General features: G+C 61.9%; 54 protein-coding genes and 1 pseudogene (1 of these 55 running past the window's edge). 31 read left to right on the top strand and 24 right to left on the bottom strand.

Annotated features, from left to right (window positions below):
- Positions 1 to 1894 carry the 5' portion of a peptidyl-dipeptidase Dcp gene (gene dcp, locus FUU19_RS24480; protein ID WP_169318399.1) on the bottom strand. It extends 308 nt beyond the left edge of the window, so only the first 1894 of its 2202 coding nucleotides appear in the window; its start codon is at positions 1892 to 1894; the stop codon falls past the left edge of the window.
- Between the two features lie 106 nt (positions 1895 to 2000).
- The gene (locus FUU19_RS24475; protein ID WP_230490545.1) at positions 2001 to 2915 is read right to left on the bottom strand and encodes a LysR family transcriptional regulator; all 915 of its coding nucleotides are present in this window, start codon (positions 2913 to 2915) and stop codon (positions 2001 to 2003) included.
- 103 nt (positions 2916 to 3018) lie between these two features.
- On the opposite strand from FUU19_RS24475, the gene FUU19_RS24470 reads away from it, so the two are divergent.
- Entirely contained in the window at positions 3019 to 4185 is a 1167-nt protein-coding gene (locus FUU19_RS24470; RefSeq protein ID WP_230490544.1) for an MFS transporter, read from the top strand.
- On the opposite strand, the gene guaD is transcribed toward FUU19_RS24470, so the two are convergent.
- Positions 4167 to 5483, bottom strand: a complete 1317-nt coding sequence (gene guaD, locus FUU19_RS24465; RefSeq protein WP_202669449.1) for a guanine deaminase — start codon at positions 5481 to 5483, stop codon at positions 4167 to 4169. The two genes, FUU19_RS24470 and guaD, sit on opposite strands and share 19 nt — an antisense overlap.
- A gap of 187 nt (positions 5484 to 5670) precedes the next feature.
- Between guaD and FUU19_RS24460 the strand changes: the two genes are divergently transcribed.
- From FUU19_RS24460 to ydfG, 6 genes are all read left to right on the top strand, one after another.
- Positions 5671 to 5853, top strand: coding sequence for a hypothetical protein (locus FUU19_RS24460; protein ID WP_230490543.1), 183 nt, complete (start codon positions 5671 to 5673; stop codon positions 5851 to 5853).
- Between the two features lie 58 nt (positions 5854 to 5911).
- The gene (fecI, locus tag FUU19_RS24455; protein ID WP_230490542.1) at positions 5912 to 6436 is read left to right on the top strand and encodes a ferric citrate uptake sigma factor FecI; all 525 of its coding nucleotides are present in this window, start codon (positions 5912 to 5914) and stop codon (positions 6434 to 6436) included.
- Positions 6433 to 7389 carry a ferric citrate uptake sigma factor regulator FecR gene (gene fecR, locus FUU19_RS24450; protein ID WP_230490541.1) on the top strand — a complete coding sequence of 319 codons (957 nt, stop codon included), beginning with the start codon at positions 6433 to 6435 and terminating at the stop codon, positions 7387 to 7389. Before fecI ends, fecR begins: the two co-directional genes overlap by 4 nt.
- A gap of 115 nt (positions 7390 to 7504) precedes the next feature.
- The gene (gene fecA / locus FUU19_RS24445; RefSeq protein WP_197833828.1) at positions 7505 to 9856 is read left to right on the top strand and encodes a TonB-dependent Fe(3+) dicitrate receptor FecA; all 2352 of its coding nucleotides are present in this window, start codon (positions 7505 to 7507) and stop codon (positions 9854 to 9856) included.
- 198 nt (positions 9857 to 10054) lie between these two features.
- The gene (locus tag FUU19_RS24440) at positions 10055 to 10576 is read left to right on the top strand and encodes a GNAT family N-acetyltransferase (RefSeq protein ID WP_230490540.1); all 522 of its coding nucleotides are present in this window, start codon (positions 10055 to 10057) and stop codon (positions 10574 to 10576) included.
- A gap of 125 nt (positions 10577 to 10701) precedes the next feature.
- Positions 10702 to 11451 carry a bifunctional NADP-dependent 3-hydroxy acid dehydrogenase/3-hydroxypropionate dehydrogenase YdfG gene (ydfG, locus tag FUU19_RS24435; RefSeq protein ID WP_197833830.1) on the top strand — a complete coding sequence of 250 codons (750 nt, stop codon included), beginning with the start codon at positions 10702 to 10704 and terminating at the stop codon, positions 11449 to 11451.
- 36 nt (positions 11452 to 11487) lie between these two features.
- On the opposite strand, the gene FUU19_RS24430 is transcribed toward ydfG, so the two are convergent.
- On the bottom strand, positions 11488 to 11814 hold the full coding sequence (locus tag FUU19_RS24430; protein WP_025302721.1) for a YnfA family protein: 327 nt from the start codon (positions 11812 to 11814) through the stop codon (positions 11488 to 11490).
- A 148-nt stretch (positions 11815 to 11962) separates the two neighbouring features.
- Here FUU19_RS24430 and FUU19_RS24425 point away from each other — a divergent pair, with 148 nt between their 5' ends.
- Both FUU19_RS24425 and FUU19_RS24420 read left to right on the top strand, forming a co-directional pair.
- A complete protein-coding gene (locus FUU19_RS24425; RefSeq protein ID WP_230507415.1) occupies positions 11963 to 12331 on the top strand; it encodes a DUF1283 family protein in 369 nt (122 codons plus the stop codon).
- 89 nt (positions 12332 to 12420) lie between these two features.
- A complete protein-coding gene (locus FUU19_RS24420; protein WP_060432992.1) occupies positions 12421 to 12720 on the top strand; it encodes a DUF1161 domain-containing protein in 300 nt (99 codons plus the stop codon).
- 50 nt (positions 12721 to 12770) lie between these two features.
- Here FUU19_RS24420 and FUU19_RS24415 read toward each other — a convergent pair whose 3' ends face one another.
- The gene (locus tag FUU19_RS24415; protein WP_043143259.1) at positions 12771 to 14258 is read right to left on the bottom strand and encodes an MDR family MFS transporter; all 1488 of its coding nucleotides are present in this window, start codon (positions 14256 to 14258) and stop codon (positions 12771 to 12773) included.
- A gap of 509 nt (positions 14259 to 14767) precedes the next feature.
- On the opposite strand from FUU19_RS24415, the gene FUU19_RS24410 reads away from it, so the two are divergent.
- From FUU19_RS24410 to clcB, 5 genes are all read left to right on the top strand, one after another.
- Positions 14768 to 15484: an ABC transporter permease gene (locus FUU19_RS24410; RefSeq protein ID WP_230490539.1), complete on the top strand. Its 717-nt coding sequence runs from the start codon at positions 14768 to 14770 to the stop codon at positions 15482 to 15484.
- 64 nt (positions 15485 to 15548) lie between these two features.
- Positions 15549 to 16406: a glycine betaine ABC transporter substrate-binding protein gene (locus FUU19_RS24405; protein WP_187181970.1), complete on the top strand. Its 858-nt coding sequence runs from the start codon at positions 15549 to 15551 to the stop codon at positions 16404 to 16406.
- 11 nt (positions 16407 to 16417) lie between these two features.
- On the top strand, positions 16418 to 17068 hold the full coding sequence (osmW, locus tag FUU19_RS24400; protein ID WP_049199194.1) for an osmoprotectant ABC transporter permease OsmW: 651 nt from the start codon (positions 16418 to 16420) through the stop codon (positions 17066 to 17068).
- The gene (gene osmV / locus FUU19_RS24395) at positions 17065 to 18204 is read left to right on the top strand and encodes an osmoprotectant ABC transporter ATP-binding protein OsmV (RefSeq protein ID WP_230490538.1); all 1140 of its coding nucleotides are present in this window, start codon (positions 17065 to 17067) and stop codon (positions 18202 to 18204) included. Before osmW ends, osmV begins: the two co-directional genes overlap by 4 nt.
- A gap of 125 nt (positions 18205 to 18329) precedes the next feature.
- Positions 18330 to 19631, top strand: a complete 1302-nt coding sequence (gene clcB / locus FUU19_RS24390; protein WP_141969031.1) for a voltage-gated ClC-type chloride channel ClcB — start codon at positions 18330 to 18332, stop codon at positions 19629 to 19631.
- On the opposite strand, the gene FUU19_RS24385 is transcribed toward clcB, so the two are convergent.
- Positions 19628 to 20020 (bottom strand): helix-turn-helix domain-containing protein, encoded by a 393-nt coding sequence (locus tag FUU19_RS24385; RefSeq protein ID WP_141969032.1) that lies wholly within the window; start codon positions 20018 to 20020, stop codon positions 19628 to 19630. The two genes, clcB and FUU19_RS24385, sit on opposite strands and share 4 nt — an antisense overlap.
- A 69-nt stretch (positions 20021 to 20089) precedes the next feature.
- Here FUU19_RS24385 and FUU19_RS24380 point away from each other — a divergent pair, with 69 nt between their 5' ends.
- Positions 20090 to 20584, top strand: a complete 495-nt coding sequence (locus tag FUU19_RS24380; RefSeq protein WP_141969033.1) for a DUF2938 family protein — start codon at positions 20090 to 20092, stop codon at positions 20582 to 20584.
- Positions 20585 to 20590: 6 nt separating this feature from the next.
- Here the strand turns inward: FUU19_RS24380 and bioD are convergent, their stop codons facing one another.
- The 3 genes from bioD to FUU19_RS24365 form a co-directional block, all read right to left on the bottom strand.
- Positions 20591 to 21256, bottom strand: a complete 666-nt coding sequence (gene bioD, locus FUU19_RS24375) for a dethiobiotin synthase (RefSeq protein WP_141969034.1) — start codon at positions 21254 to 21256, stop codon at positions 20591 to 20593.
- Between the two features lie 144 nt (positions 21257 to 21400).
- Complete coding sequence (mlc, locus tag FUU19_RS24370; RefSeq protein ID WP_025302713.1) at positions 21401 to 22618, bottom strand: sugar metabolism global transcriptional regulator Mlc; 1218 nt, start codon at positions 22616 to 22618, stop codon at positions 21401 to 21403.
- A gap of 159 nt (positions 22619 to 22777) precedes the next feature.
- Positions 22778 to 23668 (bottom strand): LysR family transcriptional regulator, encoded by an 891-nt coding sequence (locus tag FUU19_RS24365; RefSeq protein WP_141969036.1) that lies wholly within the window; start codon positions 23666 to 23668, stop codon positions 22778 to 22780.
- A 147-nt stretch (positions 23669 to 23815) separates the two neighbouring features.
- On the opposite strand from FUU19_RS24365, the gene FUU19_RS24360 reads away from it, so the two are divergent.
- Positions 23816 to 25084 carry an MFS transporter gene (locus tag FUU19_RS24360; protein WP_230490561.1) on the top strand — a complete coding sequence of 423 codons (1269 nt, stop codon included), beginning with the start codon at positions 23816 to 23818 and terminating at the stop codon, positions 25082 to 25084.
- Between the two features lie 51 nt (positions 25085 to 25135).
- On the opposite strand, the gene FUU19_RS24355 is transcribed toward FUU19_RS24360, so the two are convergent.
- On the bottom strand, positions 25136 to 26422 hold the full coding sequence (locus FUU19_RS24355; RefSeq protein ID WP_430726495.1) for a glycoside hydrolase family 10-like protein: 1287 nt from the start codon (positions 26420 to 26422) through the stop codon (positions 25136 to 25138).
- Between the two features lie 129 nt (positions 26423 to 26551).
- Positions 26552 to 28348 (bottom strand): glycoside hydrolase family 3 protein, encoded by a 1797-nt coding sequence (locus FUU19_RS24350; RefSeq protein ID WP_141969038.1) that lies wholly within the window; start codon positions 28346 to 28348, stop codon positions 26552 to 26554.
- Between the two features lie 331 nt (positions 28349 to 28679).
- Here FUU19_RS24350 and tus point away from each other — a divergent pair, with 331 nt between their 5' ends.
- Entirely contained in the window at positions 28680 to 29618 is a 939-nt protein-coding gene (gene tus, locus FUU19_RS24345) for a DNA replication terminus site-binding protein (RefSeq protein ID WP_197833838.1), read from the top strand.
- Here tus and FUU19_RS24340 read toward each other — a convergent pair.
- The 3 genes from FUU19_RS24340 to FUU19_RS24330 form a co-directional block, all read right to left on the bottom strand.
- Positions 29608 to 29976: a VOC family protein gene (locus tag FUU19_RS24340; protein ID WP_141969040.1), complete on the bottom strand. Its 369-nt coding sequence runs from the start codon at positions 29974 to 29976 to the stop codon at positions 29608 to 29610. The two genes, tus and FUU19_RS24340, sit on opposite strands and share 11 nt — an antisense overlap.
- 90 nt (positions 29977 to 30066) lie before the next feature.
- Positions 30067 to 30756 carry a helix-turn-helix transcriptional regulator gene (locus tag FUU19_RS24335; RefSeq protein WP_197833839.1) on the bottom strand — a complete coding sequence of 230 codons (690 nt, stop codon included), beginning with the start codon at positions 30754 to 30756 and terminating at the stop codon, positions 30067 to 30069.
- Position 30757: 1 nt separating this feature from the next.
- Positions 30758 to 31648: a LysR family transcriptional regulator gene (locus FUU19_RS24330; RefSeq protein ID WP_141969042.1), complete on the bottom strand. Its 891-nt coding sequence runs from the start codon at positions 31646 to 31648 to the stop codon at positions 30758 to 30760.
- A 104-nt stretch (positions 31649 to 31752) separates the two neighbouring features.
- Here FUU19_RS24330 and FUU19_RS24325 point away from each other — a divergent pair, with 104 nt between their 5' ends.
- On the top strand, positions 31753 to 32418 hold the full coding sequence (locus FUU19_RS24325) for a peroxiredoxin-like family protein (protein ID WP_197833840.1): 666 nt from the start codon (positions 31753 to 31755) through the stop codon (positions 32416 to 32418).
- A gap of 41 nt (positions 32419 to 32459) precedes the next feature.
- On the opposite strand, the gene fumC is transcribed toward FUU19_RS24325, so the two are convergent.
- The 3 genes from fumC to FUU19_RS24310 form a co-directional block, all read right to left on the bottom strand.
- Complete coding sequence (gene fumC / locus FUU19_RS24320; protein WP_230490537.1) at positions 32460 to 33857, bottom strand: class II fumarate hydratase; 1398 nt, start codon at positions 33855 to 33857, stop codon at positions 32460 to 32462.
- Between the two features lie 228 nt (positions 33858 to 34085).
- Positions 34086 to 34418 carry a hypothetical protein gene (locus FUU19_RS24315; RefSeq protein ID WP_230490536.1) on the bottom strand — a complete coding sequence of 111 codons (333 nt, stop codon included), beginning with the start codon at positions 34416 to 34418 and terminating at the stop codon, positions 34086 to 34088.
- Positions 34419 to 34486: 68 nt separating this feature from the next.
- The gene (locus FUU19_RS24310) at positions 34487 to 34777 is read right to left on the bottom strand and encodes a hypothetical protein (RefSeq protein WP_230490535.1); all 291 of its coding nucleotides are present in this window, start codon (positions 34775 to 34777) and stop codon (positions 34487 to 34489) included.
- 117 nt (positions 34778 to 34894) lie between these two features.
- Between FUU19_RS24310 and manA the strand changes: the two genes are divergently transcribed.
- Together manA and FUU19_RS24300 are read left to right on the top strand one after the other, a co-directional pair.
- The gene (gene manA / locus FUU19_RS24305; protein WP_197833844.1) at positions 34895 to 36073 is read left to right on the top strand and encodes a mannose-6-phosphate isomerase; all 1179 of its coding nucleotides are present in this window, start codon (positions 34895 to 34897) and stop codon (positions 36071 to 36073) included.
- A 139-nt stretch (positions 36074 to 36212) separates the two neighbouring features.
- The gene (locus tag FUU19_RS24300; protein ID WP_197833845.1) at positions 36213 to 37745 is read left to right on the top strand and encodes a YdgA family protein; all 1533 of its coding nucleotides are present in this window, start codon (positions 36213 to 36215) and stop codon (positions 37743 to 37745) included.
- A 43-nt stretch (positions 37746 to 37788) separates the two neighbouring features.
- Here the strand turns inward: FUU19_RS24300 and FUU19_RS24295 are convergent, their stop codons facing one another.
- Positions 37789 to 38943 carry a serine hydrolase domain-containing protein gene (locus FUU19_RS24295; RefSeq protein ID WP_230490534.1) on the bottom strand — a complete coding sequence of 385 codons (1155 nt, stop codon included), beginning with the start codon at positions 38941 to 38943 and terminating at the stop codon, positions 37789 to 37791.
- A gap of 102 nt (positions 38944 to 39045) precedes the next feature.
- On the opposite strand from FUU19_RS24295, the gene FUU19_RS24290 reads away from it, so the two are divergent.
- Positions 39046 to 39954, top strand: coding sequence for a LysR family transcriptional regulator (locus tag FUU19_RS24290; protein WP_230490533.1), 909 nt, complete (start codon positions 39046 to 39048; stop codon positions 39952 to 39954).
- 27 nt (positions 39955 to 39981) lie between these two features.
- On the opposite strand, the gene blaSRT is transcribed toward FUU19_RS24290, so the two are convergent.
- Positions 39982 to 41118: an SRT/SST family class C beta-lactamase gene (gene blaSRT / locus FUU19_RS24285; RefSeq protein WP_230490532.1), complete on the bottom strand. Its 1137-nt coding sequence runs from the start codon at positions 41116 to 41118 to the stop codon at positions 39982 to 39984.
- Positions 41119 to 41324: 206 nt separating this feature from the next.
- Between blaSRT and FUU19_RS24280 the strand changes: the two genes are divergently transcribed.
- Positions 41325 to 42206: a LysR family transcriptional regulator gene (locus FUU19_RS24280; RefSeq protein WP_230490531.1), complete on the top strand. Its 882-nt coding sequence runs from the start codon at positions 41325 to 41327 to the stop codon at positions 42204 to 42206.
- Here the strand turns inward: FUU19_RS24280 and FUU19_RS24275 are convergent.
- The gene (locus FUU19_RS24275) at positions 42203 to 43234 is read right to left on the bottom strand and encodes a Mal regulon transcriptional regulator MalI (RefSeq protein ID WP_033648213.1); all 1032 of its coding nucleotides are present in this window, start codon (positions 43232 to 43234) and stop codon (positions 42203 to 42205) included. The genes FUU19_RS24280 and FUU19_RS24275 overlap by 4 nt on opposite strands.
- A gap of 223 nt (positions 43235 to 43457) precedes the next feature.
- On the opposite strand from FUU19_RS24275, the gene malX reads away from it, so the two are divergent.
- Complete coding sequence (malX, locus tag FUU19_RS24270) at positions 43458 to 45077, top strand: maltose/glucose-specific PTS transporter subunit IIBC (RefSeq protein WP_230490530.1); 1620 nt, start codon at positions 43458 to 43460, stop codon at positions 45075 to 45077.
- Positions 45070 to 46251: a MalY/PatB family protein gene (locus FUU19_RS24265; protein ID WP_060432979.1), complete on the top strand. Its 1182-nt coding sequence runs from the start codon at positions 45070 to 45072 to the stop codon at positions 46249 to 46251. The genes malX and FUU19_RS24265 overlap by 8 nt, the downstream gene beginning before the upstream one ends.
- A gap of 32 nt (positions 46252 to 46283) precedes the next feature.
- On the opposite strand, the gene FUU19_RS24260 is transcribed toward FUU19_RS24265, so the two are convergent.
- Entirely contained in the window at positions 46284 to 46652 is a 369-nt protein-coding gene (locus tag FUU19_RS24260; protein WP_230490529.1) for an NUDIX hydrolase, read from the bottom strand.
- A pseudogene (locus tag FUU19_RS24255) lies at positions 46649 to 47246 on the bottom strand (GDP-mannose pyrophosphatase). Before FUU19_RS24255 ends, FUU19_RS24260 begins: the two are co-directional and overlap by 4 nt.
- Positions 47247 to 47343: 97 nt before the next feature.
- Between FUU19_RS24255 and FUU19_RS24250 the strand changes: the two are divergent.
- The 3 genes from FUU19_RS24250 (at position 47344) to FUU19_RS24240 (ending at position 49891) form a co-directional block, all read left to right on the top strand.
- On the top strand, positions 47344 to 48099 hold the full coding sequence (locus FUU19_RS24250; protein ID WP_049201919.1) for a DeoR/GlpR family DNA-binding transcription regulator: 756 nt from the start codon (positions 47344 to 47346) through the stop codon (positions 48097 to 48099).
- A 136-nt stretch (positions 48100 to 48235) separates the two neighbouring features.
- Positions 48236 to 49234: an adenosine deaminase gene (add, locus tag FUU19_RS24245; protein ID WP_048323276.1), complete on the top strand. Its 999-nt coding sequence runs from the start codon at positions 48236 to 48238 to the stop codon at positions 49232 to 49234.
- Positions 49235 to 49345: 111 nt separating this feature from the next.
- Positions 49346 to 49891, top strand: a complete 546-nt coding sequence (locus tag FUU19_RS24240; protein WP_230490528.1) for an AAA family ATPase — start codon at positions 49346 to 49348, stop codon at positions 49889 to 49891.
- Between the two features lie 11 nt (positions 49892 to 49902).
- On the opposite strand, the gene FUU19_RS24235 is transcribed toward FUU19_RS24240, so the two are convergent.
- Together FUU19_RS24235 and FUU19_RS24230 are read right to left on the bottom strand one after the other, a co-directional pair.
- Complete coding sequence (locus FUU19_RS24235) at positions 49903 to 50907, bottom strand: bile acid:sodium symporter family protein (RefSeq protein WP_130018004.1); 1005 nt, start codon at positions 50905 to 50907, stop codon at positions 49903 to 49905.
- Positions 50908 to 50979: 72 nt separating this feature from the next.
- Positions 50980 to 52020: an oxidoreductase gene (locus FUU19_RS24230; protein ID WP_230490527.1), complete on the bottom strand. Its 1041-nt coding sequence runs from the start codon at positions 52018 to 52020 to the stop codon at positions 50980 to 50982.
- A gap of 222 nt (positions 52021 to 52242) precedes the next feature.
- Here FUU19_RS24230 and FUU19_RS24225 point away from each other — a divergent pair, with 222 nt between their 5' ends.
- The 4 genes from FUU19_RS24225 to rsxC all read left to right on the top strand — a co-directional run.
- The gene (locus FUU19_RS24225) at positions 52243 to 52683 is read left to right on the top strand and encodes a DUF2569 domain-containing protein (protein WP_089180846.1); all 441 of its coding nucleotides are present in this window, start codon (positions 52243 to 52245) and stop codon (positions 52681 to 52683) included.
- Between the two features lie 135 nt (positions 52684 to 52818).
- Positions 52819 to 53400, top strand: a complete 582-nt coding sequence (rsxA, locus tag FUU19_RS24220) for an electron transport complex subunit RsxA (RefSeq protein WP_004938443.1) — start codon at positions 52819 to 52821, stop codon at positions 53398 to 53400.
- On the top strand, positions 53400 to 53972 hold the full coding sequence (gene rsxB / locus FUU19_RS24215) for an electron transport complex subunit RsxB (RefSeq protein ID WP_141969068.1): 573 nt from the start codon (positions 53400 to 53402) through the stop codon (positions 53970 to 53972). Before rsxA ends, rsxB begins: the two co-directional genes overlap by 1 nt.
- Positions 53965 to 55660, top strand: a 1696-nt coding sequence (gene rsxC, locus FUU19_RS24210) for an electron transport complex subunit RsxC (RefSeq protein ID WP_230507413.1), incomplete at its 3' end; no start/stop codon positions are given. The genes rsxB and rsxC, both read left to right, overlap by 8 nt.

The following is a 55660-nucleotide window of genomic DNA, read 5'->3' as shown; positions in this document are numbered from 1 at the left end:
GCGACTCGGCCTCGAACTTGTCCACGTCCTGCTGCGGTTGGTCGGCGGTCAGCATGTGCCAGTGCATATCCAGCAGCGCGGCGGACAGCAGCTCGGTCATGCTGTAGCCCTTGTTGAACTTGTCGGCCTTCTTAATCTTGTCGACCAGTTCCTGCGGCATCGCCTCGCCGGTCTGGTAGTGCTTGGCGAAGTGGCTGAACACTTTCGGATCGCTGACCCAGTGCTCGTTGAACTGCGACGGGAACTCGACGAAGTCGCGCGCGGTGTTGGTGCCCGACAGGCTCGGGTATTCCTGATCGGCGAACATGCCGTGCAGCGCATGGCCGAACTCGTGGAACATGGTGATTACGTCGTCATACGACAGCAGCGCCGGCTGGCCCGGCGCCGGTTTGGTGAAGTTGGCGACGTTGTAGATCACCGGCTTGGTGCCGTTGAGCTTCGACTGATCGACGAAGTTGCTCATCCAGGCGCCGCCACCCTTGTTGTCGCGCTTGAAGTAGTCGGTGTAGAACAGCGCCAGCGATTTGCCGTCCTTGTCGAACACTTCATACACCTTGACGTCCGGCTGGTAGACCGGGATGTCCTTGCGCTCTTTGAAGGAGATGCCGTACAGCAGGTTGGCGGCGTAGAACACGCCGTTGTTCAGCACGTTGTTCAGCTCGAAGTAAGGTTTGATCTGCGACTCGTCCAGATCGTACTTGGCCTTGCGCACCTGTTCGGCGTAGAACTGCCAGTCCCAGGCCTGCACCTTGAAGTCGCCTTTCTGCTGATCGATCACCGCCTGAATGTCTTTGGCTTCACGCTCGGCGCGCGCGGTGGCCGCCGGCACGATGTTGCGCATAAAGCTCAAGGCGGCATCCGGCGTCTTGGCCATCTGGTTTTGCAGCTTCCAGGCGGCGTAGTTCGGGTAGCCCAGCAGTTTGGCCTGCTCGGCGCGCACCTTGGCCAGACGCGAAATGGTCTGGCGGGTATCGTTGCCGTCGCCCTTCTCCGCACGCGTCCAGGAGGCGTCGAACAGCGCTTGGCGGGTGTCGCGATCTTTCAGGCTCTGCAGCAGCGGCTGCTGCGTGGTGTTCTGCAGCACCAACAGCCACTGTTTCTCCAGCTTGCGCTCGGCGGCCGCCTGCGCTGCCGCGGCCAGCTCGCCTTCCGACAGGCCGTCCAGCTTCGCCGGGTCGGTTATCGCCAGCGCGCCGTTTTTACTCGCCGCCAGCAGTTTGTTGGTGAACTGGGTGCTCAGCGTCGCCGCTTCCTGGTTCAGCGCCTTCAGCTTGGCCTTGTCGGCGTCTGACAGGTTGGCGCCCGCCAGCTCGAAGTTCTTGTAGGTCACTTCCACCAGCCGGCGCGATTCCGGATCCAGCTTCAGCGCGTCGCGATCCTGATAGATGGCCTTGATACGTGCGAACAGCTTGCCGTTGAGCATGATGTCGTCGTTCAGCGCCGCCAGCTTCGGCGAGGTCTCTTCATCCAGCTTCTGCAGCGCATCGCTGGTGTTGGCCGAGGTCATGGCGCCGAACACGCTCATCACCCGCGTCAGCAGCGAGCCGGCCTGCTCCAGCGCCACGAAGGTATTCTTGAAGTTGGGCTTGGCCGGGTTGTTGGCGATCTTCTCCACCTCTTCCCGCTTTTGCTTGATGCCCGCTTCGATCGCCGGCGCGTAGTCGCTTTCCTTGATCAGGTTGAACGGCGGCGCCTGGAACGGCAGGCGGCTTTGATAGAAGAACGGATTCTGGGTCTTTTGCTTGTCGTGCTGATTGGCTTCACCGGTCACGGTAGCCTCCTTCGCCTGGCCGCTGGGCAGCGCGCTATGGTCGGCGTGAGGTTGGGTTTCTGCTGCCTGTGCCTGCGAGCCCAGCGCCATGCCGATCGCCAGCACCAATGTGGATAAACGCATCAAATCGAAACTCCTCCATGTTCACGGAATAAGGTCTCGGGGAATGGCTCCCTCTGAGTCATCACCTAGCTTAGGCGCAGTTGGCAGTTTGAGCAAAAACAAGTGATTAGAAGTTAGCCGCCGCGCCAACCTGCTGTATCAGGAACGTCAGCAACGCGCGCGTTTTGGCCGGCAGATAGCGGCGACCGGGGTAAACGGCATACAGCTGCAGCGGCGCCGGCGGCAGTGCCAGCGGCACCTCAACCAAACGGCCATCGGCCAGAAACGGCCGGCAGCCGAGCTCGGAAAGCATGGTGAACCCCACGCCGGCCAAGGCCGCCTTCAGCGCCATCTCCCCGCTGTTGACGCGATAGCGCGCATTGACCGGGACGGTAACGAAGGTTCCGTCCGGGCGGACGAACTGCCACGGCATCCCCTTCAGCGCATCCACCGTGCTGATGCAGGGCAATTGCGTGAATTGTTCAATCTCCGACGACGGCAACCACTGCGCCAGCAACGCCGGAGCGGCCACCACGATGCAGGGGAAAGACGCCAGCGGCTGCGCGACATAGTCGCTGTCGTCCAGCATGCCCCGGCTGATCATCACCGCCAGATCGACATCGTCGAGCAGCGACGTCATACCCGCCAGGTTGGTCACGCAGCTGATTTCGATCTGCGGATGCTGCAGGGCGAACGCCGCCAGCGGCTCGCCCAACAGGTATGGCCCCACTTCATTGGGCACGCACAGGCGCAGCGGCCCGCGCAGCTGTTGCTGCCGTTCGCTGAGGGTTTGCGCGGTGTGTTCCAGCGACGCCAGCAGCGGCTGGGTGCGTTCATGCAACAGCTGGCCGTTCGGCGTCAGCCGCATCGAGCGAGTGCTGCGTTCGAGCAATCGCTGCTCGAGCTGGCGCTCCAGCTGAGAGATATAGCGGCTGACGTTGGAGGTTGGCATCGCCAGCGCCCGCGCCGCCCCGACGAAGCTGCCTTGCTCTACCACCGCCACGAAGATGCGTAACAGGTTTAAATCCAATTTATCGCGCATGATTATCCCTGATTTGATAACAAACCATGCCATTTCTACCATCTAATCCCGATCAACGCCAAGCGCTACACTGCCGGCCTGACTCTGCAACCGATAGATGCTTATGACACCCACGAGAAAGCTGACGGCGATAGCGCTGGTCATCGCCTTTATTCAGTTCACCAACGCCCTGGAATACATGGTATTCAACCCGATATTCCTCTACATGGCCGCCGATTTTTCCGTGCCCGTCAGCTTCGCCGGCTATGTCAGCGCGGCCTATACGCTGGCGGCGGTGATTTCCGGCATCGGCGCATTTTTCTGGATCGGCGGCGTTGGGAAGCAGCGCTTTCTGCTGCTCAATGTCACGCTGCTGGGCGTGACCACCTTATTGATCGCCACAACCCAGCAGTTTTACTGGCTGTTGGCGCTGCGGCTGCTGGCCGGGCTGTTGGGCGGCACCACGATGGGCGTCGGGATCGGCTTGCTGCTCAACGCCGCGCCTGCCGCGCTGCACGGCAGAATGCTGGCGACGGTGATCGCGTCCTTTTCGTTGGTGAGCATTGTCGGCATGCCGGGCATGTTGTACCTGTGCGAAGTGGCAAGCTGGCGCGCCGCGCTGGTGACTATCGGCGGGCTGTGTCTGCTAGCGGCGGTGTTGGTGGCGCTGTTCGTTCCCAGGGATGCGCCGCAGCCACGGGCTGCCGCGCCCGTCGCGCTCGATCGCCGATTGTTGCTGTTCGCCGCCGCCGCCGGCCTGACGCAGTTCAGCCCGATGCTGCTGATCCCGGTGCTGGCGCCGCTGCTCACCCAGCGGCTACAGGTGGCAGACGCGCATTTACCCTGGCTGTTTCTCATCGGCGGCGTGGCCGGCTATCTGGCGACCGTGCTGGCAGGCCGCTGGTTGCAACGCTTTGGCGCCGTGACGCTAACGGTGGGCGCCACGCTGTTGCTGCTGGGTAGCCTGTGGCTGGCGGCACGCGGTGGCGATCGCGGTGAGCTGTTCATGGTCGCGTTTCTCGCGGCGGCCTATGCGCGGCTGGTGGCGATCTCTTCCCTGAGCATGCGTTGGCCGGACAATCGGCAACGCGCCGCCTTCGGCGTACTGCAAACCGCTCTGATACACCTGAGCGCCACGGTGGCCTTCTTGCTCTCCTCCGCGCTGCTGAGCGGCGGCCTCACCCCGTACAGTTTGCAACGCCTGTTATGGCTGTGCGCGCTGAGCGCCGTCGCCGTCGCGCCGCTCAGCGTTTGGCTGCAGGCGCGGCTGCGTCAGCGCGACGCCTCATAAACCACCTTGCCGTCCACATAGGTGCGATAAATATTGCGATCGTCCCCCAGGGTCATCAGCACGAACCCTTGTTCCGCCGTCGTGGCGCTGTTGGCGTAGCGCAACTGCTGCAGCGGCGTGACCGCCGGATCGAGCACCACGAAATCCGCCTCTTTACCGACGTTGAAGTTGCCGATTTTGTCGTCCAGCGACAGCGCGCGGGCGCCGCCCAGGGTGGCGTGATAGAACGCTTCTACGGCAGAGAGCCGGTAATGCTGCAGCTGGCCGACCTTGTATGCCTCGCCCAGCGTGCGCAGCATATTGAAAGTGGTGCCGGCCCCCACGTCGGTGCCGATGCCGAGCTTCACCCGCTTGCGCCAGGCCTGCTGCAGATCGAACAGCCCGCTGCCGAGGAACAGGTTGGAGGTGGGGCAAAACGCGATTGCCGAGCGGGTCTCGCACAGGCAGTCCCATTCCTGCTCCTCCAGGTGCAGGCAGTGGGCGAACACGCTTTTACCGCCGGTCATGCCGTAGCGATGGTAAACGTCCAGATAGCTTTGGTTCTGCGGGAACAGCGATTTTACCCAGGCCACTTCCTGCGGATTCTCGCTCAGGTGCGTCTGCAGCCAAACGTCGGGGAATTCTTCGCGCAGCCGCTGCACCTGCGCCAGCAGCGCCGGCGTACTGGTAGGCGCAAAGCGCGGCGTAATGGCGTAACCGAGGCGGCCTTTGCCGTGCCAGCGTTCGATCAGCTCACGCGTCTGGCGATAACTTTGCTCCGGCGTTTCCAGCAGCGCCTCCGGCGCATGGCGATCCATCATCACCTTACCGGCGATCAGGCGCATATTCAGCGTTTGCGCCTGGGTGAACAGCGCATCGACCGACTGCGGATGCACGCTGCCGAACACCAGCGCGGTGGTGGTACCGTTGCTCAGCAACTCCCGCAGAAAGAAGGCCGACATCTCGTCGGCGTGCTGCTCGCAGCCATAACGGCTTTCGGTCGGGAAGGTGTAATTGTTTAACCAGCCCAGCAACTGGTCGCCATAGGCACCAATCATTTCGGTTTGCGGGTAGTGGATATGGGTGTCGATAAACCCCGGTACGATCGGTTTGTCGCGATACTCCGTGACCGCGAAGCCCGGTGGCAGCAGCGCCTCGCCCTGCTGCCAGCTGCCGAACCAGACGATGGTGCCCTCGTTGAGCAGCAGCAAACCGTCGGGAATGTGCCGCAGGCGTTCCTCAAGCTGTTGCGGCGCCTCCACACAGGCGGCGATATCAAAAAAATTGCCACGAATAGCCGTGGTGAATTGCAGTGCCATTATTTTCTTCCTTGTGACGACCGGCCAAGCCCACCCGCATAATAAATTGCGATGATGAAACAAGGCCCTTTTTACCCAAACGCAAAGACCGGATTAAGCATAGCAAGCCGTGTGCCAATAGGCGGTCATAAAATATATTTTTATTTAAAAACAGATTGATACTAATTTAATCAAAGAAAACCAACCGATGAAAAAGAATAAAACGCGTGGCGGTCTTCAACAGCAGACGAATAGCAACCGTTTGCTTGCCGAAATAACACCGCGCCGCTGCACCTTTATTGGGCAAGCGGATAATTTCGCGGCCGTGACGTTTATTCCAACACGATGCAAAGCGATCTGGCCCATTCCGCAGGCCACCCGACAAACTTGAAACGATAACCATTCTCAATTATCATCCGCGCATCTTTTTGACCAGCAATGCGAAAACCATGTCCGCCACCGCTTCCGCCCCGCACACCGCGCTGTCGCGCCTTTACGCCACCCATCATGCCTGGTTGCAGGGATGGTTGCGCAGGCGGCTGGGCTGCGCGTTCGACGCGGACGATGTGGCGCAGGACACCTTCATGCGCCTGCTGAAAAACGACGCCGCGGCGACCCTGCGCGAGCCGAAAGATTTTCTGGTCACCGTCGCCAAGCGGGTGATGGTCGATCTGTTTCGCCGCAGAACGCTGGAGCGCGCCTATCTTGAGATGCTGGCGCTGATCCCGGATGGCTATGCCCCGTCGTCGGAGCAGCGCCAGATCCTGCTGGAAAGCCTGCAGCAGATAGACGCCATGCTCGACGGCCTGGGGCCGAAGGTGAAACAGGCCTTCCTGCTGTCGCAGCTCGAAGGCCTGGGCTATGCAGACATCGCCGTGCGCCTCGGTGTGTCGGTCAGCTCGGTTAAAAAATACATGGCCAAGGCCACCGAGCATTGCCTGCTGTTCAGCCTGGAAAACGACGTTTTCTCATGAGCAACGCCATCACCCCCGAGCAGCGCCAGGCGCTGAAAATGGCCGCACACTGGTATGCGCTACTGTGCGATGAGCACGTCACCGACCGCCAGCGCCAACAGTGGCAAGCCTGGCATCAGCAGCATGACGATCACCGCTGGGCTTGGCAGCGCGTCGAAGCGTTGCAGAGCCAGCTGCAGGGCGTGCCGGGCAAGTTCAGCTACCGCGCGCTCGATCGCGCCGGCCGCCAGTCGGCGATCGATCGCCGCACCCTGCTGAAGAGCCTGCTGTTGCTGCTCGGCGTGAGCGGCAGCGGCTTCCTTTACCAGTCGCCGCTCGGCCGGGAGCTGCGCGCCGACTACCGCACCGCCACCGGCGAAATCAAACCCATAGTGTTAAGCGACGGCACCCAGCTGGTGTTGAACACCGCCAGCGCGGTAGACGTGCATTACGACGATCGCCAACGGTTGATCCGCTTGCACGCCGGAGAAATCAGCCTGGTGACCGGACGCGATCCCCGGCCGCTGTGGGTGCAAAGCCCGCAGGGGGCGATGCGTGCGCTCGGCACCCGCTTTTTGGTGCGTGAGAGCGGCGGCGAGACGCGCCTGACGGTGCTGGAGCATGTGGTCGAAGCGCAGCTGGCGCAGGACGCGCGGCAAACGCGCCGGGTGGAGGCCGGAGAACAGATCGGCTTCAGCGCCACGGCCTTCAGCGAAAAACAACCCGCTGCGGCGGAGGACGGCTGGCTGCGCGGCGTGCTGAGCGTCAGCCAGTGGCGGCTGGACCGGGTGATCGCCGAACTGGCGCGCTACCGGCGCGGCCACCTGAGCTGCGATCCGGCCGTCGCCGGCCTGCGCGTCAGCGGCAGTTTCCCGCTCAACGATACCGATCGCGCCCTCGCCTTGCTCAGCCAGACCCTGCCGGTGCGCCTGCAGGGCTTTACCCGCTATTGGCTGCAAATCGTCCCCGCCTGAATCGTTTTAAATAAAAATGATAAAAAATCGCATTCTTGATTGTCCCTTTTGCTTCGCTCATCCGACTCCCAGGAAAACACTGCAGCAATAAATAAAAAATGATTCAGGAGAAGGTATGAACAACGCTTGGGGAAAGGGAGCGCCGGCTTCGCTTTGGGGAAAACGGGCCACGCCGCTGGCCGTGGCCATTGGCCTGGCCTTCGCCGCACCGCTGACGGCGAGCGCCGCCAGCGCCGCAGCCACCTATCACATTCCGGCCGGTGAACTGGACGGCGCGCTGAATGCGTTCGCCGCGCGCGCCGGCATCGCGCTCTCGGTGGACGGCACGCTGACCGCCGGTAAACGTTCGCCGGGCCTGAGCGGCAGCTACGGCGTCGATGACGGCCTCAACGCCCTGCTGGCCGGCAGCGGCCTGCAGGCTAAAGCGCTCGGCAACAACGGTTACACGCTGGCCAAACTGCCGCAGCCGCAGAAGGAAGAGGACATCACCGTGGTCGGTGACTGGCTGGCGGAAGGCCGTCAGGTAGACGTGTTCGAACATCCCGGCGCGCGCGACGTGGTACGCCGCGAAGAATTCGCCAAAACCGGCACCACCACCGTGCGCGAAGCGTTGAACCGCGTGCCGGGCGTAGTGGCGCCGGAGAACAACGGCACCGGCAGCCATGACATGGCGCTGAACTTCGGCATTCGCGGCCTCAACCCGCGCCTCGCCAGCCGCTCCACCGTGTTGATGGACGGCATCCCGGTGCCCTTCGCCCCTTACGGCCAGCCGCAGCTGTCGCTGGCGCCAATCTCGCTCGGCAATATGGATGCGATCGACGTGGTGCGCGGCGGCGGCGCGGTGCGTTACGGGCCACAGAGCGTCGGCGGCGTGGTTAACTTCGTCACCCGTGCCATCCCGAAAACCTTCGGCATGGAGGCCGGCATGCAGGGGCAGCTCAGCCCGACCTCGCGCCAGGATCACCCGAAAGGCACCGGTAACCTGATGATCGGCGGCACCGCCGACAACGGCCTCGGCGCGGCGCTGCTCTACTCCGGCACCCGCGGCAGCGACTGGCGCGAGCACAGCGCGACCAAAATTGACGATGTGATGCTGAAAAGCCGTTACGCCCCGAACGAGGTGCACACCTTCAACAGCCTGCTGCAATACTACGAAGGCGAAGCGGACATGCCGGGCGGCCTGAGCCGCGCGGACTACAACGCCAATCCGTTCCAGTCGACGCGCCCGTACGACAAGTTCTGGGGCCGCCGCCAGCTGGCGAACTTCGGCTATCAGTATCAGCCGGATCAGCAGCACAAGTTCGACGTGCAGAGCTTCTACACCTACACCCTGCGCAGCGGCTATCTGGATCAGGGCAAAAACCTGACGCTGTCGCCGCGCGAATACTGGGTGCGCGGCGTGGAACCGCGCTACAGCCAGAGCTTCCGCTGGGGCGATTCAGCGCATGAGGTCGGCGTCGGCTACCGCTACGTCAGCGAATCCACCCACGAGCTGCGCTACACCAGCAAGGCCAGCACCGGCCGGCTGCCGTCCACCGCCAGCCCGTACGATCGCGATACCCAGTCCGGCACCGAGGCGCACGCCTTCTATATCGACGATCGCATCGACATCGGCGACTGGACTATCACGCCGGGCATGCGCTACGAGTACATCAAGTCGTATCAGAACAACTACATCAAGAACAACCGCCTCGACGTTAGCTATAACGCGCCGCTGCCGGCGTTGAACGTGATGTATCACCTGAACGAATACTGGAACCTGTACGCCAACACCGAAGGCTCCTTCGGCACCGTACAGTACAGCCAGATGGGCAAAGCGGTCGACAGCGGCAAGATTGAACCAGAGAAGGCGCGCACCTGGGAGCTGGGCACCCGCTACGCCGGCGATGCGCTGACCGGCGAGATCGGGCTGTTCCTGATCAACTTCAACAACCAATACGACTCCAACCAGGTGACCGACAGCGTGACCGCGCGCGGCAAAACCCGCCACGCCGGGCTGGAAGGCAGCCTGCGTTACGATCTGTCGCAGCTGACGCCGAAACTGGACGACCTGACCGCCTACGCCAGCTACGCCTACGTCAACGCCACCATCCGCGAAGACGGCGGCTACAAGGGCAATCAGGTGCCGTTCTCACCGAAGCATAAAGGCACGCTGGGGCTGGACTACACGCCGGGCAACTGGGCGTTTAACCTTAACGGCGAGTTCCAGTCCAGCCAGTTCGCCGACAACGCCAACACCGTGGCGGAAAGCGCCGACGGCAGCACCGGCCGCATTCCCGGCTATATGCTGTGGGGCGTGCGCGCCGCCTATGATTTCGGCCCGGAAATGGCCGGCCTGAATTTGGGCGTCGGCGTGAAAAACCTGTTCAACCACGAGTATTTCACCCGCGCTTATGACGACAACAACAAAGGTCTGTACATCGGCCAGCCGCGCACGATCTATCTGCAAGGCTCGGTGAAGTTCTGACACTCAGCGGCGGGCGCACCTCATCGCGCTCGCCGCCTCACCCATAACGTGACATCGTCACTAAACGCCTTCTTCTCACCTCGCCCAAGCGGCGAAAAATAAGTCGCTTCTGCCGCCAATGCGCGTAATATCGACAATCCGCCCCGATTTATGGGCGCGGATTTTTTGCCGTTCTGGCCTGAAAAGCGAGGGAATAAGATGAATCATAATGACCTTTCTCAGTGCCGCGTGGACACCGACCGTTTGTTGATTGCCCCCTTTACCGCAGCAGACGCCGACGATGTTTACCAGGCGATCACCCCCACTCTGACGCGCTTTATGGCCTTTGAGCCGGAGGCGTCACCGGAAGATTTCGCCAATGTCTGGCAAAGCTGGCTGCCGCTGATGCGCGAAGGCGAAGAAGTGATCTTCGTCGCCCGCCGCCGCGAAGACCGACAGTTCGTTGGCGTCGGCGGCGCGCACAACCTGCGCAGCCACACCCCGGAGCTGGGCATCTGGGTCAAAGAGAGCCTGCATGGCCAGGGTTACGGCCGCGAAATCGTGCAAGGTATCGCGCGTTGGGCCAGCGAACGCTTCCAGCCGCCGCACTTTCTCTACCCGGTGGCCGAACAGAATACCGCCAGCCGCCGCCTCGTCGAGTCGCTGGGCGGCGTGCTGGTCGGCCGCTGCGAACGCATCAAGTATGACGCCGTGGTGTACCACCTGCCGCCTCAGCGCTAATCAGCATCGGGCCGCCGGCCCGGTGTGACCTTTTTTTCTTTCCGCCGTGATAACCGCTGCCACTGCCTGCGGCTTTGTGCTAATGATAGAGGTATGTAGGGTAAAAACAGTTGAGGAACAGCAACATGATTATTTTTGTTACCGGCGCCACCTCCGGTTTCGGCGAGGCCATTGCGCGCCGTTTTATCCGTGAAGGCCACCAGGTGATCGCCGCCGGGCGCCGCCTTGAGCGTCTCGAAGAGCTGCAGGACGAATTAGGGCAAGCGCTGCACATCGTGCGGCTCGACGTGCGCAACCGCGCCGCCATTCAACAGGCGATCGAAGAACTGCCGGCCGAGCTGCGTCAGATCGACGTACTGGTGAACAACGCCGGGCTGGCGCTGGGGCTGGAGCCGGCGCACAAGGCCAACGCCGATGACTGGGAAACCATGATTGACACCAACGCCAAAGGGCTGGTGAACATGACGCGCGCACTGCTGCCGGCCATGGTCGAGCGTAACGTCGGCCATGTGATCAACATCGGCTCCACCGCCGCCAACTGGCCTTACGCCGGCGGCAACGTGTACGGCGCCACCAAGGCATTCGTCAAACAGTTCAGCCTGGGCCTGCGCGCCGATCTGCACGGCACGCGTATCCGAGTGACCGATATCGAGCCGGGCCTGGTGGGCGGCACCGAGTTTTCCAACGTGCGCTTCAAGGGCGATGACGGCAAGGTCAATAAAACCTACGAAGGCGCCGATGCGCTGACGCCGGAAGACATCGCCGAGTCGGTGTTCTGGGTCGCGACCCTGCCGGCGCGCGTCAACATCAACACGCTGGAAATGATGCCGGTCAGCCAGTCCTTCGCCGGGCTTAACATCCACCGCGGCGCCTGATCCCTGGCGGCGGGAGGCGACTCCCGCCCTATTTCTTCAGGCCGCGCGCCAGCCGGAAACGATGATCAGCATGCCCACCAGCGCCACCCCGGCGCCCACCCAATCCAGCGCAGACAGCTTCACCCCGTCCACCACCCGCAGCCACAGCAGCGCCGTCGCCACATACACGCCGCCGTAGGCCGCGTAGACCCGCCCGCTGGCCGCCGGATGCAGCGTCAACAGCCAGACAAACAGCATCAGGCTCAATGCCGCCGGCAGCAGCAGCCAGGCGCTGCCCTGTTTCTTGAGCCAGAGATAAGGCAGGAAGCAGCCAATAATTTCAGCCAGGGCAGTGGCGAAAAACAACAGCGTAGTTTTTAACATCGGTCGCAGTTTTCTCTCGGTAAATTAAACGAATCGGCGCTTGGCTGGTGAATTCCAGGAGCGCGGTGGTATATTTGTCACTACGCCTGCGGGCGAGGTAACGCCAGTGCCGCCATCATCAGGCGCACTCACTCATAAGGATGAAACGATGAAAACATTTTCGACCCATCGACTGCTGCGCGGGATGCTGCCGGTCGCCATGCTGGCCGTCATGGGCGCCTGGCAGGCGCCGGCGCTGGCCGCCACCTGCACTCAGGGCAGCACCTGCGTCACCGTCGATGGCAAAGGCAGCGGCGCGATGAGCACCGAAGAAGCGCGCCAGAGCAAAGAGCAGTGGAATGATACCAAAACCCTGCGCCACAAGGTTAACACTCGCGTCGAGAAAGAGTTCGACAAGGCCGATCGCGCGGCGGATGACGAAGACCGCTGCAACGACAGCAACAACGTCAACGCGTACTGGGAGCCGGACACCCGTAAATGCCTGGATCGCCAGACCGGGCGTCGGATTATTCCTTAATCCGCCTGCGGCGGGCGGGCAAGCGTGAAACCCGGCCGCCGTTGCTGCTATCCTGTTACAGGAAGTCCATTGTCTAAAAGGATGACGTGATGAAAAAAACGCTGATATTAACCGCTGTATTGCTGGCCGGCGCGCCGTTAGCGGCCCTGGCCTCCTGCGAAAGCGTGAAAGCGGACATTTCGCAAAAAATCGTCAATAACGGCGTACCGGAGTCCGGCTTTAAACTGGAGATCGTGCCCAACGATCAGGCCGATCAAGCGGGCGGCCAAGTGGTCGGCCACTGCGAAAACGACACCCAGAAGATCGTCTATACCCGCCTGAGCAACGGCGACGATCGCGGTGACGCGGCGCAGACCGGCACCAGCCAGGATACCTCCAACACGCAGTAAGCCACATCGGCTATCCCGGGCGCTCTGCAGCAGCGCCCTTTCCTTATCCCTTACGCCTGCTCCGCCTCTTCTTCTTCGCCCTGCGGCCGACAACGCGCCGGGATCAGCATGGCTGCCGCCAGCGCCAGCAAGGACACCAACGCCGACACCAGAAATACCCAATGCAGCGAAGCCGCCACCTGCTGGGTCAACTGCGCCAGCGCCTCGCCCCCCATGCTCTGCCGCACCGCCGGCTCCATCAGCCGCTGCACCGGATCGTCGATTTCCGGCAGACGCCATTGCAGGTTGAGGTTCAGCGTGGCGCCCAGAATCGCGGTGCCGATGGCCGACCCCACCATGCGGGTAAACACCGTACAGGCGGTGGCGATGCCGCGAATGCTGTAATGGGCCGCGTTCTGCACCGACACTAAAAATGTGGTGTTGCACAGCCCCATGCCGGCACCGACCATAAACGCCGCCACCCGGCCCCACAGCAGGCCGCCGTTCGGCTGCAGCATCAGCAGGATCAGGCCGCCCGCCACCAACAGCAGCGCCCCCAGCAGCGCCGTGGCGCGATACGAGGTCATCAGCATCAAACGGCCGCTCAGCGTGCTGGCCAGCGGCCAACCGATCGACATCAGCGCCAGCGTGGTGCCCGCCTCCAGCGGCGAGCCGCCCATCACGCCCTGAATGAAGGTGGGCAGGAAGGCGCTGATGCCCATCATCGCCGCGCCGATCACCAGCCCGCCGATGTTACCGGCGACGATCACCCGGCTTTGCCACAGCGCCAGCGGGAACAGCGGTTCGACCGCGCGCCGCTCCTGGCGGACAAGCAGCGCAAGCGACGCCGCCGCCAGCGCCAGCAACGGCGCCACCCACCATCCCAGACTTTCCATCTGCAACAGCGCCAGCAGCAGCGCCGAAACGAACAGCGTCAGCCAAGCGGTGCCCGCCAGATCCAGCGCGTGCCGGCGCAGCTGCTGATGCGCAGGCAGATAGCGCCAGAGGAAGAACATCGCCAGCAGGCCGATCGGCAGGTTGACCCAGAACACCAGCGCCCACGGCAGATGCTGGACGATAAACGCCCCCAACAGTGGGCCGATGATCGCCGACACGCCCCATACGCTCGACAGGTAGCCCATCACCTTCGGCCGCTCGGTGGCGCTGTAGATGTCGCCAATGATGGTGGAAGCGATCGGCATGATGGCGCCGGCGCCCAACCCCTGCAGCAGACGAAAGCCGATCAGCCAATACATGTCGGGGGCGAAGCCGCACAGCACCGAGCCCAGCAGGAACAGCGTGGCGCCGAAGAAGAACACCCGCTTGCGGCCGTAGAGATCCGCCAGCCGCCCGTAGATGGGGATGGTGATCGCCTGCGCCAGCAAATAGACCGCGAATACCCACCCCAGCAGCGAGAAGCCGCCGAGGTCACCGATGATGGTCGGCATGGCGGTGGCGACGATGGTGGCTTCGATCGCCGACATGAACATCGCCAGCATGCAGGCGATCAGAATCAACGGGCGGTGGGCGATGGGTGCGGGTGAAACGTTATTTGTCATGGCGTTATGCAGGTTTCCTGGCGTTTTTATTTTCCCTGAGTATATCAGCAAGCGCCTGCGCCGAGTCTATCCGCCCTCACATCCTGTCTTTGCCGGCGGCGAATCGCATCATTTGGACCGATTGTTACGGCGTAACGTTTCGCTGCACATTTTTTTCACTTTCCGCGCATCCCAGCGCTGACGCGGGCTGAGGCGCCGATCCGCGTAATCTCAATCAACTGATTTTGTTCATAAAACTTGGCATGGCTAACGACAGGGTGCTATACCTTCCCTAGCCGGGGTCATTGGGCTTCGTGCTTTCTCTAGTTTAAATATCAGTATCTTATGCTGATTAATTCACGTATTGAGCCGCCGTTCAGCACGCTATGCCGAACACACCCTTCGCTCAATGTCGCTAACCTCATGCGAAACGCCCGTTTTGTACCGCCACGCCCGTCGGGCAGTGGGTAACAATCAGAGCGGAATGCGCCGTCTCATCGGCCGCTCCGCGCAACGGAGGACGCAACATCATGCACAAGTCAGCGCCATACCGGCGCCTGCTCCTCGGGAGCCTGCTGTTTATCGCCGTCATCGCGCTGCTGGTTTACGGCATCGGTTGGGAAACCCTCACGTCGCGCCGGGAAGATTTGATTTATCTCGGCCAGCAGCACATGTTCCTGGTAGTGTGTTCCATGCTGCTGTCGCTGCTGGTCGGCATTCCCAGCGGCATCCTGCTGAGCCGCCCCTTCGCCCGCCGCTGGGCGGAGCACGTGATGCAGATCTTTAACGTCGGCAACACCCTGCCGCCGCTGGCGGTGCTGGCGCTGGCGATGGTGATCATCGGCATCGGCGACCGGCCGGCGGTGGTGGCGCTGTTCCTCGCCTCGCTGCTGCCCATCGTGCGCAATACCTATGCCGGCCTGCGTTCGGTGCCGCCGGCGCTGGTCGAGGCCGCCAACGGTATTGGCATGACCGCCGGGCAGCGGCTGCGCCAGGTCGAACTGCCCAACGCGTTGCCGGTGATCTTCGCCGGGGTGCGCATCGCGATGGCGATCAATGTCGGCACCGCGCCGCTGGCGTTTTTGATTGGCGCCAGCAGCTACGGCGAACTGATCTTCCCCGGCATCTACCTGAACGACTTCCCGACGCTGATCCTCGGCGCCGCCGCCACCGCGCTGATCGCCCTGCTGCTGGATCTGGCGCTGGCCGGTCTCGGCCGCCGGCTCAGCCCGCACACCGCATCCTGATGGGAGAAACGCGATGACTCGATGGTTACAACGCCTCCGCCACGCGCTGCTGTTCTCCTTGCTGATGACCGGCGCGGCCGCCTGGGCCGCCCCGCTCACGCTGGCGAGCAAGAACTTTACCGAACAGCGCATTCTGTCGGCGATCACCGTGCAATACCTGCGGGCCAAAGGTTTTCAGGTCGAACCCAAGACCAATCTGGCCACGGTGATCACCCGCAACGCGATGATCAACAAACAGATCGACATGACCTGGGAATACACCGGCACATCGCTGATCATCTTTAACCACATCAATAAGCGCATGACGCCGCAGGAAACTTACGACACGGTGAAAAAACTCGACGCCAAGCTCGGCCTGGTGTGGCTGCAGCCGGCGGACATGAACAACACTTACGCCTTCGCCATGCAGCGCCAGCGCGCGGAAAAAGAGCAGATTCGCACCATGTCGCAGCTGGTGGCCAAAGTGGAACAGGTGCGTAAAACCGACCCGAAACACAACTGGCTGCTGGGGCTGGACCTGGAGTTTGCCGGCCGCTCGGACGGCCTGAAGCCGATGCAGGCGCTGTACGACATGCCGCTGGACCGCCCGCAAATCCGCCAAATGGACCCCGGCCTGGTCTACAACGCCATCCGCGACGGCTTCGTCGATGCCGGGCTGGTGTACACCACCGACGGCCGGGTGAAAGGCTTCGATCTGCAGGTGCTCGAAGACGACAAGGGCTATTTCCCGAGCTATGCGGTCACGCCGGTGGTGCGCGCCGAGGTGTTGCAAAACACGCCGGGGCTGGAAGCGGCGCTGAACACGCTGTCGAAACAGTTCAACAATCAGGTGATCACCGAGCTGAACGCTAAGGTGGATATCGACTACCAGACGCCGCAACAGGTCGCCGATGCGTTCCTCAAGCAGCGCGGCCTGATTTAGGGAGGCATGTGATGAATACTGTACTTTACGCCTGGCAAAACTGGGCCTATATCGCCGGCTTGACGCTGGAGCACCTGCTGCTGGTCGGCGTCGCCGTCGGCCTGGCAATCCTGATCGGCGTGCCGCTCGGCGTGCTGATCGTCCGCCACAAATGGCTGGCGACCCCGGTGCTGAGCCTGGCCACGCTGGTGCTGACCGTGCCCTCCATCGCCCTGTTCGGGCTGATGATCCCGCTGTTTTCCTTAATCGGCCACGGCATTGGCTACGTGCCGGCGATCACCGCGGTGTTCCTCTACTCGCTGCTGCCGATCGTGCGCAACACCCACACCGCGCTCGACAACCTGCCCGGCGGGCTGCGCGAAGCCGGCCGCGGCATCGGCATGACGTTCTGGCAACGCCTGCGCTGGGTGGAGATCCCGGTGGCGCTGCCGGTGATTTTCGGCGGCATTCGCACCGCCGTGGTGATGAATATCGGCGTGATGGCAATTGCCGCGGTGATCGGCGCCGGCGGTCTCGGCCTGCTGCTGCTCAATGGCATCAGCAGCAGCGACATCCGCCAGTTGATTACCGGCGCCGTGATGATCAGCCTGCTGGCGATCGTCCTCGATTGGTTATTGCACCGCTTGCAAATTGCGCTTACGCCCAAGGGGATCCGCTCATGATTAAATTGGAAAATCTGACCAAACAGTTTATGCAGAAGAACGGCACGCCGTTCAACGCCGTCGACAACATCAATCTGGACGTGCCGGAAGGCGAAATCTGCGTGCTGCTCGGCCCTTCCGGCTGCGGCAAAACCACCACGCTCAAGATGATCAACCGCCTGATCGAACCCAGCGGCGGCACCATTCTGATCAATGGCGAAGACACCAGCGCGCTGGATACCGTCAGCCTGCGCCGCAAAATCGGCTACGTCATCCAGCAGATCGGTCTGTTCCCCAACATGACCATCGAGGAGAACATCACCGTGGTGCCGCGCATGCTGGGCTGGGACAAAAAACGCTGCCACGATCGCGCCGAGGAGCTGATGAGCATGGTGGCACTGGATCCCAAGCGCTTTTTGCACCGCTACCCGAAAGAGATGTCCGGCGGGCAGCAACAGCGCATCGGCGTAATCCGCGCGCTGGCGGCCGATCCGCCGGTGCTGCTGATGGATGAGCCCTTCGGCGCGGTGGACCCGATCAACCGCGAAACCATCCAGAACGAATTTCTCGACATGCAGCGCCAGCTGAAAAAGACCGTGATGCTGGTGAGCCACGACATCGATGAAGCGCTGAAGCTCGGCGATCGCATCGCGGTGTTCCGCCAGGGCAAGATCGTGCAGAACGCCAGCGCCGATGAGCTTCTGGCGCGGCCGGCGAACGACTTCGTCGCCTCTTTTGTCGGCCAGGATCGCACGCTGAAGCGCCTGCTGCTGGTGCAGGCCGGCGACGTGGCCGATCAACAGGAAACGGTGACGGTGCGGCGGGAGACGCCGCTAGTGGAGGCGTTCGGGCTGATGGATGATATCGATGCCCGCTCGGTGACGGTGGTGGACGCCGACGGCAAACCGCTGGGGTACGTCAAACGCCGTGAGGCGCGCGGCGCGCCGGGCGTCTGCGCCGACAGCCTGCACCGTTTCCGCGTCACCGCCCGTGCGGAGGAGAACCTGCGCGTGGTGCTGTCGAAGCTGTACGAGCACAACACCTCCTGGATGCCGATCGTCGATGAAGACGGCCGTTACAGCGGCGAAATCTCGCAGGATTACATCGCCGACTACCTCAGCTCCGGCCGCACGCGCCGGGTGCTGACGCCGCAATAACTTACCCAGGGGCGCCGACCGCCCCGCCCATGCCGCAGTTTGATAAAGATTCACTGGTCATCAGCCGGAGCGCCAAGCACAATGCGCTGATGACCCTTTGATTTTTCTCACGACGCCGCCCACGCATGAAAAGACTGGTCCACCTGCACCACTATCGCGCCCTGTTGCGCAGCCTGTTTATCGCCGTGTTCATCGGCATCGCCGCCGCCCTGGCGGTGTGGCTGTTCCACCGTTCGATGATTGGCCTCGAGTGGCTGCTGCTCGGCAATGCCGACGGCAGCCTGGTGGCCGCCGCCGCCGCGCTGCCCGGCTGGCGGCGCGCCCTGACGCCGGCGCTGGGCGGCCTGGCGGCGGGCCTGCTGCTGTATATTCACCAGCGCTACCGCCACCAGCGCCCGGCGGCGCCCACCGACTATATGGAAGCGATCGAGACCGGCAACGGCAAGCTGGACACCGGCGCCAGCCTGGTGAAGTGCCTGGCGTCGCTGCTGGTGGTATCGAGCGGCAGCGCCATCGGCCGCGAAGGCGCGATGATCCTGCTGGCGGCGCTGGTGGGCTCGCTGTTTGCCCAGCGCTTTACGCACGAGAAAGAATGGAAACTGTGGGTGGCCTGCGCCGCCGCCGCCGGGATGGCCAGCGCCTATCATGCGCCGCTGGCGGGCAGCCTGTTTATCGCCGAGATCCTGTTCGGCACCCTGATGCTGGCCTCGCTCGGCCCGGTGGTGATCGCCGCGGTCAGCGCGCTGCTGATGACCAACCTGCTCAACGGCGGTCAGGCGCCGCTCTATCTGGTGACGCCGCTCGCGGCCCCCCTGCCGACGCAATACCTGCTGATGGCGCTGGTCGGCGTGGTGGCCGGCGCCGGCGGGCCGCTGTTTTTATGGCTGATGACCGCCACCGGCCATGCCTTCCGCTCGCTGCGGTTGAAGCCGCCGTTGCAGCTGGCGCTGGGCGGCCTGATCGTCGGGCTGCTTTCGCTGCTGTTCCCGCAGGTGTGGGGCAATGGTTACAGCGTGGTGCAGGCGCTGCTGATCGCGCCGCCGGGGGTGCTGCTGCTGGGGGCGATCCTGGTATGTAAACTGTTGGCAATCCTTGCCAGCAGCGGGTCGGGCGCACCCGGCGGGGTCTTCACCCCGACGCTGTTCGTCGGCGCCGCGCTCGGCTCGATCATCGGACAGCTGTTTGGCCTGTGGCCGGGCATGGATACGGCGGTGCCGCTGCTGCTGGCGCTGACCGGCATGGCTACCCTGCTGGCCGCCACCACCCATGCGCCGATCATGGCGGCGCTGATGGTGTTTGAAATGACCGGCGAATACGCGCTGCTGCCCGGCATTCTGCTGGCCTGCGTGATCGCCACCACCGTGTCGCGCGGCCTGCGGCCGGTGTCGGTGTATCATTCGGCGCCGCCGCCCAAACGCGAAGCTTAGAACTCGCCCTGCTGCAGGATTTTCCTGAACTGCGGGCACTGCAGGTGCTCGGGTTCAGGGCAATCGGCCATGTGCCGCAGCCCGTCGCGCACCTGCATCAGGCGTTGGATATGGCGATCCAGCTCATCCGCCCGCACCGCCAGCAGCCCGCGATCGATCGCTATCTTGCCCCGTTCGTCAAACAAGGCGTTCATCTCGTCCAACGTAAAACCGGCCAGGCGCGCCAGCGCGATCAGCCGCAGTTGGTCAAGTACCCCGGCGTCGTATTGGCGGCGCAAACCGTGGCGGCCTATCGACGCGATCAGCCCCTTTTTTTCGTAATGCCGCAGCGCAGACGGCGCGATCCCGCTCAGGCGCGCCACCGCGCCGATATCCAGTTCTTTTGCCATTGACTTGAGGCCGACTTTAAGTTGCACACTGTGCGCACATTATCACGTCACTGCGTTAAGGACACCTGTATGACCCCCGATCTGTTAGTGCGCATCCTGTTAACCGGCGCCGGCGCCACCCTCTGCATGGATCTGTGGGCGCTGCTGCTGAAGCGGCGCTTCGGCATCCCTTCCCTCGATTATGCGCTGGTGGGCCGCTGGTTTCTCGGCATGTCCGACGGCCGCTGGTTTCACGCCACCATCGTTACGGCGCCGCCGCGCCGGGGGGAGAGAGCAATCGGCTGGATATTGCATTACGCCATCGGCATCGCGTTTGCCTTTATCCCGATCGGTTTGGCGGGCATCGGGTGGTATGCGGCGCCGGAGCCGCTCATCGCGCTGTTGAGCGGCTGGCTGAGCCTGGCGGCGCCGTTTCTGGTGATGCAGCCCGCGCTGGGTTTTGGCGTAGCGGCAGCGAAAACCGCCTATCCGCGAAGAGCACGGTTGCTCAGCTTGCTCACCCACACGGTGTATGGGCTGGGCCTGCTGATCGCCGCCCGGTTGTTGGCGGCGCTTTGCGTCTGATCGAGCTTACAGCAGCGTGGAAATATCGAGATAGTGCGCCAGTTCGCGCTGCTCCGCACGCGGCAGGTACGGAACCTCACCCAGCAGCGGCGCGGGAATGCGCTGCTGCAGTGCCTCGATGGTTTCGGCGTAGTGTGCCAACCCCGGATTGATGCGGTTGGCCACCCAGCCCAGCAGCGGCAGGCCGTCGTTGATGATCGACTGCGCGGTCAGCAGCGCGTGGCTGACGCAGCCCAGCTTGATGCCCACCACCAGCACCACCGGCAGCTGTTCCTGCACCACCCATTCGGCATAAGGCCGCAGATCGTTCATCAGCACGCGCCAACCGCCGCTGCCTTCCACCACCACCGTGTCGGCCTTGGCGGACAGATCCCGCAGGCCGCTGCTCATCAGGCCGTAGTTGATGTCCTCGGTCGCATGCGCGTGAAACACCTCATCCAGGCAGGTGATGGGATTGATCTCCTCGTAGGACAGCGGCAGGGTTGAGGATGCCTGCAACACCAAAGCGTCTTTATTGCGGATGCCCTCGCTGGTTTCCTGGCAGCGTGCGGCGATCGGCTTGTAGCCGGCCACTGAACGGCCTTCGGCGGCCAGCGCCTGCATCAACCCGCGGGAAACCACGGTTTTACCGACGTCGGTATCCGTGCCTGTCACAAATAAACGCTTCAACATGAATAAAATGCCCCAGAATGCCCCGTTAACAATGTGTCGCCGCATCGGCGGCGAAGAAGTCTTTCGGAAAAATTCTAGGGGATGCGCCCCCATAGGGGCTTGAGGTAGCTCAATCTTTTGCGGAATTAATAAGAAGTTCTGATGTTAGCCTTGCAGCAATTGCACCAGCAACGATCCGTTGTACAGCGCCTCTTTCACCAGCGCCGCACCGGGCATGGTGCCCTTATTGAAGAACTGCGTGGATTCGACCTTGACCTGCTCGCTGTAGGCCGGCAGCGCCTGCTGGCGAATGCAGGAGGCGATGGCCGGGTGCAGGATCTCCGCCGCGCGGTTGAGCGGCGAGCCCACCAGGATCTTCTCCGGATTGAACAGGTTGACCATGATCGCCAGAATGCGCCCCACGCTGTGCCCAACGCCAAGAATGATGTCCCGCGCCAGCTGATCGCCCGCCAGCGCGGCGTCGCACAGCGATTCAACGGTCAGCGGCGCGCCGTGCAGGCTGGAGCTCATCGAACCGCTCAGCCGCTGCTGGGCGATCTCCAGGATGTTCTCAATGCTGGCCACGGTTTCGAGGCAGCCGTGGTTGCCGCAGTAACAGCGTTTGCCGTACGGATCGACCTGGGTGTGGCCGATCTCCACTACGCTGTGGCTGCCGGCGTGCAGTACGTGGCCGCCGGTGATCACCCCGGCGCCGACGTTGTGGTCGATCACCACCTGAATCACGTTCTGGCTGCCGCGCGAGGCACCATACAGCGCCTCGGCCATGGTCCAGGCGCTGATGTCATGCTGCAGGTAAACCGGCAGGCCGGTGCGGGTTTCCAATGCCGGACCGAGCGGCATCTCCAGCACGTCGTAAAACGGCATGCGATGTACCACGCCGGACTGCACGTCGATCATGCCCGGCAGCGTAATGGCGATCGCCGTCAGCCGCTCCAGCTTGCTTTGGTGGCGGATAAAGAATTGGTCGACTTCGGTCAGGATGCGTTTCAGCAGCGGTTCAGGGTGTTCGGCCGCCAGCGGCAGCAGCTCCTCCACCACCAGTTTGCTGCTGAGATCGCGCAGCGCCAGCGTGATGCTGCCACGGCTGATACGGGCAGAAAGGTAATGCCAGGCCTCGGTATCCAGCACCAGCCCCACCGCCGGGCGGCCCCGGCTGCCGATTTCCTGGTACTCGGTTTCCTTGACCAGATGGGCTTCCAGCAGTTCGCGCACGATCTTGGTGATGCTGGCGGGCGCCAGCTGTGCGCGTTTTGACAGTTCGATGCGCGAAATCGGGCCCAGTTGATCGATTAGCCGATAAACCGCCCCCGCATTGGTCTGCTTGATTTGATCGATATGCCCAGGCTGCCCAACCGCAATCACAAACCTGCTCCTACTATTTTTCGCGCTTCTAAATAAAGACTAGGGGTTATGGTGGGGCTTTTGTCATACAGCGTCAACTATTTGATTCGTTATGTGATTTGCTGCACAAATTCCTCGCAATTTCAGCGTGAATTGATTTTTATTTGCCCAAGTTCAACGTCATTTCAGCATCAACGCCATCAGCGCCTGCGCGGCAGCGGTCAGCGGCCGCCGGCGGTGATGCACCAGCCACACTTCGGTGGTGGCGTCCGGCTCCGCCAGCGGCAAATAGCGCACGCCGTCCACCCGCACCCGGGCGAAAGAGGCCGGCAGAATCGACACCCCCAACCCGGCGGAGACCAGCCCGATGATGGTCATGGCTTCCCCCACTTCCTGGGTGATGTATGGGGTAATGCCGGCCTTGCCGAGCAGCAGCAGAATTTCGTCGTACAGCGCGGTGCCCACTTCGCGCGAGAAGAACACGAACGGCTCCTGCGCCAGGTGTTGGAACCGCAGCGCGCCGCCGGGCGTTTCCGCCAGCGGATGCCCTTCCGGCACCACCGCCACCAGCGGTTCGCGCAGCAGCAGCTGATAGTGGAGCGCCTCCGGCAGCCGAGTGTTGCGCATCACTCCCAGATCCAGCTCACCGTTCAGCAGCGGTTCGATCTGCTGTTTGGTGTTGATTTCGCGCATTTTGATATGGACCTGCGGGGACTGCTGACGAAAGGCGCGCAGGCTGCGCGCCACCACGCCGATAAAGGGTGCGGAAGAAGTAAAGCCGATGGTCATTTCCCCCAGCTCACCGCGATCCAGACGCGCCGCCTTTTCCGCCGCCCGCCCAACCTGATCGAGCACCTGGTAGGCTTCTTTGAGGAACATCTCCCCGGCCTGGGTCAGGCTGACGTTACGATTGTTGCGCGCCAGCAGCCGTGCGCCGACCATCTCTTCCAGCGCCTGGATTTGCTGGCTGAGCGGCGGCTGGGAGATCCGCAGCCGCTCGGCGGCGCGGCCAAAATGCAGCTCTTCCGCCACGGCGATAAAGTAACGCAGGTGTCTCAGTTCGATATTCATATTTAAAACGTCTTAATTTGAATTATTAATATATTAGACAAAAAACTCGCCGCTCCCTATCATTTTGTTATCTGTAAAGTGTCTGTTTATCTCCCCGAAGTTCGGTAAGGAAACGCTGTGACAACCCCTGTGCGTTCTGCGGCCGTGATGCCGTCGACGCTGGCCGCCAACGATGACGCGGCCGCTGCGCCAAACGTAAAACGCTCCACCCTCAACAACAAACTCCCCTATATCGAACGCGGCACGCCGCAGTTTATGCGCGTAACGCTGGCACTGTTTTCCGCCGGGCTGGCGACCTTCGCGTTGCTCTACTGCGTGCAGCCGATCCTGCCGGTGCTGTCGCAAGATTTCGGCGTCTCGCCGGCGGAAAGCAGCCTGTCGCTTTCGGTCTCTACCGGCCTGCTGGCGATCGGCCTGATGTTCACCGGGCCGCTTTCCGACGCCATCGGCCGCAAGTCGGTGATGGTGGTGGCGCTGCTGCTGGCGGCAGTCTGCACGCTGATTTGCGCCTTTATGACCAGCTGGCACGGCATTTTGCTGATGCGCGCGCTGATCGGCCTGTCGCTGAGCGGCGTGGCAGCGGTCGGCATGACCTACCTCAGCGAAGAGATCCATCCCAGCTTCGTCGCCTTCTCGATGGGGCTGTACATCAGCGGCAACTCGATCGGCGGCATGAGCGGCCGCCTGGTGACCGGGGTGTTGACCGACTTCTTCTCCTGGCGCGTATCGCTGGGAGTCATCGGCCTGTTCGCCCTCGCCGCCGCCTGCATGTTCTGGCGTATCCTGCCCGCCTCGCGGCATTTTCGCGCCAGCTCGCTGCGCCCGCGCACCCTGCTGATCAACTTCAAGCTGCATTGGCACGATAAGGGCCTGCCGCTGCTGTTTGCGGAAGGTTTCCTGCTGATGGGCAGCTTCGTCACCCTGTTCAACTACATCGGCTATCGCCTGCTGGCGGATCCCTACCACCTGAGCCAGGCGATTGTCGGCCTGCTGTCGGTGGTGTACCTCACCGGCTCCTACAGCTCGCCCAAGGCCGGTGCGCTCACCTCGCGCTTCGGGCGCGGCCCGGTGCTGCTGGCGTCGATAGTGATTATGCTGATCGGGATCCTGATTACCGCGCTGCCGCAGGTGCCGGCGATCTTTATCGGCATGATGCTGTTCACCGCCGGTTTCTTCGCCGCCCACTCGGTGGCCAGCAGCTGGATTGGCCGCCGTGCGCGCCGCGCCAAAGGCCAGGCGTCGTCGCTGTATCTGTTCTGCTATTACGTCGGCTCCAGCGTGGCCGGCACCCTCGGCGGCGTGTTCTGGCACAGCTTCGGCTGGAATGGCGTGACGGCGTTTATCAGCCTGATGCTGTTGCTGGCGCTGCTGGTGGTGCATTACCTGAAACGCCTGCCGGAAGCGGCCCGTCTCTGAAAAGAAAAAGCCGCGGTGGTTTGCCGCGGCTCGTCATGTCAGTGCCTGTGATTATTGACCGGTTTTCCAGCGGGTGCGCAGGTACTCCACGGCCTTATCCGTTTGCGGCTCAGTCAGATTGCGTTGCCGGAACAGGATGGTTCCCCCCATTCCCGGCAGGCTCTCGTTGAGATCCAGCTGCCTTTTCAGCTCGGGAACGCCGCCGTCGACGGTCCAGGCCGGTTCGCTGGCCACAGGCGTACCCACTTTATACAGCGCCACCCCGGCATAGAGCCGAACCGGCGTGCCTTTCACCACCTCGGCCCACCAGTTGGCCAGCACGTCGTAGCGGACAATTTCACGATCAAAAGGCCAATACAGCTGCGGTGCGATATAGTCGAGCAGCCCCAGTTTTACCCACTGGCGCGTATCGGCATAGGCCGTATCGTACGATGGCGCCCCTGCCCGCGTCGCCGAGCCGACAGGATCGTCCGCTTTGTTTCGCCATACGCCCGCCGGGCTGACGCCAAACGCAACCGCGGGTTTCAACGCTTTGACGGTGGCTGAAACCTGTTTTATCAATTGCAGCGTGTTGTCCCTGCGCCAGGCGGCTTTGTCTGCAAACCCTTTGCCGTAGGCGCGATACGTCTTTTCATCATCCAGCGGCGATTGCGGTGTTTCGTAATAGAAATAATCGTCAAACTGAATGCCGTCGACATCATAGTTTTTGACTATTTCAGCCACCACGCCGGTGATCCAGTTGCGCACGTCGGGTAAGCCTGGATCGAGCACGAAGCGATCGTTGGCCGTGCGGATCCAATCGGGATGCAGCGCATAGACGCTGGCCGGTGGGGACTGCAACGTCTGATTAAGTGCATCAATCGTTTGCTGTCGGGTATTCATGGAAACCCGATAAGGGTTCAGCCAGGCATGCACTTTGATGCCGCGTCGATGCGCTTCTTGCAGCATAAAGGCCAGCGGATCATAACCCGGATCCCGGCCCACGGTGCCGGTCAAGACCTCAGACCAGGGCAAAATGTCAGAACGCCACAGGGCCGTACCGTCCGGTTTAACCTGAAAATACACGGTGTTAATCCCGGTTTTCACCATGTCGTCCAGTGCGTCCGTCAGCCCCTGCTTCTGCAGGCGCACCCGCTCTTGCGCGGTTTCCGCTTTCAGGGTGGCCGCCGGCGGCCAGTCCAACCCAATAACCGTGGCCAGCCAGATGCCCCGCATCGGTGTAACCGGCGGTGTCGGCTGTGCAGGTTTCTCCGGTTCGGGGGGCTTGGCGCATCCGCTCACGCCGAGCATTGCGGCCATCAACAACCATCCGCCTAATTTTGTTGCGCCTGTCGGCATAAATATTCTCCTTCCGTGAGTGACGGTTATCCCATGTCGTTTCGTGCAGAGCAAGAAACCGCCCGCTTTCTCAACGCTATCCCGCTGCCGGCGTCGCCCTGTTCAGACGACGCCGGTGTCTTTATCCCATTACCAGCTCAGCCCCGTCCCGCGAGGGAACGCCACCTTGCCCGTATTGGTTTCCACATCGTAGTCATGCCAGGTGTTAACCGGCAGTTTTCCGTGCGGTGTGATTTTCCCCGTCAGCACCTGTGCCAGAGAAATCATCGAGTGGCCACGCCACACACCGCCGTCATACCCGTAATAGGAATAGGTGGCGACGGCCGCCTCCACCTCTGCGGCATAGTTCACGATATCGTAAGGTGCGCGCAGTGAGAGGTGAACGCGTTTTTTCCCCTGCTCGGCGGCGTATTTCAACCAGCCCGGATAAGGGCTGCTGTCATTACCCGCCCCGGTCGCGGAGGTAACGACCCCATCCTGTTCAGCAGGCGTAAAGCGGGTTGAGAGGGTTCCGAGCAGGAACACGTCGCAGCCGGCAATATGTTCCCTGACCTGGGCGTCGCTCAGTTCCGTTTCCTTCGCGGCAACGATGTTCTGATACCCCTCTTGTGCCATCACGCGCGCAATGCCGTTCGCCTGCTCGCCCCACGGGGTCAGAATAAAGTAGCGCAGCGCCTTGTCTTTTAACGGCAACAGGCTGTGGCGATTGATGACTACGGTAATGGAGCGATCGGCGATGCGCTTTTCCAGCTGGTGCGCTGAGGACGCAACGTCGTTGGAACAAGGTTTATCGCTATGCCCCATCAGGCCATGGCGCAATTTAAGGCGCAAAATTCGCTCGACCGAGGCATCGATATCAGCCTCGCTGAGATGCCCCGTTTTCACTCTGTCCGCAAGGTACCGGATCAACGCCGGCAGCAGACTCGCCTGGGCCGGTGAGGCGATGCTGACAGGCATCAGGGCAATATCCACCCCGGCGGCAAAGACGTTTTCAGCCGCCGCTTGCTGGCTGAAATGCTCGGCAATCGCGCCCATATCCAGCGCGTCTGAAATCGTTACGCCCGCATACCCCAACTCATTGCGCAGGATCTGGGTCTGAATTTCATGCGACATGGTGGCCGGCACCGTGATTTTTTCACCGCTGCGGGTATCGATCTGGCGGTTATCCAGTGCCGGATACTGAATATGCGCGGTCATGACCATGTCCGGCGCCGCGCAGCGATCGATAGCTTGCTTATAAGGGGCGATATCGATGGCAAAAGCCTCTTCCCGCGTGCGATCGACGCGCGGCAAACCGGTATGCGAGTCGGTGGAGGTGCTGCCATGGCCCGGGAAGTGTTTGTAAGCGGTGATCAGCCCCTGGTGCTTCATGCCCGCCACCATTTTCTCGGCCAGGCGGGACACGGTATTCTTATCATCGCTGAAGGCGCGAACGTTAATCACCGGGTTGAACGGGTTGGTGTTGACGTCCACGACCGGGGCAAAGTTGGTATTGATATGCAACGCGCGCATATCCTGAGCCATCAGCTTGCCCTGTTCAACGGCGAGCTGTTTATCCGCGCCACCCTCAATCGCCGCCGCCAGCGCCATATTGCCGGGGAATGAGGCATAGTCGCCGCGCGGCAGCCGGAAAACGTTACCGCCCTCGTTATCCGTGCCGATAAACAGGCGAATGCCGGCGTGCGTTTTCATCGCGGCATACCAGGCCGTCAACGTTTTGATCTGCTGCTTGTCTTTCAGATTATTGGCGAACAGGATCACTCCACCCACGTGGTTATCGGCGATCAGCTTGCCAATGGCTTCATCGGGAACGGTCATATCCTGATTGCTGCTACCGTTCTGATCCCAGTAGCGAAAATCCAGCATGATTTTTTGCCCGATCTTCTCTTCCAGCGTCATGTTTTTGACTTTCTGTTTAATATCCACAGTAAACCTCCGTTTAAAGCACCCGTTAATGACAGAAGAAAAGATAACCCGAGGGACTCATAGCGTCCTGCCATTCTGTTTGTTTCAGTGATTGGACAACGGCGATCGGAAAATGGATTAAACAAAATACAAACGAACAGGAAAAAATCCATCAGTGAATCAAAACGCTACGCATACTGGGTGTATTGCGTGCCTGCTGCCAGAGACCGCTATGGCGCATTTTCTACTGGTAAGCCGGGTGGCCAGTGAAGCTACCGTTACCCCAGTAGCCGATGTTGCCCCCAGTCCGCCACTCTTCTATAGTATGTTGTAACTAATATAGGAGCGTGCGATGAGCAGATACGATGTGATTGGCCGAATGAACGCCTGCTTTACCGAGCTGGAGCAGGCGCTCGGCGCGTTGCAGCAGCAGATCGTCCCGCTGCGGCTGCTGGCGGCGCGGGTGTTCAGCCTGCCGGAGGTTGAAAAAGGCCAGGAACATCAGGCTATCTCGCATATCGCGGTCGAACAGCATGTGGGACAAGCGGCGCGCGATCTGGCGCTGGAGCATTATCAGCGGCTGTTCATCCACCATAACCGGGAGAATGTCAGCAGCAAGGCCGCCGTGCGCCTGCCCGGCGTTATCTGTCTGGCGGTGGAGCAGCCGGAGTATCAGGCGCTGCAAACGCAGCTGGCGCTCATCAACCGCCTGAAGGGCGAACTGGAACAGATTATCACCGTCGATTCCGGCCTGGCGCCGGAGCAGCGTTTCGAGTTCGTACACACCCATCTGCACGGGCTGATTACCCTCAGCGCCTATCGCACCCTCACCGCCCTGACCAACCCCGACTCCGTGCGCTTCGGCTGGGCCAACAAGCACATCATCAAAAACGTCAAGCGAGACGACATCCTGGCGCAGCTGGAAAAAAGCCTGAAAGCCGGCCGCGCGGTGCCGCCGCACAGCCGTGAACAGTGGGCTGCCCTGGTCAGCCGCGAGATAGACGACGTCAGCCGCCTGCCGCAGCACGCGACGCTGAAAATCAAGCGACCGGTCAAAGTACAGCCTATCGCCCGGGTGTGGTATCAGCAGCAGCAAAAGCAGGTGCAACACCCCTGCCCGCTGCCGCTGATCGCCCTGTGTCAGGTAGAGAGCGGCGCCGCCGTGCCGAAGATTGGCGAGCTGCTCAACTACGACGTCGACGCGGTGAAACACCGTTACAAACCCGACGCCCGGCCGCTGCGGCTACTGGTGCCGCGCCTGCACCTGTATACCGACGACGCTACTCGCTGAGGGTATACACTCGCAGGCGATGGCCGTCCGGGTCCCGTGCTACGAAGGTGTAACCGAACTCCATCTCGGTCGGCGTTTGCTCGATAGGCAGCCCGAGCTCGCGCCACTGGTTATAGCGCGCCTCGACCTCTTGCGGATCCTGGCACAAGAAGCCCAGTTCACCGCCGCCGCCGGTCAGCGTAGCCGCCGGTTTTACCCCCTGTTTGGCCCACATCCCCAGCTTGAAGCCGTTGTTGAGCACAAACAGGGCGAAGCCGGGAGAAAGCTCTACCGGCGCCTGTCCCAGTAAACGTTGATAAAAGGCGGCGCTGTTCAGCGGGTTGTCGACGTAAAGCAGGGTCATGCTGGGAAGGGTCATCGGTCTGTCCTCTGGGTGATGGGAACCGGCCGGTTCCCGATAGGCACAGACTAAGGGGCACGACTGACAGTTTATGGCAGCAGCGTGCCGCTATTGCTCCGCAATGCCCTCGCGAAGGCGCCACTCTTTCAGCAGCCGCCGCCGGCCGCGCGGATAGCGCTGTTCCAACGGCGTAGCGGCCTGAATGCGGTCGAGGCGAAAATGGCGAAACGTCTGGCGCAGCTCGCACCAGGCGACCAGCATCTGGAACTGGTCGAAAAAACCCAGCGCAAAGGGCCACAGCAGGCGTTCGCTGCGCTGCCCCGCCAGATCGAGATAGTCGATATGCAGCTTGCGCTCGCGGCGGATGGTGTCGCGGATCAGCACCCGCAGCTCATCTGCCACCGGCGGCGCCTGAACCGGCGCGATCAACAGCGTGTTGGCCTCAAGCTCCTCCCGCAGCGCCGGCGGCAGCACGTCGGCAATCTTGACCAGCGCCTGGCCCGCCGCGCTCGCCAGCTGACTGTCGCCGTGGCGGCTGACCCAGCGCATCCCCAGCACCAGCGCTTCTGTCTCCGCCTGCGAGAACATCATCGGCGGCAGCATAAAACCGGGCCGCAGCACATAGCCGACACCCGCCTCGCCGACGATCTCCGCCCCCTGCTGCTGCAGCGTGGCAATGTCGCGGTACAGCGTGCGCATACTGATGCCCAGCGTCTGCGCCAGCGTATGGCCCGCCACCGGATAGCGGTGGCTGCGCAGCAGCTGCATCAGATCGAGTAAACGTTGTGCGCGCGACATATCACGATTCCCTGCATAGCGCGGTTTGGACAAAATCGGCAAAGGCTCGTGCCTTGGCCGAGACGAAATGGCCGCCGGGGAACACTGCCCACAGCGCCAGCGGCGGCAGTTGCCAGTCCGCTAAAGCCGCAATCGCTGCCCCGCTTTGCAGCTCGTTGCGAAACATGCCTTCGCTGGCGACGGTAGCACCGAAGCCCGCCATCACCAGCTCACGCACGCACTCCGCCGCATTGACCCGCATGCGCCCCGGCAGCCGCAGCGTGCGCTGTTCCTCTCCGCGGCTGAAGCGCCACTGCTCGCCGCCGCCACGTCGATGATAAATCACCATCTCGTGCTGCAACAGATCTTCCGGCCGCTGCGGCATACCGGCAGCGGCAAAATAGCCGGGCGTACCGATCACGCATTGTTTTACCTCACCCAATTTACGGGCGGTAAAACCGGAATCCTCCAGCTCGCCAATACACAGGGCAATATCGATGCCCTCTTCAATCAGCGACAGATTGCCGTCATCCAGCAGCAGATCGACGTTCAACCGTGGATTGGCGCGCATAAACGCCGTCAAATCAGGCAGGGGAACGATGCGAGCGAACACCGCCGCCGAAGCGACCCGCAGCCGGCCGCTCAGGGTCTCGCCTGCGCTCTGCACCAGCGCTTCCGTTTCCGCCAGCTCGTTCAGAATACGCCGGGTGCGTTGATAGAGCTGCTGCCCCGCATCCGTCGGCTGCAGGCCGTGGGTCGAGCGCAGCATCAGGCGCGTGCCGAGCTGCTGTTCCAGCCGCGCCACCGCTTTTGAGACCGCCGGCTGCCCCACGTGCAGGCGCCGCGCCGCTGCGGTAAAGGAACCGCTCTCGTAAACGCAGGCATAGGTTTCGTAATCGGCAAATTTACCCATGGCATTCCTTGCTGGAATAACGATTAGCATTTATTGCAGTCTACACGCGCCATTGCGGAATGGGCAAGATGAGCACTTCCCCCTCATTCCCGTCAGGAGAACGCATGACACTGCAAGACAAACTCGATGCCTTCAAAGCGGCATTCGAAACCGACCAACTGCCGTTCACACTCACAGAACAAGAGCACGCGCTGATGCGTAAGGCGATCCAAACGCAGATCGCTTCCGGCATCGCCGAACGCGCCCTGAAGATCGGCGACGCCGCGCCCGGCTTTACCCTGCCGGACAGCGAAAACCGGCCATGCTCTTCCACGGCGCTGTTGGCGAAGGGCCCGCTGGTCGTCAGTTTCTATCGCGGGATCTGGTGCCCCTACTGTACGATCGATCTGCAGGCGCTGCAGGCCGCATTGCCCGCCATCACGCAGCACGGCGCGCAGCTCGTGGTCATTTCACCACAGAGCGCGGTGCATAACCGCCAGGCCGCGCGCGATCACGATCTCACCTTTCCGCTGCTCAGCGATGCAGGCAACCGCCTGGCGGCTCAATTCGGCCTGCGTTACCGCCTGCCGGACGCGCTGATCGCCCTGTATCAACAGCGGCTCGGCCTCGATCTGGCGCAGTTCAACCAGGATGACAGCTGGACGCTGCCGCTGCCGGCGCGGTTCGTTATTGCCCGCGATGGTCATATTGCCTATGCGGAAGCGCACGCCGATTACACCCGGCGGCCGGAGCCGCAGGCGCTGTTGTCGGTACTGGAAGGATTAGCGTGAAAAGACGGGGCGCAACCGCGCCCCATTTAGGCATGACGTCATTATTTCTGCATGCTGCCGACCATCGCTTCCGGCCGCACCCACTCATCGAACTGCGCTTCGGTCAGATAGCCAAGTTTCAGCGCCGCGGCTTTCAGCGTCAGCCCTTCCTTGTGCGCTTTCTTGGCGATTTCCGCCGCCTTGTCGTAGCCGATGTGGGTATTGAGCGCCGTCACCAGCATCAGCGATTCGTTCAGCAACTGGGTGATGCGATCGCGGTTCGGTTCGATGCCCACCGCGCAGTGCTCGTTGAAACCCTGCATGCCGTCGGCCAGCAGGCGAATCGACTGCAGGTAGTTGTGGATCACCATTGGGCGGAACACGTTCAGCTCAAAGTTGCCGGAAGCGCCGCCGATGTTCACCGCCACGTCATTGCCCAGCACCTGGGCGCACAGCATGGTCATCGCCTCGCACTGGGTCGGGTTGACCTTGCCCGGCATGATCGAACTGCCCGGCTCGTTCTCCGGGATCGAAATCTCGCCGATGCCGCAGTGCGGGCCGGACGCCAACCAGCGCACGTCGTTGGCGATCTTCATCAGCGAAGCCGCCAGCCCTTTCAGCGCGCCATGCCCCTGCACCAGTGCGTCGCAGGTCGCCAGCGCTTCGAACTTGTTCGGGGCGGTGACGAACGGCTGATGGGTCAACTCCGCCAGCGCTTTAGCGACGCGCACCGCGTACTCAGGGTGGGTGTTCAGGCCGGTGCCGACCGCCGTGCCGCCCAGCGCCAGCTCGGCGATGTGCGGGATACTGTCCTCGATGTGTTTCAGATTGTGCGCCAGCATCGCCGCCCAGCCGGAGATCTCCTGCCCCAGGGTCAGCGGCGTGGCGTCCTGCAGATGGGTACGGCCGATTTTGACGATGTCGCGATAGGCTTCAGCCTTGTCGCTCAGCGTCTTGTGCAGCACTTTCAGCTCGGGGATCAGGTGCTCGCGCAGCGCAATCACCGCCGCCACGTGCATCGCGGTGGGAAACACGTCGTTGGAGCTTTGGCTTTTATTGACGTCATCGTTCGGGTGCACCTTTCGCTCTTCGCCGCGCACGCCGCCCAGCAGCTCGCTGGCGCGGTTGGCCAACACTTCGTTCATGTTCATGTTGGTCTGGGTGCCGGAGCCGGTTTGCCAGATTGACAGCGGGAACTGGTCGGCATGACGATCTGCCAGCACTTCGTCGGCGGCATTGATGATGGCGGCGCCCCGCTCGGCCGGCAGCAGCCCCAGATCCACGTTCACCTGCGCGGCGGCACGCTTGGTCAACGCCAGCGCGTGAATCAGCGCGGTCGGCATCTTTTCGGAGGAAATACGGAAATGCGCCAACGAACGCTGGGTTTGCGCGCCCCACAGCTTGTCGGCCGGTACTTCGATGGGGCCCATAGAGTCTTTTTCGATACGAACGCCTGCCATCATTATCTCCTTAGCATAATTCCTAAAATTGTAGGGTTAGGCCGACGCGCTACCCCCCGTCGGCATGCACTCCCAGTATAGTGACATAATAACTATTCGCATTAAGAGAGTTATCTCACAGCACGTTTCATCTCTTTTACCCCTTCATGACGCGGTTATTTGTCGTCGGTTAACCCGCACCGAAATAAACGGCCGGCATGACCGGGAGAATAAAAGCGTGGGTAGCCATTAACGCGGATGGCGCGAATTAAAATTATTGATGCGCTGGGCCTGTAAATGATTGAGCTCATCGATACGTTGCTGCTGCAGATGATTGATCTCGTCGTAGGCGTTCTGCCTTTCATTATGGCGATAGGCCCCGGTCGCCACCGCGCCGGCGGTGAGCGTCAGCGGATGCGTCAAGGGCGCGATCGCGGCGGGAACCGCTACCGGTGCGGGTGTAACGACGATCGGCGCCGGCGCTATCACCACGGTGCGCGGCGCGGCGTAAGGATAGGTGACAATCACCGCCGCCTGGGCTGTGCCGGTGCAAAGCCCCAACAGCAACAACAGTTTTTTCATGCAACAGACCTCTTGTTTCGTTAAATCGACTCGTTAGCCGTTACGGTAAAGGGGTCTGGCGCGCAGGTTTAAGCTCGGCGTGTGATCGCCCGGCGCCGCGCGAAAATAATAATAAGGGAGTGGCTCAGACGGTAAAAAATAAATTCAGCTGACATATTTTGACATGCTGAAAAATAAATAAGGAGGCAAGATGCCCGGACTATCGGCAATAACCCCACTGTCCCAAAGAATAATCGATCGGCGGTTTTTGACGGCCGCTTTGAAGGCAGTGCACCATTTGAGACGCCGATCGTTATCACGCTATACTTTGGCCCGTTGCCGGGCGCGACGTTATCCGGCGTTATTTTGATCGCGCCCATGATTTTTCCCGCCGACGCGGGCGTATGATGGTCGTCGGCATAGATTAAGTTAATCTTATAAAATCAGTGAGTTATTGCCATGCAGTGCGGCAATGACGCAGAAGGACGTTTATCGACATGCAAAAAATGACCAACGCGGTACAGAATTACGCCTGGGGCAGCCACGATGCGCTGACCCGTCTTTACGGCATCGCCAATCCCGATAATCAGCCGATGGCCGAACTGTGGATGGGCGCCCATCCCAAGAGCCCTTCCCGCGTGCCGGGCGCCGATGGCGCGCTGCGTTCGCTGCGCGAGCTGATCGATGAAGACCAGCCAAAGCAGCTGGGCGCCGACGTCGCCAGCCGCTTTGGCGAGTTGCCGTTCCTGTTTAAAGTGCTGTGCGCCGATCAACCGCTGTCGATCCAGGTCCACCCGAGCAAAGCGGCGGCCGAGATCGGCTTCGCGAAAGAGAACGCCGCCGGCATCCCGCTGAGCGCCGCCGAACGCAATTACAAAGACCCTAATCACAAGCCCGAGCTGGTCTTCGCCCTGACGCCTTTCCTGGCGATGAACGGCTTTCGCGAACTGACCGATATCGTTTCCCTGCTGCAGCCGATCGCCGGCGCGCACCACGATATCGCCGCCTTCCTGCAGCAGCCGGACACCGCGCATCTGTCCACCCTGTTCGCCAGCCTGTTGACGATGAGCGGCGAGCAAAAGTCGCTGGCGCTCGGCGTAATGAAAGCCGCGCTCAACAACCAGCAGGGTGAACCCTGGGATACCGTGCGCTTTATCGCCGGCTTCTATCCGGACGACAGCGGCCTGTTCTCACCGCTGCTGCTGAATGTGGTGCAGCTCGCGCCGGGCGAGGCGATGTTCCTGTATGCGGAAACGCCGCACGCCTACCTGAAAGGCGTGGCGCTGGAGGTGATGGCCAACTCGGATAACGTGCTGCGCGCAGGCCTGACGCCGAAGTTCATCGACGTGCCCGAGCTGCTGGCCAACCTGCAGTTCCGCCCGCAGCCGGCGTCAGGCCTGCTGACCCAGCCGGAGCAACGCGGCAACGAGCTGTTCTTCCCGATCCCGGTGGAGGATTTCGCCTTCTCGCTGCACGATTTGACCGCCGCGCCGCAGGCGCTGGCACAGCGAAGCGCCGCCATCGTGTTCTGCGTCGCCGGCGAAGCGACGCTGGAAAAATCCGGGCAACGCCTGACGCTCAAACCGGGCGAATCCTGCTTTATCGGGGCTTTCGAATCCCCGGTCAACGTCAGCGGCAGCGGCCGCATCGCCCGGGTTTATAACCAGTTGGCCTAACCGTTGATAAATTTCAGCAAATTGCTTGCTGAAAGCGAGAGCTACCCCCACAATTAAACGCCTGCGGGCGTTATTTGTCGGCCCCTATTTGCCCCTCCCGCGCAACGGAGGGTGATAAAAAAAAGGATGAAACAGAGCTATGAAAAAATCGTTAGTCGCTGTCAGCGTCATTGTGGTTCTTGGCGCAGCATGGACCGGGGCATCCTGGTACACCGGGAAACAGATCGAGCAGCACATGGGCGAAGTCGTCGACAACGCCAACGGTCAGCTGAAAGCCTACCTGCCGAAAGCCGGCGTTAAGCTGAGCTATGAAAATTACCAGCGCGGCCTGTTCAGCAGTAAAGTGCGTTATGTGTTGCGTTCCGACGGCACGGATACCAGTGAAAACGCGGCGCTGAAAGCCGGTGAAGAAGTGGCGTTCCTGGAAACCATCGATCACGGTCCGTTCCCGTTCGCGCAGCTGAAGAAATTCAACCTGCTGCCGAGCATGGCGTCGGTGCATACCGAACTGGAAAATACCCCGGCGGTGAAAGGCCTGTTTGACGCCACCAAAGGCAAATCGCTGTTTACCGCCGATTCACGCATCTCGTACAGCGGCGATACCTCGTCTGCCATCGATGTTATCCCATTGGATTACCAAAAGGATAAGTCCTCGCTGAAATTCAGCGGCGCCACCATCAACGCCGATGTGTCCAGCGATCTGAAAAAATTCTCGCTGGACGCCAATAGCGACAATATCGTGATCGCCAGCCCGAACGCCTTCGGCCAAAACGAACAGATCACCTTCCAGGGCTTCAACCTGAAAGGCGACAGCAACGAGAGCAAGTTCGGCGTGAAACTCGGCGATCAGACGATGACGCTGAAGCAGTTCAAACTGACGATCGACGGTAAAGACACCGTGGCATTGGACGGTTTCAATCTGGTGAGCAAGTTCGGCGAGCAAGGCAGCAGCAATATCGGCGGCCAGATCGACTACACCATGGACGCCCTCAAGGTACAAGGTAACGACTTCGGCGCCGGTAAACTGACGCTGAAAATCGACAACGTCGACGGCAAAGCGCTGAAAGACTTCTCCGATAGCTACAACCGCCAGACCATGGCGCTGCTGCAGCAGGGCGAAAACCTGGATCCGGACGTCTACGAACAACAGACCACCGAGATGCTGCAAAAGAACCTGCCGCTGCTGCTGAAAGGTAACCCGAGCATCAGTATCGCCCCGCTGAGTTGGAAAAACAGCAAGGGTGAGAGCACCTTCACGCTGGATCTGGCGCTGACCGATCCGAGCAAGGCTTCTTCCCCGGCGCAATCGTCGGATCAGTTGATCGCTCAGGCGGTCAAAAAACTGGATCTCAGCCTGACCATTCCGGAAGCAATGGCCACCGAGGTGACCGCGAAGACCGCGCTGTTGCAGGGATACAATGAAGCAGACGCGCAGAAATTGGCGCAGCAGCAAGTGCAGGGCCTGGCAGCCATGGGCCAAATGTTCAAGCTGACAACCCAGAAAGACGGCGTGATCGCGAGCAAGTTCCATTACGCTGACAATCAGGTTGACCTGAACGGCAACAAAATGTCGCTGCAGGAGTTCATCGGCCAATTTGGCCTGCTGGGCGCCCCAGCGGAAGACGGCGAACCGGCGCAGGAAGCGGAACCCGCTCCGGCACCGGCGCAGTAATCGCCTGACTCTCGTTCAAGGGCCCCTATGGGGCCCTTTTTATTTACGCCGCGTAAACCGCATCGCGGATCTGCTGCGGGTAGCGGCCGCACATGCCTTCAAACGCGGTGTTGGTCAGTATCACCACGCTCAGCTGCGCCTGTGGATCAAAGAACCAGCTGTGGCCGTAAACCCCGCCCCAGGTCAGCGTGCCGGCATGCTGCGGCGTCTGCGCCGCCTCTGCGTCCACCAGCAGCGCCCCGCCAAAACCGAATCCCCAGCCCGGCCCTTGCGTTTGCGCCTGCGCGCCCACGTGCGGGCTGCGCAGCAACGCCACCGTCTCCGGTTGCAAAATACCCTGCCCGCCGCTGCGTAATGTCTCCACCAGCTTCAGTACGTCGTCAGCATCGCCGACCATGCCCGCGCCGCCAGAAGGATAGGCCCCGGCGTTGAGCGCCCGCAGCGGTGAAAACAGCACCTCGCCCCCCGCCATCTCCTCCGGCAGCGCCACCCGCAGGCCTTCATGCATGCGCTGCGGCCCTTGCGGCGTGTTGTAATACGGCGTCGCCAGGTTCGCGGCATCCGTCGCATGGAACGCCGTATTGCCAAGCCCCAGCGGCTGCGCCACCCATTCGACAAACAGCTGCGGCAGCGGCATACCCGTCACCCGCTCCAGCACGGCGCCAAGCACGTCGATCGCCAGCGAATAATTGAAGCGCTCCCCCGGCGCCGACAGCAACGGTGCCTGCGCCAACAGCCGCAGGTTTTGCTCCAGCGTCAGCGTCGACAGCTCCACGCCGTCCTGGATCCCCAACTGGTGGTAAACGCCCGTCGGCGGCTGGTTCAGCCGATAGTCCAGACCCGCGGTATGGCTCAGCAAATGCCGGATGTTGATCGCCGGGCGCAGGCCGTCGGCGAGCGCTGGAGTAAACCACGGCAGCCAGTCGCTGACCGCATCGTCCAGGCTCAGCTTACCCCGCTCAATCAGGCGCAGCGCCGCCAGCGTGGTATAGGGTTTGGAGACCGACGACAGCCGAAACTGCGTTTCTCGCCGCATCGGCCGCCGCGCTTCGCGATCGGCATACCCGGCCGTCCCGGCGTAGCAAATCTCGCCCTGCCGCGCCACCAGCACCACGCTACCTACGATGCGCCCTTCGGCCATCGCCTGTTGATCGATCGCCGCGATCCGCTCTGTTAACGCCCGTTGTTCTGCCGACATGATTTTAATCTCTCTGATGGAAAGTAAAATCAGTCTAAAACGTTCGTCATAAATTAAAATAAGGCATAATTTAATGAATCATTAAGCACAGGTTATTAATAGATGAGTTCACTCCTGCACCTGCTGCCCTATTTCGAAGCCGTCGCTCGCCTGGGCAACTTTACCCGCGCGGCCAGCCAACTGGGCGTCACGCCGCCGGCGGTGTCGCAAAACATTCAGGCGCTGGAGAACCAGCTGGGAGTGCGGTTATTTCACCGCACCAGCCGCTCGGTGCGCCTCAGCGACGAGGGCCGGTTGTTCTATCAGAAGGTGTCGCCGGCTATGAGCCAGATCGACGTGGCGGCGGATGACGTGCGCGCCCTGGGCGCACAGCCGGCGGGCCTGCTGCGCATCACGCTGCCGCAACTGGCGGCCTCGCTGCTGGTGATGCCGCACCTGGCGGAATTTCAACGGCGCTATCCCGACGTGCAGTTGGAGCTGTTTACCGAAGACCGCTTTTCCGATTTGGTGCTGGGCAGTTTCGATGCCGGCATTCGCATGCATGCCATGTTGCAGAAGGACATGATCGCCGTGCCGATCGACAACGGCCAGCGCCGGGTGCTGGTCGCCTCGCCCGACTATCTGGCGCGCTGCGGCGTACCGGCCATGCCGGACGACCTGCCGGCTCACCACTGCCTGCGCTACCGTTTCCCCGGCAGCGGCAAACTGGAACCCTGGTATTTTAGCCTGGGCAACGATGAGCGCGCGCTGGACGTCAGCGGCAGTTTGATTTTTAACGAAGATCGGCTGATCAAGGATGCGGCGTTGGCAGGCTTGGGTATCGCACAACGTTTTCAAGGCACGGTGTTGCAGGAGCTGGCGCAGGGGCAACTGGTGGAAGTGCTGCCGGGTTACGCCAGCGAAGCGTCGGGGTTTTTCATCTACTTTCCCGCCGGCAGGCATCTGCCGCTCAAGCTGCGCGCCTTTATCGATTTCATGCGCGAGCGGCGTGAACGACAGCATCGGTGGTAGGGGCGCCCTCGCCGGCGCCCCTGACCGTCAGCGCTTATCCAGCGCCTGGATGATGTGGTAAGCCGCCTCGACGCGATCGTCGTTCGGGAACCACTTGTTGGCCAGCATCACCACGGCGATGTTTTTCGCCGGGATAAATACCGCGTAGGTGGAGAAACCGCCGGTGGAGCCGGTTTTGTTATACCAACCGGCGCGCAATTCCGGCTGCGGCGGCGTGATGGCGGTGGCCGGCGTGCCGTTCATGATCATCCCGGCGTTGTTGCCTTCAACCAAACGCGACAGTTTCACCGGATACGGGTAGTTCTCCCACATCAGATCCTGCGTGAACGCGCCCGCCTTGTAATAACCGACGTGCGTCGCGGCCAGCGCGTCGCGCCACGGCTGCGCCACCTTCACCTGCTGCAGGTTGGCGTCCAGATAGCGAATCAGATCGCGGGCGTTGGACTTGATGCCGTAAGACTCGGCGTCCAGCGGGCCGGGATTGACCCGCACCGGCTTATCGTCCTTGCTGTAGCCCTGCGCATAGTTGGCCATCTGCGCCACCGGCACCTGAACGTAGGTGTGGCTCATGCCCAGCGCCGGCAGCATCCCCTGTTCCATCGCCTGGATAAACGGCTGGTCGAGGCTCTTGGCGGCGATCATGCCCAGCATGCCGATGCCGAGGTTGGAATAAACGCGGTAGCTGCCCACCGGGTGTTTCGGCTGCCAGGCCCGGTAGTACGCCATCAGTTGGGCGTTGTTGGTCACGTCGTCCGGCACGAACAGCGGCAGGCCGGAGGTGTGTGTCGCCAGATTCAGCAGGCTGACGCCGTCGAAGGCGCTGCCGCGCAGCTCGGGCAGGTAGTGGCTGGCCGGGTCTTTAAACGACAGCTTGCCCTGCTGCTGCGCATAAACCGCCAGCGTCGCGGTGAAGGTTTTGCTCAGCGAGCCCACTTCGAACAACGTTTGCTCGGTGATCGGTTTGCCGGTCTGCTTCGAGGCGACGCCATACGGGTAAATCTGCTGTTTGCCGTCAACCGACACGGCGATCGCCATGCCCGGCACGCCATATTTTTTCATCAGCGGCTGAATAACGGCGTCGATATCCTGCTGCTGCGCGGCGTGCGCGGTCGGCAGGATCAGTGCGGCGATCAGCGCGGCCGCCAGGCGGTTCATTTTCGTCATGATAGAAACTCTTAGGTTGCAGGGTATCGGCCGCGGCCAAAAGTTTTTGTTGGCGTTATACACGGCGCTTTCCCTGATTGATGATGTCATTCCTTTACGGCTGCCGCGACACTCTCAGCAGCCGCGCCAAATATCGGATTTTGCCGCCGGGTTGACAAGCGATAATAATTTCAGCCAGCATAAAGAAAAACTTATGGCTATCGACAATGCGCAATCGACTTCCCCTCAACGCCCTGCGGGCGTTCGAATCCTCCGCCCGCCACCTGAACTTCACCCGCGCCGGCCTGGAGCTGCGGGTGACCCAGGCAGCCGTCAGCCAGCAGGTACGCATGCTGGAAGAACAACTGGGCATCCAGCTGTTCCGCCGCCTGCCGCGCGGGTTGGATCTGACCGAAGAGGGCCAGGCGCTGCTGCCGGTATTGAGCGACGCCTTCGACCGCATCGAGGCGGTGCTGCAGCAGTTCGAAGGCGGGCATTTCCACGAGGTGCTGACGGTGGCGGTGGTCGGCACCTTCGCCGTCGGCTGGCTGATGCCGCGGCTGGCGGCGTTCCGCACGGCGCACCCGTTTATCGATCTGCGGGTGCTGACCCACAACAACCTGGTCAATCTGTCGGCCGACGGCATGGATTTCGCCATCCGCTTCGGCGAAGGCCTCTGGCCCGCCACCTGCAATATCAAGCTGTTCGACGCGCCGCTGACGGTGCTCTGCCCGCCGGCGGTCGCCGCGCGCCTGTGTACGCCGCAGGATCTGCAGCATGAGCAGCTGATGCGCACCTACCGCAAGGATGAATGGGAGCGCTGGTTCGCGGCGGCACAGGTGACGCCGTGGCGGATCAACGGCCCGGTGTTCGACTCGTCAAGGCTGATGGTGGAAGGCGCTATCCAGTGCGACGGCGTGGCGCTGGCGCCGGTCAGCATGTTCCGCCGCGAACTGGCCGCCGGCGCGTTGCAGCGGCCGTTCGCCGCCGAGGCCGCGCTCGGCGCCTATTGGCTGACCCATTTGAAATCGCGGGATCTGACGCCGGCGATGAAAACCTTTATCGGCTGGATCCGCCGGGAGGCGGAAGAGGAACAGCGGCAGGGCTAGGCGGAACCGCGCCGGATCAGCGTCGGCGGCAGAATGACGTTCTGCGCCGGCAGGTCAGCGTCACCGATGCGCTGCAGCAGGCGCGCGGCGGCACTGCGCCCCACTTCCCGCGCCGAGCTGGAGACGAAGGTCAGCGGCGGCTCGGTCAGTTCGGCTTCCGGCACGTCGCCGAAGCCGATCAGCGCCACCTGCCGCCCGTAGTAGGCGTCTACCCCGTCCGAGCCGATGCTGCGGCCGCTGCGCGCCAGACCAAAATAGGCGCCGAGCGCCACCGACGCCTTGTGGCAGACGATGGCGGTAATGTTCGGGTAGTGGCGCAGCAGTTGCTCCGCCGCTTCCGCCGCCTGGCGCTGCCGGCAATCGCACTCGACGATCCATTCGCTGCGAAACGGCAGGCCGTACTGCACCAGGGTGGCGCAAAAGCCGCCCAGCCGCTCGGCGCGCGTCAATGAATCGCTCTGGCCGCCGAGGTAGGCGATTTGGCTGTGACCGCGCTTGATCAAAAATTCGGTGGCCAGCTTGGCGGCCTGCATGTTGTCCGGCCGTACCACGTCCACGCCATCGAGGCCGCTGGAGCGCGCCACGCAGACCAGCGGTACGCCCTGCTCGGCCGCCTTCTCCTTCAGGCCAGCCGCCGCGCGAATGCCGCCCGCCAGCACGATGCCGTCAACGCCCTGCGCCAGCAGCGCGTCAAACGCGCGCTGCAAGCCCTGGCCGTCGCGCCCGCTCTGCGTCAAAAACAACAGCTTGTCATGCGCCTCCAGCGCTTCGCTCAACCCGGCGGTCATTTCGGCATAGAAGGGTTCGCAAATGTCGCGCAGGATCAGGCCAATCACCCCGGACTCCCCGCCGCGCAGCGTCGCCGCCTGGCGATTGCGCACATAACCCAGCTGCTCTATCGCCTGATTGACCTTCTCGACGGTGGTCGGCGAAATGCGCCCCTTGCCGCTCAACACCAGGGAAACCGTGGTGACCGACACGCCCGCCTGCTGCGCCACATCGGTGATGGTGATTTTTTTGATGCTCATAGTCTCTGCGAACCCGTTCCTGGGCAACCCGCGCCGTAATGATCAAGGGTATACCGAATCCGTTAGCTCAGTAAAACGTTTTACTGCCCGCCGCATTGTCGCCAAAAACCGGGCGGCAGATTTGTGATTGGCGGCGCATTTTTGCTAGGTAAAACGTTTTATCTTCTTTTTACCTAATCAGAAGTCCCCTTTTTGCTCGTCTTTTCGCCAGGAGAAGTCGGTTATGTCAGCAGCCAACAAACAAAAAATCACCCTCTGGGAGTTTTTCCAGAGCCTGGGCAAAACCTTCATGTTGCCCGTCGCCTTGCTCTCTTTCTGCGGCATCATGCTGGGGATCGGCAGCTCGCTGAGCAGCCGCGACGTGATCACCCTGATGCCGTTTATCGGCCATCCGATCTTCCAGCTGATCTTTACCTGGATGAGCAAGGTAGGCTCCTTCGCCTTCAGCTTCCTGCCGGTGATGTTCGCCATCGCCATTCCGCTGGGCATGGTGCGTGAGAACAAGGGCGTCGCCGCCTTCTCCGGCTTCGTCGGCTTCGCCGTGCTGAATCTGGGCACCAACTTCTACCTGACCGCCGCCGGCGTGCTGCCTACCAGCGATCCGCTGGTGCTGAAAGCCAACAATATCCAGAACATCCTCGGCATTCAGTCGATCGATACCGGCATCCTCGGCGCGGTGATCGTCGGCATCATCGTCTATCGCCTGCATGAACGCTTCCACACCATCCGCCTGCCGGACGCGCTGGCGTTCTTCGGCGGCACGCGCTTCGTACCGATCGTCACCACCGTGGTGCTGGGCCTGTGCGGCCTGGTGATCCCGCTAATCTGGCCATGGTTCGCCGCCGGCATCACCGGGCTGGGTTGGGTGATCAACAGCGCCGGCGCCTTTGGCCCGATGCTGTTCGGCACCGGCGAACGCTTGCTGCTGCCGTTCGGCCTGCAGCACATTCTGGTGGCGCTGATCCGCTTTACCGAGGCGGGCGGCACCATGGAAGTGTGCGGCCACAGCGTCAGCGGCGCCCTGACCATCTTCCAGGCGCAGCTCTCCTGCCCAACCACCACCGGCTTCGCCGAGAGCGCCACCCGCTTCCTGTCGCAAGGTAAAATGCCGGCGTTTCTCGGCGGCCTGCCGGGCGCGGCGCTGGCGATGTACCACTGCGCCAAGCCGGAGAACCGTCATAAGATCAAAGGGCTGTTGATTTCCGGCGTGGTGGCCTGCGTGGTTGGTGGCACCACCGAGCCGATCGAGTTCCTGTTCCTGTTCGTCGCGCCGTTCCTCTACCTGATCCACGCGCTGCTCACCGGGTTGGGCTTTACCGTGATGGCGCTGCTGGGCGTGACCATCGGCAATACCGACGGCAATATCATCGACTTCGTGGTGTTCGGCATTCTGCACGGCACCGCCACCAAGTGGTATCTGGTGCCGGTGGTGGCCGCCATCTGGTTCGTCGGCTATTACGCCATTTTCCGCTTCGCCATCCAGCGCTTTAACATCAAAACGCCGGGCCGCGAGAGCGATAGCGCCGTCAGCCAAAGTGCGCCAAGCGGCGCGGTGGGCAAATCCGGCTACAACGCGCCGGCGATTTTGGCGGCGCTCGGCGGCCCAGACAACATCATCACGCTGGACAACTGCATCACCCGCCTGCGCCTGTCGGTCAACGACATGAGCCAGGTGGACGACGCGGCGCTGAAGGCCAACCGCGCCATCGGCGTAGTGCATCTCAACGATCATAATCTGCAGGTAGTGATCGGCCCGCAGGTGCAATCGGTGAAGGATGAATTAGACTCACTGATAGCCACGGCGCAACCTGCCGCGGCGTTGCAGGGAGCCACCCATGTTTGATTTCTCGACCCCGATCGACCGCCACGGCACCTGGTGCACCCAGTGGGACTATATCGCCGATCGTTTCGGCAGCGCCGACCTGCTGCCGTTCACCATCTCCGATATGGATTTCGCCACCGCGCCGTGCATCCTCGAGGCGTTGCAGCAGCGCCTGCAGCACGGCGTGCTGGGCTACAGCCGCTGGCAGCATGAGGATTTTCTCAGCGCGCTGCGCCACTGGTATCAGCAACGTTTCAATGCCGCCATCGACACCGCAACGGCGGTGTACGGCCCTTCCGTTATCTACATGGCGGCGCAGCTGATCCGCCAATGGTCGGTACCGGGCGACTATGTGGTGACCCATACCCCGGCCTATGATGCTTTCTACAAGGTGATCCTCGCCAACCAGCGCCAGCTGCTGGCCTGTCCGCTGCACAAGGCCGGCGACGACTGGCGCTGCGACATGGCGCATCTCGAAGCGCTGCTGGCGCGACCGCAGACCAAGATCCTGCTGCTGTGCAGCCCGCATAACCCCACCGGCAAAGTGTGGCGCCGCGACGAGCTGCAGCAGATGGCCGAACTGTGCGAGCGCCATGACGTGCGCGTGATCAGCGATGAAATCCACATGGATATGGTCTGGGGTGAACACCGCCATACGCCGTGGAGCCAGGTGGCGAGCGGCGCCTGGGCCTTGCTGACCTCCGGCTCCAAGAGTTTCAACATTCCGGCGCTAACCGGCGCCTACGGCTTTATCAGCGACGATGCCAGCCGCGAAGCCTACTTCCAACAGCTCAAAGCCCGCGACGGCCTCTCCTCGCCGGCGGTGCTGGCGGTGGCGGCGCACGTGGCCGCCTATCGTCACGGCGAACCCTGGCTGGACGCCCTGCGCGACTACCTGCAGGATAATCTGACCTACGTCGCCGAGCGGCTGGAGCAGGCGTTTCCCGCGCTGGGCTGGCGCCCGCCGCAGGCCACCTACCTGGCCTGGATCGATCTGCGGCCGCTGGCCGTTGACGATCGGGCGCTGCAGCAGGTGCTGATCGAGCGTGAAAAGGTGGCGATCATGCCGGGCTTTACCTACGGCGAGGAGGGCCGCGGGTTCCTGCGCCTCAACGTCGGCTGCCCGCGCAGCAAGCTGGAGGCCGGCATGGACAAGCTGATCGCCGGATTGAGGTTGGTGCTGGACGAGCAATAGCGCGACGGGGCGAGCCTCTGCCCGCCCCTGCGTTACGCCTGAACAGACGGGATCTCCTCCAGACGACGATAGACCGTCAATCCCCACTCGTTGGCCAGCCGCACGTCGTTATCGGCCCCCGCAGACGCCCCTTCGATGCGATACACTGCCTGACACTGCGCAATCAGCCGATGCGCCACCGGGTAAAGAAACGCCTCGCTCACCGCATCGCCAACCTGAGTGGAGCCCGCCGCCGCCGCCAAAGGCAGCGCCAGCCACTCGCCGATCACCGGCACGTGCCCCCGCTGGTAAACCGCCAACGCCGCCTGTTCCAGGCGCGCCAGATTGGCGGTGATACGCTGCGGATCGCCATCGGTGCCGCTGCGATAGGGACCGGCGATCAAGATTTGTTGTGCTTTCATCGTTCTTCCTCCAACGTCCGGTTCAAGGCGACAAACTGCAGCAGCATGATGGGTCTTGGCGTCAACGATCGTGCCCTGGCGAATCGCCTGCAGGGCTTGCGCCAGCGGCAGCTCGAGCACCTCCAGATCTTCCCCCTCCGCCGCTACCCCGCCGCCCTCGTTGATGCGATCGCCCGCCTGATATTCGCCGACGAAAAAGTGCAGCTTCTCGGTGACCGAGCCTGGGCTCATGTAGGCTTCGAACACCTTTTCCACGCTCTGCACGAAATAGCCGGTTTCTTCTTCCGCTTCGGCGCGAATGCGCGCCTCCGGCGACGCGTTGTCCAGCAACCCGGCGGCAGCCTCAATCAACATGCCGTCATGGCCGTTGACGAAGACCGGAAAACGGAACTGGCGCGTCAGAATCACCGTTTGCGCCTGCCGGTTGAACAGCAAAATGACCGCGCCATCACCGCGATCGTAGGTCTCGCGACTTTGCCGCTGCCAGACGCCGTCGCGCCGCAGAAAATCAAAGGTGGTTTTTTTCAGCAGGTACCAGTCATCGGACAACACCCGGGTTTCGACAATGCGAACCCTGTCTTTGGTGGCTATCATCGGTTTACTCCGCCAGAGGAAGGAAATTGATACTATCGTGCAGTTTCGTGTATGATCAAGATATTTCGTGCAAACAAAATTTGAGAGGAACATGGCCATGTTGACCAGCCAGCGCAAGAAAATCATTCTGGAAAAACTGGCTCAGGACGGCCAGGTATTGGCCAAGCAGCTCAGCGAAATGTTCGGGCTGTCGGAAGATACTGTCCGGCGCGATTTGCGCGAACTGGACGCCGAGGGGTTGCTGCAGCGGGTGCATGGCGGCGCCCTGCCGGTTTCTTCCGCCATTGCCAGCTTTGCCGAACGCAATCAGTTGGAATCCGGCGCCAAACGCGCGATCGCCAAAGCGGCAGCTGCGCTGATCGCCCCCGGTCAGGTAGTGATTATCGACGGTGGCACCACCTCTGCAGAGCTGGTCAGGCAGTTGCCGCTCAACCTGAACGCCACCATCGTCACCCACAGCCCCAGCGTCGCCGTGGGCCTGGTCGATCACCCCACGGTCGAGGTGATCCTGATCGGCGGCCGGCTGTACAAGCATTCGATCGTCAGCGTCGGCGCCGCCGCGGTGGAAGCGATGTCGCATATTCGCGCCGATCTCTATTTTATGGGCGTGACCGGCGTGCACCCCACTGCAGGGCTGAGTACCGGCGATCTGGAAGAGGCCTACATCAAACGCGCGCTGGCGGCCCGCGCGGCGGAAACCGTGGTGCTGGCCTCCGCCGCCAAGCTTAACGCCGCCTCGCAGTATGCGATCGGTGACATTACGCTGGCGCATACCATCATCGTTGAACGCGCCACCGACGACGCATTGATCGCGCCGTTGCAGCAGGCGGGCGTCAGCGTGTTGAAAGCCTGATTCACGGCGATAATGCGACATACCTCGCATTATTTGTGATTCACATCACTTTTTTATGCAACGAGATGGCAAGTTTCATTCATTTGTTTTTATACTGTTCTGCACTTTACCTACGATAAATTAGCGAGTGCCCAGCATGATCGATCCCCGCCTACCGCTTACCGACATTCACCGCCATCTTGACGGCAACATCCGCGCGCAGACCATTCTCGACCTCGGTCGCCAGTTCAATCTCGCCCTGCCGGCCAACGATTTGGAGAGCCTGCGCCCGCACGTGCAGATCACCCATGCCGAACCGGATCTGGTCAGTTTCCTGCAGAAACTGGACTGGGGCGTAGCGGTGCTGGGCGATCTGGACGCCTGCCGCCGGGTGGCTTACGAAAACGTCGAGGACGCCGCCAACGCCGGTCTGCACTACGCCGAGCTGCGTTTTTCCCCTTACTACATGGCGATGAAACACCAACTGCCGGTCGCCGGCGTGGTGGAAGCGGTGATCGACGGGATCCGTTCGGGCTGCCGCGATCGCGACATCGACATTCGCCTGATCGGCATCATGAGCCGCACCTTTGGCGAGGCCGCCTGTCTGCAGGAATTGGAAGGGTTACTGGCGCACCGCGACGGCATTACCGCGCTGGATTTGGCGGGCGATGAGCTGGGCTTCCCCGGCAGCCTGTTCCTCAGCCACTTCAACCGCGCGCGCGACGCCGGCCTGCGCATCACCGTGCACGCGGGCGAAGCCGCCGGCCCGGAAAGCATCTGGCAGGCGATCCGCGAGCTGGGCGCCGAACGTATCGGCCACGGGGTGAAAGCGGTCGACGATCCGGCGCTGATGGACTTCCTGGCGGAACACGGCATCGGCATCGAGTCCTGCCTGACCTCCAACATCCAGACCAGCACCGTGCCGTCACTGGCGCAGCATCCGCTGGCCACCTTCCTGCGCCACGGCGTGCTGGCGTCGATCAACACCGACGATCCGGCGGTTCAGGGCATCGAGATCGAGCACGAATACCGCGTCGCCGCGCCGCAGGCCGGGCTGACGCCGGAGGAAATCCGCACCGCGCAGGAAAATGGCCTGAAGCTGGCTTTCCTCAGCGAACAGGAAAAACAGGCGCTGCGCGCCAAAGTGCAGGGCTAAATCTCCCCAAGGCGCCAAACGGCGCCTTCTTCTCATCCCCCATATTCTTCCGCCTGCTCGTCTTTATCGCTGTTTTCACCCCATCGCTCTGCTGCAAGAGAGGAATTCCGCATGTCTGACAAACTGCGCCGCATCGTGCTGACCGGCGGCCCGGGTTCGGGCAAAAGCACGCTCATCGACGTTCTTCATCGCCGTGGTTACCCACACTCCCTGGAGGCGGGCCGGGCGATTATTCAGGATCAGGTGAGTATTGGGGGCAATGCGCTACCGTGGGGCGATCGTCAGGCTTTCGCCGAGCGGATGCTCGATTGGGAACTGCATTCATGGCACGAAGCGACGGGGGCAACATGCTGGTTCTTCGACCGCGGGCTGCCGGATATCGCCGGTTACCTGACGCTGTGCGGATTATCGATCCCCGCCCCCTTAACGGCGGCGATCGACGCCTTTCGCTATGCCGATACGGTGTTCATCGCCCCGCCGTGGCGAGCGATTTATACGCAGGACAGCGAGAGAAAACAATCTTTCGCCGAAGCCGAGCAGACCTATCGGGCGATGGTGACCACCTATCGCCGTTATGGCTATCGGCTGCAAGAGCTGCCGCGCGCTTCACCCGACGAGCGCGCCGACTTTCTGCTCGACGCGCTGAGCCACCGTTAGCGGCCTGCGGCCTATTTGGCCACCAGCGCCTCCGCTTCGGCCCGCTGTTTAGCGGTTTTACGCGCATAGCGCTGCGCCAGCACCGCGCACACCATCAGCTGCACCTGGTGGAAAATCATCAGCGGCAGCACCATGGCGCCCACCGCCGCGGCCGGGAACAGCACGTTGGCCATCGGTATGCCGTTCGCCAGGCTCTTTTTCGAGCCGCAGAAGACGATGGTGATCTCATCGGCGGTGTTGAAGCCCAGCCAGCGCGCCGCATAGGTGTTGATCACCAGCACCACCGTCAGCAGCACCAGCGACATCACCAGGATGGTCAGCAGCGACCAGCCGTCGATGCGATGCCAAATCCCTTCCACCACCGCCGCGCTGAACGCGGTATACACCACCAGCAGGATCGACGAACGGTCAGTCAGGTTGATCAGTTTGCGATGACGGTCGATCCACTTGCCGATCAGTGGCCGCGCCAGGTGACCGACCACAAATGGCACCATCAATTGCAGAATGATCGAACCGATGGCGTGCAATACGTCGGTATTGCCGCCCTGAGTATGCATCAATGCGCCCACCAGCAGCGGCGACAGGAACACGCCGAGAATGCTCGACGCCGAGGCGCTGCAGATCGCCGCCGCCACATTGCCGCCCGCCGCCGAAGTAAAGGCGATGGCCGATTGCACCGTGGCCGGCAGCGCGCACAGGTAGAGGAAGCCGAGATAGACCGTCGGCGTCATGATGCCCGGCACCAGCAGGTTCATCGCCAGCCCGAGCAGCGGGAACAGCGCAAAGGTGCTGAGGAACACCAGCAGGTGCAGCTTCCAGTGACTCATGCCGGCGACGATCGCCTCGCGCGACAGCTTGGCGCCGTGCATAAAGAACAGTAGCGCGATGGCGGCGGTGGTCAGGTGTTCAAAGAAGGTTTTCCAGATGCCTTCGCAGGGGAACAGCGAGGCGACGATCACCACCAAAATCAGAACCAGCAAAAATTTATCAATGCGTAAACGCTGCAACCAAGACATGAAACGGATTTCCTTGCACGTAAAGTCGTAAAAAGGCCCGACGTTGCGCCGGGCACAGAGAAATGAACGGGATCAGACCACCGGCAGCGCCTGCTGCAGCCGGGCCGATTCCAGCCCCAGTTCGATCAATGCCATCACCGCAATGGCGTCGGCGGCCGGCACCGGGTTTTCGCCTGTGCCGGCGATCGCGTCGCGCACCGCGGCGTAATAAGCCGGGTAGTTGCCGGGAATGTTGAGCAGCGGTTGCTCCGCCAGCAGATCTCCACGTGACAGCGTCACCACCCCATCGCGCATGTCATAGCCCCAGTCGGCCTGCGGCAGGCGCTCGCCGGCCTTCAGCCGGTCTTCCTGCGGATCCAGACCGTATTTGACATAGCTGCCGCGGGTGCCGTGCACCACGTAGCGCGGGCTCTCTGCCGCCACCAGCATGCTGGCGTGCAGCACCACACGGCGATCGCCATAGCTCAGCAGCGCGTGGAAATAATCCACCGCCTGCGCCCCCGGCCGCAGCTCCCCCAGATCGACGAACAGTCGCTCGGGTTTGCCGAAGAGTTGCAGCGCCTGATCGAGCAGATGCGGCCCCAAATCGAACCAGATGCCACTGCCGACGCCGCCCTGTTCGCGCCAACGCTGGCGCACCTGCGGCCGGTAGCGATCGAAATGCGACTCGAAATAGACCACCTCGCCCAGCGAACCGTCGTTCAGCAATGCTTTAAGGGTGAGGAAATCACTGTCCCAGCGGCGATTGTGGAACACCGACAGCAGTAAACCACTCTGCTGCGCCTGCTGTTGCAGCGCCTGTGCTTGTGACAATGTCACGGCAAACGGTTTATCCACCACCACGTGCTTGCCGGCGGCCAACGCCTGCTGCGCCAGCGGGAAATGGGTATCGTTGGGGGTAGGAATTACGATCAGATCGAGGGCCGGATCGGCGAACAGCGCCTGCGCATCACCCACCACCGCCATCGACGGCCAATCGGCGTGCACTTTGCCGGCATCGCTGCTGGAGACGGCGGCCAGCTCCAGCCCCGGCGTACCGGCGATCAGCGGCGCATGAAAGGTTTTGCCGGCGTAGCCGTAACCGACCAGCCCGACACGAATTTTCTCAGCCATGGGATTTCCTCTTGCTGGCTCACGACAGACCCTTTCGATTTGACACCATGCGGCCGGATGGAACAAGAAGTAAATAAGATGTTAATTCGACGCAGGCCCGGCGTAGCCAAACGTGCGGCCCGGCGTCGCGATGCCGAGCTATCCGCTTGATAGGGATGACGAAGCCTATATTACCCGCTAAGCTATGCCGCCTGTGATCCCCGTTTCAATCAGGAAGCCTTTATGTCTCAAGCTGAATACACTCGTATCGGCGGTTGGTTGCTGGCCCCGTTGGCCTATCTGATCGTCACCCTGCTCAGCGCCAGCCTGATGCTGCTCCTGTACGCCATGGCGATCTTCATGCCCGAGTCGCGCGACTATCTGTTGACCAACGCCCAGGCATTTACCCTGCAGTGGTACTTTTCGGTGCTGACCACGCTCTTGATGTGGTGCTTCACCCTGTGGCTGGTATTTTTGTTTTGCCAGCGTTCGCAGCGCTTCCCCAAGCTGTTCTTGTTATGGCTGCTGATCACGGTAATTCTGGCGGTGAAAGCCTTCGCCTTCGCGCCGGTGCCGGATGAAGTGGCGGTGCGCAGCCTCGGCTGGCCGCTGCTGATGGCGGCGCTGCTGGTGCCTTACATCAAGCGTTCGCAGCGGGTCAAAGGGACCTTTACCGAACGTTAAAGGGAGTTGCAGCACGTTTTATTGGGTGATTTGTGTAAATTTTCGCCAAAAAAGGCAATACCCCTGCGATTCATATGTTGTCGTCCGGCCGCCGATTCCCGATAATAGGCGGCTTTTATTTTTTTAGGCATCACAATGACCGAATACCTGCTCCTGTTTGTCGGCACCGTACTGGTGAACAACTTCGTTCTGGTGAAGTTTCTTGGCCTGTGCCCGTTCCTCGGCGTTTCCAAGAAGCTGGAAAGCGCCATCGGCATGGGAATGGCCACCACCTTCGTTATGACGCTGGCCTCCGTCAGCGCCTGGGTGATCAACACCTTTATTCTGGTTCCGCTGGATCTGGTGTATCTGCGCACGCTCTCCTTCATTCTGGTGATCGCCGTCGTCGTGCAGTTCACCGAAATGGTGGTGCGCAAAACCAGCCCGGCACTCTACCGCCTGCTGGGTATCTTCCTGCCGCTGATCACCACCAACTGTGCGGTGCTGGGCGTGGCGTTGCTTAACGTCAACCTCGGCTATAACTTCCTGCAGTCCGCCGTTTACGGCTTTAGCGCCGCCGCCGGTTTCTCGCTGGTCATGGTGCTGTTCGCCGCCATTCGCGAACGTCTGGCGGTCGCCGACGTCCCGGCGCCGTTCCGCGGCTCTTCAATCGCGCTGATCACCGCCGGGCTGATGTCGCTGGCCTTTATGGGCTTTACCGGGCTGGTGAAATTCTAATGACTGCGTTGTGGATAGCTATCGCGGCTTTAAGCGCGCTCGGGCTGCTGTTCGGACTGGTGCTGGGCTATGCCGCGCGCCGTTTTGAGGTGGAAGAGGATCCGGTCGCCGAGCAGGTCGACGCGATCCTGCCGCAGAGCCAGTGCGGGCAGTGCGGCTACCCCGGTTGCCGCCCTTACGCCGAGGCGGTGGCCAACGGTGAGATGATCAACAAATGCGCGCCGGGCGGCGAACAGGTGATGCTGAAACTGGCGGAGCTGCTCAACGTCGAACCGCAGCCGCTGGGCAGCGAAATCGCCGCCGAGCCGGAGCGTAAGGTGGCCTATATCGACGAGGCCAACTGCATCGGTTGCACCAAGTGCATTCAGGCCTGCCCGGTGGACGCCATCGTCGGCGCCACCCGCGCCATGCACACCGTCATTACCGACCTCTGTACCGGCTGCGATCTGTGCGTCGCCCCTTGCCCTACCGACTGTATTGAAATGAGACCGGTCGCGACCACCACCGCCAACTGGAAGTGGGATATGAAGACGATTCCGGTGCAAGTGATCCATGTGGAGCAACATGCTTAATCTGTTCGCCGCCTTTAAAAAAGACCGGATCTGGGATTTCGACGGCGGGATCCATCCACCGGAAATGAAAACGCAGTCCAGCGGTACGCCGCTGCGTGTCGCTCCCCTGCCCAAGACCTTTATCATTCCGCTGCAGCAGCACCTGGGGCCGGAAGGCGAACTGTGCGTCAACGCCGGCGATCGGGTGTTGAAAGGCCAGCCGCTGACCGTCGGCCGCGGCCGCACCGTGCCGGTACACGCCCCGACCTCGGGCACCGTCAGCGCCATTACGCCGCACATCACCGCTCATCCGTCCGGGCTGACGGAGCTGTGCGTGATTATCGAGGCAGACGGGGAAGACCGCTGGTGCGAGCGCGATCCGGTGGCGGACTATCGTCAATCCCCTGTCGCGGAACTGATTCAACGTATTCATCAGGCCGGCATCGCCGGTCTGGGCGGCGCCGGTTTCCCGACCGCCAGCAAGCTGCAAGGCGGCATGAGCGGCGTGGAAACGCTGATCCTCAACGCCGCCGAGTGCGAGCCTTACATCACCGCCGACGACCGCCTGATGCAGGAACATGCCGATCAGATCATTGAAGGCACGCAGATCCTGCAACACATTCTGCAACCCAAGCTCACGCTGATCGGCATCGAAGACAACAAACCGGAGGCAATCGCGGCGCTGAAACTGGCGTTGCGCGGGCAACCCGGCATTGGGCTGCGCGTCATCCCCACCAAATACCCGTCCGGCGGCGCCAAGCAGCTGACCAAAATTTTGACCGGTAAAGAAGTGCCACACGGCAAGCACTCCTCGGCTATTGGCGTTTTGATGCAAAACGTTGGCACCGCCTTCGCCATCAAGCGAGCGATCGTCGACGGCGAACCGCTGATTGAGCGCGTAGTGACCCTGACCGGCGACGCTATCGAGCGCCCCGGCAACCTGTGGGCGCGCATCGGCACGCCGGTGCAGCACCTGCTCGACTTCACCGGTTTCCGCCCGCAGGCGCAGCAGATGGTGGTCATGGGCGGCCCGCTGATGGGCTTCACCCTGCCCGCGCTGAACGTGCCAATCGTCAAGATCAGCAACTGCATTCTGGCGCCGACGGTCGATGAAATGACGCCGCAGGAGCCGGAGCAGTCCTGCATCCGCTGCGGCCTGTGCGTAGACGCTTGCCCTGCCGGGCTGCTGCCGCAGCAGCTGTACTGGTTCAGCCGTGGGCAGGAGCATGACAAGGCGCGCAACCATAACCTGTTCGACTGCATCGAATGCGGCGCCTGTGCGTTCGTCTGCCCCAGCAATATTCCGCTGGTGCAGTACTACCGTCAGGAAAAGGCCGAAATCAAGGCTATCGATCTGGAGGCGGCGCGCACCGCCGAGGCCAAGGCGCGTTTCGAAGCCAAGCAGGCCCGTCTGGAGCGCGAGAAACTGGCGCGCGAAGAGCGGCACAAAAAGGCCGCCGTCAAACTGACCGACGACGATCAGGGTGCCGTACAGGCCGCGCTGGCGCGCGTGCGCAGCAAGAATGCCGAAGCGGCGGTTACGCCGGTCAACGGCCAGCAGCCGGATAACAGCGAGATGATCGCCGCCCGCGAAGCACGTAAAGCGCAGGCGCGCGAACGGCGTGCCCAGGTGGCTGCCGAGGTGGAAACGAAAGCACCGCCGGCGGCAACAGAGGACGATCCGCGCAAAGCGGCCGTTGCTGCCGCCT

Source organism: Serratia montpellierensis, assembly GCF_020858655.1.
GTDB classification, from domain to species: Bacteria; Pseudomonadota; Gammaproteobacteria; order Enterobacterales; family Enterobacteriaceae; genus Serratia; species Serratia montpellierensis.
Note: the sequence above shows the minus strand (reverse complement) of the source record. Positions and strands in the feature narration are given on the sequence as shown.

Coding starts and splice junctions, on each gene's coding strand:
- FUU19_RS24475 (WP_230490545.1), bottom strand. CDS start 2,915: ATGCGCGATAAATTGGATTTAAACCTGTTACGCATCTTCGTGGCGGTG.
- FUU19_RS24470 (WP_230490544.1), top strand. CDS start 3,019: ATGACACCCACGAGAAAGCTGACGGCGATAGCGCTGGTCATCGCCTTT.
- guaD (WP_202669449.1), bottom strand. CDS start 5,483: ATGGCACTGCAATTCACCACGGCTATTCGTGGCAATTTTTTTGATATC.
- FUU19_RS24460 (WP_230490543.1), top strand. CDS start 5,671: ATGAAAAAGAATAAAACGCGTGGCGGTCTTCAACAGCAGACGAATAGC.
- fecI (WP_230490542.1), top strand. CDS start 5,912: ATGTCCGCCACCGCTTCCGCCCCGCACACCGCGCTGTCGCGCCTTTAC.
- fecR (WP_230490541.1), top strand. CDS start 6,433: ATGAGCAACGCCATCACCCCCGAGCAGCGCCAGGCGCTGAAAATGGCC.
- fecA (WP_197833828.1), top strand. CDS start 7,505: ATGAACAACGCTTGGGGAAAGGGAGCGCCGGCTTCGCTTTGGGGAAAA.
- FUU19_RS24440 (WP_230490540.1), top strand. CDS start 10,055: ATGAATCATAATGACCTTTCTCAGTGCCGCGTGGACACCGACCGTTTG.
- ydfG (WP_197833830.1), top strand. CDS start 10,702: ATGATTATTTTTGTTACCGGCGCCACCTCCGGTTTCGGCGAGGCCATT.
- FUU19_RS24430 (WP_025302721.1), bottom strand. CDS start 11,814: ATGTTAAAAACTACGCTGTTGTTTTTCGCCACTGCCCTGGCTGAAATT.
- FUU19_RS24425 (WP_230507415.1), top strand. CDS start 11,963: ATGAAAACATTTTCGACCCATCGACTGCTGCGCGGGATGCTGCCGGTC.
- FUU19_RS24420 (WP_060432992.1), top strand. CDS start 12,421: ATGAAAAAAACGCTGATATTAACCGCTGTATTGCTGGCCGGCGCGCCG.
- FUU19_RS24415 (WP_043143259.1), bottom strand. CDS start 14,258: ATGACAAATAACGTTTCACCCGCACCCATCGCCCACCGCCCGTTGATT.
- FUU19_RS24410 (WP_230490539.1), top strand. CDS start 14,768: ATGCACAAGTCAGCGCCATACCGGCGCCTGCTCCTCGGGAGCCTGCTG.
- FUU19_RS24405 (WP_187181970.1), top strand. CDS start 15,549: ATGACCGGCGCGGCCGCCTGGGCCGCCCCGCTCACGCTGGCGAGCAAG.
- osmW (WP_049199194.1), top strand. CDS start 16,418: ATGAATACTGTACTTTACGCCTGGCAAAACTGGGCCTATATCGCCGGC.
- osmV (WP_230490538.1), top strand. CDS start 17,065: ATGATTAAATTGGAAAATCTGACCAAACAGTTTATGCAGAAGAACGGC.
- clcB (WP_141969031.1), top strand. CDS start 18,330: ATGAAAAGACTGGTCCACCTGCACCACTATCGCGCCCTGTTGCGCAGC.
- FUU19_RS24385 (WP_141969032.1), bottom strand. CDS start 20,020: ATGGCAAAAGAACTGGATATCGGCGCGGTGGCGCGCCTGAGCGGGATC.
- FUU19_RS24380 (WP_141969033.1), top strand. CDS start 20,090: ATGACCCCCGATCTGTTAGTGCGCATCCTGTTAACCGGCGCCGGCGCC.
- bioD (WP_141969034.1), bottom strand. CDS start 21,256: ATGTTGAAGCGTTTATTTGTGACAGGCACGGATACCGACGTCGGTAAA.
- FUU19_RS24365 (WP_141969036.1), bottom strand. CDS start 23,668: ATGAATATCGAACTGAGACACCTGCGTTACTTTATCGCCGTGGCGGAA.
- FUU19_RS24360 (WP_230490561.1), top strand. CDS start 23,816: ATGCCGTCGACGCTGGCCGCCAACGATGACGCGGCCGCTGCGCCAAAC.
- FUU19_RS24355 (WP_430726495.1), bottom strand. CDS start 26,422: ATGCCGACAGGCGCAACAAAATTAGGCGGATGGTTGTTGATGGCCGCA.
- tus (WP_197833838.1), top strand. CDS start 28,680: ATGAGCAGATACGATGTGATTGGCCGAATGAACGCCTGCTTTACCGAG.
- FUU19_RS24340 (WP_141969040.1), bottom strand. CDS start 29,976: ATGACCCTTCCCAGCATGACCCTGCTTTACGTCGACAACCCGCTGAAC.
- FUU19_RS24335 (WP_197833839.1), bottom strand. CDS start 30,756: ATGTCGCGCGCACAACGTTTACTCGATCTGATGCAGCTGCTGCGCAGC.
- FUU19_RS24330 (WP_141969042.1), bottom strand. CDS start 31,648: ATGGGTAAATTTGCCGATTACGAAACCTATGCCTGCGTTTACGAGAGC.
- FUU19_RS24325 (WP_197833840.1), top strand. CDS start 31,753: ATGACACTGCAAGACAAACTCGATGCCTTCAAAGCGGCATTCGAAACC.
- fumC (WP_230490537.1), bottom strand. CDS start 33,857: ATGGCAGGCGTTCGTATCGAAAAAGACTCTATGGGCCCCATCGAAGTA.
- FUU19_RS24315 (WP_230490536.1), bottom strand. CDS start 34,418: ATGAAAAAACTGTTGTTGCTGTTGGGGCTTTGCACCGGCACAGCCCAG.
- FUU19_RS24310 (WP_230490535.1), bottom strand. CDS start 34,777: ATGGGCGCGATCAAAATAACGCCGGATAACGTCGCGCCCGGCAACGGG.
- manA (WP_197833844.1), top strand. CDS start 34,895: ATGCAAAAAATGACCAACGCGGTACAGAATTACGCCTGGGGCAGCCAC.
- FUU19_RS24300 (WP_197833845.1), top strand. CDS start 36,213: ATGAAAAAATCGTTAGTCGCTGTCAGCGTCATTGTGGTTCTTGGCGCA.
- FUU19_RS24295 (WP_230490534.1), bottom strand. CDS start 38,943: ATGTCGGCAGAACAACGGGCGTTAACAGAGCGGATCGCGGCGATCGAT.
- FUU19_RS24290 (WP_230490533.1), top strand. CDS start 39,046: ATGAGTTCACTCCTGCACCTGCTGCCCTATTTCGAAGCCGTCGCTCGC.
- blaSRT (WP_230490532.1), bottom strand. CDS start 41,118: ATGACGAAAATGAACCGCCTGGCGGCCGCGCTGATCGCCGCACTGATC.
- FUU19_RS24280 (WP_230490531.1), top strand. CDS start 41,325: ATGCGCAATCGACTTCCCCTCAACGCCCTGCGGGCGTTCGAATCCTCC.
- FUU19_RS24275 (WP_033648213.1), bottom strand. CDS start 43,234: ATGAGCATCAAAAAAATCACCATCACCGATGTGGCGCAGCAGGCGGGC.
- malX (WP_230490530.1), top strand. CDS start 43,458: ATGTCAGCAGCCAACAAACAAAAAATCACCCTCTGGGAGTTTTTCCAG.
- FUU19_RS24265 (WP_060432979.1), top strand. CDS start 45,070: ATGTTTGATTTCTCGACCCCGATCGACCGCCACGGCACCTGGTGCACC.
- FUU19_RS24260 (WP_230490529.1), bottom strand. CDS start 46,652: ATGAAAGCACAACAAATCTTGATCGCCGGTCCCTATCGCAGCGGCACC.
- FUU19_RS24250 (WP_049201919.1), top strand. CDS start 47,344: ATGTTGACCAGCCAGCGCAAGAAAATCATTCTGGAAAAACTGGCTCAG.
- add (WP_048323276.1), top strand. CDS start 48,236: ATGATCGATCCCCGCCTACCGCTTACCGACATTCACCGCCATCTTGAC.
- FUU19_RS24240 (WP_230490528.1), top strand. CDS start 49,346: ATGTCTGACAAACTGCGCCGCATCGTGCTGACCGGCGGCCCGGGTTCG.
- FUU19_RS24235 (WP_130018004.1), bottom strand. CDS start 50,907: ATGTCTTGGTTGCAGCGTTTACGCATTGATAAATTTTTGCTGGTTCTG.
- FUU19_RS24230 (WP_230490527.1), bottom strand. CDS start 52,020: ATGGCTGAGAAAATTCGTGTCGGGCTGGTCGGTTACGGCTACGCCGGC.
- FUU19_RS24225 (WP_089180846.1), top strand. CDS start 52,243: ATGTCTCAAGCTGAATACACTCGTATCGGCGGTTGGTTGCTGGCCCCG.
- rsxA (WP_004938443.1), top strand. CDS start 52,819: ATGACCGAATACCTGCTCCTGTTTGTCGGCACCGTACTGGTGAACAAC.
- rsxB (WP_141969068.1), top strand. CDS start 53,400: ATGACTGCGTTGTGGATAGCTATCGCGGCTTTAAGCGCGCTCGGGCTG.